56 protein-coding genes and 1 pseudogene (1 of these 57 running past the window's edge) are annotated in these 57671 nt (G+C 56.0%); 21 read left to right on the top strand and 36 right to left on the bottom strand.

Going from position 1 to position 57671, the window contains the following annotated elements:
* Window positions 1–646 carry the 5' portion of a class I SAM-dependent methyltransferase gene (locus F8B91_RS00275; protein WP_196501686.1) on the bottom strand. Its footprint begins 134 nt before the window's first position, so only the first 646 of its 780 coding nucleotides appear in the window; its start codon is at window positions 644–646; its stop codon lies beyond the left edge, outside the window.
* An 82-nt stretch (window positions 647–728) separates the two neighbouring features.
* Between F8B91_RS00275 and F8B91_RS00270 the strand changes: the two genes are divergently transcribed.
* The 3 genes from F8B91_RS00270 to F8B91_RS00260 all read left to right on the top strand — a co-directional run bounded on the left by F8B91_RS00270 (window position 729) and on the right by F8B91_RS00260 (window position 5088).
* Complete coding sequence (locus tag F8B91_RS00270) at window positions 729–1757, top strand: trans-3-hydroxy-L-proline dehydratase (RefSeq protein WP_196501685.1); 1029 nt, start codon at window positions 729–731, stop codon at window positions 1755–1757.
* 15 nt (window positions 1758–1772) lie between these two features.
* Complete coding sequence (locus F8B91_RS00265) at window positions 1773–3173, top strand: aspartate ammonia-lyase (RefSeq protein ID WP_196501684.1); 1401 nt, start codon at window positions 1773–1775, stop codon at window positions 3171–3173.
* Window positions 3174–3288: 115 nt separating this feature from the next.
* Window positions 3289–5088, top strand: a complete 1800-nt coding sequence (locus F8B91_RS00260; RefSeq protein ID WP_196501683.1) for a cation:proton antiporter — start codon at window positions 3289–3291, stop codon at window positions 5086–5088.
* A gap of 49 nt (window positions 5089–5137) precedes the next feature.
* On the opposite strand, the gene F8B91_RS00255 is transcribed toward F8B91_RS00260, so the two are convergent.
* The 5 genes from F8B91_RS00255 to F8B91_RS00235 form a co-directional block, all read right to left on the bottom strand.
* Complete coding sequence (locus F8B91_RS00255; RefSeq protein WP_196501682.1) at window positions 5138–6274, bottom strand: mannitol dehydrogenase family protein; 1137 nt, start codon at window positions 6272–6274, stop codon at window positions 5138–5140.
* Between the two features lies 1 nt (window position 6275).
* Window positions 6276–7289: a zinc-binding alcohol dehydrogenase family protein gene (locus F8B91_RS00250; protein WP_196501681.1), complete on the bottom strand. Its 1014-nt coding sequence runs from the start codon at window positions 7287–7289 to the stop codon at window positions 6276–6278.
* Between the two features lie 14 nt (window positions 7290–7303).
* Entirely contained in the window at window positions 7304–8266 is a 963-nt protein-coding gene (locus F8B91_RS00245) for an ABC transporter permease (protein ID WP_196501680.1), read from the bottom strand.
* 88 nt (window positions 8267–8354) lie between these two features.
* Window positions 8355–9338 (bottom strand): ABC transporter substrate-binding protein, encoded by a 984-nt coding sequence (locus F8B91_RS00240; RefSeq protein WP_196501679.1) that lies wholly within the window; start codon window positions 9336–9338, stop codon window positions 8355–8357.
* 1 nt (window position 9339) lies between these two features.
* A complete protein-coding gene (locus tag F8B91_RS00235; protein ID WP_196501678.1) occupies window positions 9340–10122 on the bottom strand; it encodes an ATP-binding cassette domain-containing protein in 783 nt (260 codons plus the stop codon).
* Between the two features lie 123 nt (window positions 10123–10245).
* On the opposite strand from F8B91_RS00235, the gene F8B91_RS00230 reads away from it, so the two are divergent.
* A complete protein-coding gene (locus tag F8B91_RS00230) occupies window positions 10246–11157 on the top strand; it encodes a GntR family transcriptional regulator (RefSeq protein ID WP_196501677.1) in 912 nt (303 codons plus the stop codon).
* The gene (locus F8B91_RS00225) at window positions 11154–12077 is read left to right on the top strand and encodes a sugar kinase (RefSeq protein WP_281432897.1); all 924 of its coding nucleotides are present in this window, start codon (window positions 11154–11156) and stop codon (window positions 12075–12077) included. The genes F8B91_RS00230 and F8B91_RS00225 overlap by 4 nt, the downstream gene beginning before the upstream one ends.
* Here the strand turns inward: F8B91_RS00225 and F8B91_RS00220 are convergent, their stop codons facing one another.
* Window positions 12078–12374 carry a VOC family protein gene (locus tag F8B91_RS00220; RefSeq protein WP_196501675.1) on the bottom strand — a complete coding sequence of 99 codons (297 nt, stop codon included), beginning with the start codon at window positions 12372–12374 and terminating at the stop codon, window positions 12078–12080.
* Between F8B91_RS00220 and F8B91_RS00215 the strand changes: the two genes are divergently transcribed.
* Window positions 12304–12828 (top strand): ketopantoate reductase family protein, encoded by a 525-nt coding sequence (locus F8B91_RS00215; protein WP_348641701.1) that lies wholly within the window; start codon window positions 12304–12306, stop codon window positions 12826–12828. The two genes, F8B91_RS00220 and F8B91_RS00215, sit on opposite strands and share 71 nt — an antisense overlap.
* Before the next feature lie 25 nt (window positions 12829–12853).
* Here F8B91_RS00215 and F8B91_RS00210 read toward each other — a convergent pair whose 3' ends face one another.
* From F8B91_RS00210 to F8B91_RS00200, 3 genes are read right to left on the bottom strand one after another with little or no spacing between them, the layout of a single operon-like run.
* Entirely contained in the window at window positions 12854–13651 is a 798-nt protein-coding gene (locus tag F8B91_RS00210) for an inositol monophosphatase family protein (protein WP_196501673.1), read from the bottom strand.
* Window positions 13652–13683: 32 nt separating this feature from the next.
* Window positions 13684–14577 (bottom strand): ROK family protein, encoded by an 894-nt coding sequence (locus F8B91_RS00205; RefSeq protein WP_196501672.1) that lies wholly within the window; start codon window positions 14575–14577, stop codon window positions 13684–13686.
* A 20-nt stretch (window positions 14578–14597) separates the two neighbouring features.
* Window positions 14598–15836, bottom strand: coding sequence for an ROK family transcriptional regulator (locus tag F8B91_RS00200; RefSeq protein WP_246714927.1), 1239 nt, complete (start codon window positions 15834–15836; stop codon window positions 14598–14600).
* Between the two features lie 346 nt (window positions 15837–16182).
* Between F8B91_RS00200 and F8B91_RS16880 the strand changes: the two are divergent.
* Window positions 16183–16476 (top strand): annotated as a pseudogene (locus F8B91_RS16880) (integrase core domain-containing protein); the annotation flags it as partial.
* 93 nt (window positions 16477–16569) lie between these two features.
* Here the strand turns inward: F8B91_RS16880 and F8B91_RS00195 are convergent.
* The 4 genes from F8B91_RS00195 to F8B91_RS00180 form a co-directional block, all read right to left on the bottom strand.
* Window positions 16570–17064, bottom strand: a complete 495-nt coding sequence (locus tag F8B91_RS00195) for a helix-turn-helix transcriptional regulator (protein WP_196501670.1) — start codon at window positions 17062–17064, stop codon at window positions 16570–16572.
* Window positions 17065–17079: 15 nt separating this feature from the next.
* Window positions 17080–17598 (bottom strand): cytochrome b/b6 domain-containing protein, encoded by a 519-nt coding sequence (locus F8B91_RS00190; RefSeq protein ID WP_196501669.1) that lies wholly within the window; start codon window positions 17596–17598, stop codon window positions 17080–17082.
* A gap of 38 nt (window positions 17599–17636) precedes the next feature.
* Window positions 17637–17927 (bottom strand): PepSY domain-containing protein, encoded by a 291-nt coding sequence (locus tag F8B91_RS00185; protein ID WP_196501668.1) that lies wholly within the window; start codon window positions 17925–17927, stop codon window positions 17637–17639.
* Between the two features lie 182 nt (window positions 17928–18109).
* Window positions 18110–18319, bottom strand: coding sequence for a hypothetical protein (locus F8B91_RS00180; protein WP_348641780.1), 210 nt, complete (start codon window positions 18317–18319; stop codon window positions 18110–18112).
* On the opposite strand from F8B91_RS00180, the gene F8B91_RS17050 reads away from it, so the two are divergent.
* Window positions 18299–18487, top strand: a complete 189-nt coding sequence (locus tag F8B91_RS17050) for a hypothetical protein (protein WP_348641793.1) — start codon at window positions 18299–18301, stop codon at window positions 18485–18487. The genes F8B91_RS00180 and F8B91_RS17050 overlap by 21 nt on opposite strands.
* Before the next feature lie 320 nt (window positions 18488–18807).
* On the opposite strand, the gene F8B91_RS00175 is transcribed toward F8B91_RS17050, so the two are convergent.
* From F8B91_RS00175 to ccoN, 14 genes are all read right to left on the bottom strand, one after another.
* Window positions 18808–19491 carry a response regulator gene (locus F8B91_RS00175; RefSeq protein ID WP_196501666.1) on the bottom strand — a complete coding sequence of 228 codons (684 nt, stop codon included), beginning with the start codon at window positions 19489–19491 and terminating at the stop codon, window positions 18808–18810.
* A complete protein-coding gene (locus F8B91_RS00170) occupies window positions 19491–22175 on the bottom strand; it encodes a sensor histidine kinase (RefSeq protein ID WP_196501665.1) in 2685 nt (894 codons plus the stop codon). Before F8B91_RS00170 ends, F8B91_RS00175 begins: the two co-directional genes overlap by 1 nt.
* Window positions 22175–22738, bottom strand: a complete 564-nt coding sequence (kdpC, locus tag F8B91_RS00165) for a potassium-transporting ATPase subunit KdpC (RefSeq protein WP_196501664.1) — start codon at window positions 22736–22738, stop codon at window positions 22175–22177. Before kdpC ends, F8B91_RS00170 begins: the two co-directional genes overlap by 1 nt.
* A 10-nt stretch (window positions 22739–22748) precedes the next feature.
* Window positions 22749–24794: a potassium-transporting ATPase subunit KdpB gene (gene kdpB, locus F8B91_RS00160; protein WP_196501663.1), complete on the bottom strand. Its 2046-nt coding sequence runs from the start codon at window positions 24792–24794 to the stop codon at window positions 22749–22751.
* Between the two features lie 9 nt (window positions 24795–24803).
* Entirely contained in the window at window positions 24804–26492 is a 1689-nt protein-coding gene (kdpA, locus tag F8B91_RS00155; RefSeq protein ID WP_196501662.1) for a potassium-transporting ATPase subunit KdpA, read from the bottom strand.
* A 9-nt stretch (window positions 26493–26501) separates the two neighbouring features.
* A complete protein-coding gene (kdpF, locus tag F8B91_RS00150) occupies window positions 26502–26591 on the bottom strand; it encodes a K(+)-transporting ATPase subunit F (protein ID WP_196501661.1) in 90 nt (29 codons plus the stop codon).
* A gap of 548 nt (window positions 26592–27139) precedes the next feature.
* Entirely contained in the window at window positions 27140–27292 is a 153-nt protein-coding gene (gene ccoS, locus F8B91_RS00145) for a cbb3-type cytochrome oxidase assembly protein CcoS (protein WP_196501660.1), read from the bottom strand.
* A complete protein-coding gene (locus tag F8B91_RS00140; protein WP_348641698.1) occupies window positions 27289–29535 on the bottom strand; it encodes a heavy metal translocating P-type ATPase in 2247 nt (748 codons plus the stop codon). The genes ccoS and F8B91_RS00140 overlap by 4 nt, the downstream gene beginning before the upstream one ends.
* Window positions 29499–29987, bottom strand: a complete 489-nt coding sequence (locus F8B91_RS00135) for a FixH family protein (protein WP_196501659.1) — start codon at window positions 29985–29987, stop codon at window positions 29499–29501. Before F8B91_RS00135 ends, F8B91_RS00140 begins: the two co-directional genes overlap by 37 nt.
* Window positions 29984–31546, bottom strand: a complete 1563-nt coding sequence (ccoG, locus tag F8B91_RS00130; RefSeq protein ID WP_196501658.1) for a cytochrome c oxidase accessory protein CcoG — start codon at window positions 31544–31546, stop codon at window positions 29984–29986. The genes F8B91_RS00135 and ccoG overlap by 4 nt, the downstream gene beginning before the upstream one ends.
* Window positions 31547–32416: a cytochrome-c oxidase, cbb3-type subunit III gene (gene ccoP, locus F8B91_RS00125; RefSeq protein ID WP_196501657.1), complete on the bottom strand. Its 870-nt coding sequence runs from the start codon at window positions 32414–32416 to the stop codon at window positions 31547–31549.
* A gap of 2 nt (window positions 32417–32418) precedes the next feature.
* Complete coding sequence (locus F8B91_RS00120) at window positions 32419–32574, bottom strand: cbb3-type cytochrome c oxidase subunit 3 (RefSeq protein ID WP_196501656.1); 156 nt, start codon at window positions 32572–32574, stop codon at window positions 32419–32421.
* Window positions 32575–32585: 11 nt separating this feature from the next.
* Window positions 32586–33329 (bottom strand): cytochrome-c oxidase, cbb3-type subunit II, encoded by a 744-nt coding sequence (ccoO, locus tag F8B91_RS00115; RefSeq protein WP_196501655.1) that lies wholly within the window; start codon window positions 33327–33329, stop codon window positions 32586–32588.
* A gap of 11 nt (window positions 33330–33340) precedes the next feature.
* Entirely contained in the window at window positions 33341–34951 is a 1611-nt protein-coding gene (gene ccoN, locus F8B91_RS00110) for a cytochrome-c oxidase, cbb3-type subunit I (protein WP_196501654.1), read from the bottom strand.
* 104 nt (window positions 34952–35055) lie between these two features.
* Here ccoN and F8B91_RS00105 point away from each other — a divergent pair, with 104 nt between their 5' ends.
* Both F8B91_RS00105 and hemN read left to right on the top strand, forming a co-directional pair.
* A complete protein-coding gene (locus F8B91_RS00105; RefSeq protein ID WP_196501653.1) occupies window positions 35056–35499 on the top strand; it encodes a hemerythrin domain-containing protein in 444 nt (147 codons plus the stop codon).
* Entirely contained in the window at window positions 35496–36854 is a 1359-nt protein-coding gene (hemN, locus tag F8B91_RS00100; RefSeq protein WP_348641697.1) for an oxygen-independent coproporphyrinogen III oxidase, read from the top strand. Before F8B91_RS00105 ends, hemN begins: the two co-directional genes overlap by 4 nt.
* Here the strand turns inward: hemN and F8B91_RS00095 are convergent.
* The 5 genes from F8B91_RS00095 to F8B91_RS00075 all read right to left on the bottom strand — a co-directional run bounded on the left by F8B91_RS00095 (window position 36851) and on the right by F8B91_RS00075 (window position 43463).
* A complete protein-coding gene (locus F8B91_RS00095) occupies window positions 36851–37585 on the bottom strand; it encodes a helix-turn-helix domain-containing protein (protein ID WP_196501652.1) in 735 nt (244 codons plus the stop codon). The genes hemN and F8B91_RS00095 overlap by 4 nt on opposite strands.
* 912 nt (window positions 37586–38497) lie before the next feature.
* The gene (locus F8B91_RS00090; RefSeq protein ID WP_196501651.1) at window positions 38498–39580 is read right to left on the bottom strand and encodes an ABC transporter permease; all 1083 of its coding nucleotides are present in this window, start codon (window positions 39578–39580) and stop codon (window positions 38498–38500) included.
* 23 nt (window positions 39581–39603) lie between these two features.
* Complete coding sequence (locus F8B91_RS00085) at window positions 39604–41142, bottom strand: sugar ABC transporter ATP-binding protein (protein WP_196501650.1); 1539 nt, start codon at window positions 41140–41142, stop codon at window positions 39604–39606.
* Between the two features lie 59 nt (window positions 41143–41201).
* The gene (locus F8B91_RS00080) at window positions 41202–42125 is read right to left on the bottom strand and encodes a sugar ABC transporter substrate-binding protein (protein WP_196501649.1); all 924 of its coding nucleotides are present in this window, start codon (window positions 42123–42125) and stop codon (window positions 41202–41204) included.
* A 339-nt stretch (window positions 42126–42464) separates the two neighbouring features.
* Complete coding sequence (locus tag F8B91_RS00075) at window positions 42465–43463, bottom strand: LacI family DNA-binding transcriptional regulator (RefSeq protein WP_196501648.1); 999 nt, start codon at window positions 43461–43463, stop codon at window positions 42465–42467.
* A 157-nt stretch (window positions 43464–43620) separates the two neighbouring features.
* On the opposite strand from F8B91_RS00075, the gene F8B91_RS00070 reads away from it, so the two are divergent.
* The 6 genes from F8B91_RS00070 to F8B91_RS00045 all read left to right on the top strand — a co-directional run bounded on the left by F8B91_RS00070 (window position 43621) and on the right by F8B91_RS00045 (window position 48891).
* On the top strand, window positions 43621–44724 hold the full coding sequence (locus F8B91_RS00070; protein WP_196501647.1) for a fatty acid desaturase family protein: 1104 nt from the start codon (window positions 43621–43623) through the stop codon (window positions 44722–44724).
* The gene (locus F8B91_RS00065; RefSeq protein ID WP_196503841.1) at window positions 44718–45035 is read left to right on the top strand and encodes a MocE family 2Fe-2S type ferredoxin; all 318 of its coding nucleotides are present in this window, start codon (window positions 44718–44720) and stop codon (window positions 45033–45035) included. The genes F8B91_RS00070 and F8B91_RS00065 overlap by 7 nt, the downstream gene beginning before the upstream one ends.
* A 20-nt stretch (window positions 45036–45055) precedes the next feature.
* The gene (locus tag F8B91_RS00060) at window positions 45056–45856 is read left to right on the top strand and encodes a 3-methyl-2-oxobutanoate hydroxymethyltransferase (RefSeq protein WP_196501646.1); all 801 of its coding nucleotides are present in this window, start codon (window positions 45056–45058) and stop codon (window positions 45854–45856) included.
* A gap of 22 nt (window positions 45857–45878) precedes the next feature.
* The gene (iolG, locus tag F8B91_RS00055; RefSeq protein WP_196501645.1) at window positions 45879–46871 is read left to right on the top strand and encodes an inositol 2-dehydrogenase; all 993 of its coding nucleotides are present in this window, start codon (window positions 45879–45881) and stop codon (window positions 46869–46871) included.
* A gap of 22 nt (window positions 46872–46893) precedes the next feature.
* Complete coding sequence (locus F8B91_RS00050; RefSeq protein WP_210324309.1) at window positions 46894–47745, top strand: TIM barrel protein; 852 nt, start codon at window positions 46894–46896, stop codon at window positions 47743–47745.
* 120 nt (window positions 47746–47865) lie between these two features.
* Window positions 47866–48891, top strand: coding sequence for a LacI family DNA-binding transcriptional regulator (locus F8B91_RS00045; protein WP_196501644.1), 1026 nt, complete (start codon window positions 47866–47868; stop codon window positions 48889–48891).
* On the opposite strand, the gene F8B91_RS00040 is transcribed toward F8B91_RS00045, so the two are convergent.
* Genes F8B91_RS00040 through F8B91_RS00030 form a run of 3 tightly spaced genes read right to left on the bottom strand, consistent with a single transcriptional unit; the run spans window position 48888 to window position 52066 of the window.
* Window positions 48888–50048, bottom strand: coding sequence for a Gfo/Idh/MocA family protein (locus F8B91_RS00040; RefSeq protein ID WP_196501643.1), 1161 nt, complete (start codon window positions 50046–50048; stop codon window positions 48888–48890). The genes F8B91_RS00045 and F8B91_RS00040 overlap by 4 nt on opposite strands.
* A gap of 14 nt (window positions 50049–50062) precedes the next feature.
* Window positions 50063–50953, bottom strand: a complete 891-nt coding sequence (locus F8B91_RS00035; RefSeq protein ID WP_196501642.1) for a sugar phosphate isomerase/epimerase family protein — start codon at window positions 50951–50953, stop codon at window positions 50063–50065.
* A 9-nt stretch (window positions 50954–50962) separates the two neighbouring features.
* Window positions 50963–52066 carry a Gfo/Idh/MocA family protein gene (locus tag F8B91_RS00030; protein WP_196501641.1) on the bottom strand — a complete coding sequence of 368 codons (1104 nt, stop codon included), beginning with the start codon at window positions 52064–52066 and terminating at the stop codon, window positions 50963–50965.
* Window positions 52067–52146: 80 nt separating this feature from the next.
* Here F8B91_RS00030 and iolD point away from each other — a divergent pair, with 80 nt between their 5' ends.
* The 5 genes from iolD to F8B91_RS00005 form a co-directional block, all read left to right on the top strand.
* Window positions 52147–54036: a 3D-(3,5/4)-trihydroxycyclohexane-1,2-dione acylhydrolase (decyclizing) gene (iolD, locus tag F8B91_RS00025; RefSeq protein WP_196501640.1), complete on the top strand. Its 1890-nt coding sequence runs from the start codon at window positions 52147–52149 to the stop codon at window positions 54034–54036.
* 3 nt (window positions 54037–54039) lie between these two features.
* Window positions 54040–54999: a 5-dehydro-2-deoxygluconokinase gene (iolC, locus tag F8B91_RS00020; protein WP_246714926.1), complete on the top strand. Its 960-nt coding sequence runs from the start codon at window positions 54040–54042 to the stop codon at window positions 54997–54999.
* On the top strand, window positions 54899–55852 hold the full coding sequence (locus F8B91_RS00015) for a 5-deoxy-glucuronate isomerase (RefSeq protein WP_348641694.1): 954 nt from the start codon (window positions 54899–54901) through the stop codon (window positions 55850–55852). The genes iolC and F8B91_RS00015 overlap by 101 nt, the downstream gene beginning before the upstream one ends.
* Complete coding sequence (locus tag F8B91_RS00010; protein ID WP_196501638.1) at window positions 55849–56685, top strand: class II fructose-bisphosphate aldolase; 837 nt, start codon at window positions 55849–55851, stop codon at window positions 56683–56685. Before F8B91_RS00015 ends, F8B91_RS00010 begins: the two co-directional genes overlap by 4 nt.
* 623 nt (window positions 56686–57308) lie before the next feature.
* Window positions 57309–57671: thermonuclease family protein (locus tag F8B91_RS00005; protein ID WP_196501637.1), on the top strand; the 363-nt coding region annotated here is incomplete at its 3' end.

The raw sequence follows: 57671 nt of genomic DNA, 5'->3' as shown, positions 1-57671 counted from the left end.
AGAGAGGCCCTTCAAGGCGCGCCAATTCTTCGCGCGCCCGCACGCGGTACCAGTCATTACGGCTCTTCAGCAAAACAGATTCAAAACCCGCCATGGATAAAGCATCGGAATAGTGTGCCGGCGCGGCCATGCCGAAATCCAGACCTTCAGCCGCAATATAGGCTTTCATCTGCGCGGAAGGCTCACCATCATGGCCGATTAGCCAGTCCGAAGCCACCAACCATCCACCTGGCTTCAACACGCGAGAGACCTCTCGCATCAAGGCGTGCTTGTCCGGAATGTGGACGATGGAATCCTTGCTGAACACCACATCGAATGTCTGCGGTGGAAACGGCAGCGGCCCCGGCGCCACTTTCACAAAACCGGCGCGATCAGCGATATTTGCATTTTTAGCGGTGCGCCGCGCCACCGCCAGCACACCGTCTTCCACATCGATGCCCGTCACATAGGCTGCACCATGCGCCCTGATCAGTTCGACTTCGATGCCGCCTGCCCCGCAGCCGATATCCAGCACGCTTTTGTCGGCGAGGCTCAAGCCTTCCAGCAACAACTTCACTTCCGCCGGCCCGCCGGGCGACAACCAGCCTGCGCCCCAAATGCGTTCAAGGATCGAAATCAATTTGGGATGATAGAGTTCTTCGCTCATCACAAGACTTTCAACTGAGCCATTTGAAAAAGCAAGGCGCGGGCCATCTGGACTTAAGCCCGCATCCGCGCTTCAATGCCTCATGCGCACAACAAAGCTTCTCCATATCGTCACCTGTCACGCCGAAGGCGAAGTGGGCGATGTTATCGTTGGCGGCGTGGCGCCTCCTCCCGGTGCCACCATCTGGGAACAGTCACGTTTCATCGCCAAGGATGAAACGCTGCGTAATTTCGTGTTGAACGAACCGCGCGGCGGTGTTTTCCGCCACGTCAATCTTCTGGTGCCGCCCAAAGATCCGCGCGCCCATACGGGTTGGATCATCATGGAGCCCGCCGACACGCCGCCCATGTCTGGCTCCAATTCCATCTGTGTGGCCACCGTATTGCTCGACACTGGCATCGTGCCGATGCAGGAACCGATCACACATCTCGTGCTCGAAGCGCCCGGCGGCGTGGTCGAGGTGAAGGCTGAATGCAGCAATGGCAAGGCTGAACGCATCCATGTGCGCAATGTGCCGTCCTTCGCGCAGAAGCTCGATGTGCCGCTGGAGATCAAAGGTATGGGCACGATCAATGCCGATATTGCTTTTGGTGGCGATAGTTTCGTCATCGTTGATGCGCAATCCGTCGGCCTGCGCATTGTCGGCGATGCGGCGCGCGAAATCGCCGAACTTGGAATCAAGGTTACAGCTGCGGCGGAAGAACAGCTGGGTTTCAAGCATCCAGCGAAAGACTGGAACCACATTTCCTTCTGCCAAATGACCGAGCCTGTGCAACGGGTAAATGGCGTGCTGACCGGCAAGAACGCCGTGACCATCAGGCCCGGCAAGCTGGACCGCTCGCCCACCGGCACTGGCTGTTCTGCCCGCATGGCGGTGCTTCATGCGAAAGGCCAAATGAAAATAGGCGAGAAATTCATCGGCATCTCGCCGCTCGACACCGAATTTCATTGCAGCATTGAAAGCGAGACGGATGTGGGCGGTACCAAGGCCATCGTGCCAGTGATTTCCGGCCGCGGCTGGATCATCGGCACCGCACAAGTGATGCTGGATCCATCGGATCCCTTCCCGCAAGGTTATCGCCTGTCGGATACATGGCCTAAAATTTTCTAAACGGGGGAAACTGAAATGACCAGTATGCGCAAGGAAGCCGACTCATTGGGCGAAGTGAAATTGCCCGCCGATGCGCTGTACGGCGTACATTCTCTGCGAGGGGCAGAGAACTTTCCGATCACCGGCACGCGTTTGAGTGATTATCCGGAATTGATCCAATCGCTGGCCATGGTGAAAAAGGCTGCAGCGTTGGCCAATATGGAATTGGGTGTTCTCGACTCCCGCATCGGCGGCGCCATCACTCGCGCTTCTGATCGCGTGATCGCCGGCGAAGCCGATAGCGCCTTCATCGTGGACATGCTGCAGGGTGGTGCCGGCACCTCCACCAACATGAATGCCAATGAAGTGATCGCCAATCTGGCCTTGCGCGAACTGCAACGGCAACCGGGACATTACGCACTCATCCATCCGAATGACCATGTGAACCTTTCGCAATCCACCAATGACGCTTATCCCACCGCTGCGCGATTGGCGATGGTGCGCGCCTGCCCGCCTCTGGCTGAGCAGTTGCGCCTGCTGAAAGCCGCGTTCCTTGCCAAGGGTGATCAATTTCACGACATCATCAAAGTGGGCCGCACACAATTGATGGATGCTGTGCCCATGCGGCTGGGCGATGAGTTCCGCGCTTTCGGTGTGACCGTGGGTGAAGACATCGACCGCCTGCTTGAAGTGGGCAATCTTCTGCGTGAGATCAATCTGGGCGGCACAGCGATCGGCACCGGCATCAACACACCACCGGGTTATGTGGAAGCGGCGGTAAGGCATCTGTCAGCGGTATCCTCCGAGCGGATGATCGCGGCTGGCAATCTGATCGAAGCCACATCCGATATGGGGGCGTTCGTGACTTTCTCGGGCGTGCTGAAACGCATTGCCGTGAAGCTTTCAAAAATCTGCAATGATCTGCGTTTGCTGAACAGCGGCCCGCGCGCGGGGTTTGGCGAAATTAAATTACCTGCCATGCAGGCGGGCTCTTCAATCATGCCGGGCAAGGTCAATCCCGTCATTCCGGAAGTGATCAACCAGATTGCCTATCAAGTGATCGGCAATGACCTCACCGTCACCCTGGGTGCAGAGGCCGGACAGCTGCAGCTCAATGCAATGGAACCTGTCATCGTGTTCAACATCCTGCAATCCATGCGCATGCTCACGCGCGGCATGAAAGTGCTGCGCGAAAAATGCGTGGACGGAATCGAGGCCGATGCCGCGCGCTGCCAATGGCTGCTGGAACATTCGCTGGTGGCTGTGACCGCCATTAATCCATACGTCGGCTATGCCAAGGCGAGCGCGGTGGCCAAGGAAGCATTGGCCACCGGGCAGTCATTGCGCAGCGTGGTTCTGGCGCACAAATTGATGACAGATGCGCAGCTGGACGAAGCCTTTGCGACTGAAACGTTGCTGGGGCAAAAACCAACGTAAGTTATTTATTCTTTTAATAGGAAAATAAAGATTGACGGCGTACGCTTCATCTGCTACGTCCCGTCATACTCCACAAATCCATTCCCAGCCCAGATCGCCCCGGTAAGGTAACACCGTGTCCGAATCGAATTCTGTTCAGCTTTATAGTGATGCGCTCGTTGTGCTCGGCACGGCGGGCATCATCGTGCCTTTGGTACGCCGCTGGGGCATCAATCCCATTCTCGGCTATCTGGGTGCTGGCGCATTGCTGGGGCCGCTGGGCCTTGGCTCGCTGATCAAGGAATTTCCGTTCCTCTATTGGGCCACCATTGTCGATGCTGACAGCGTGTCCGGCCTGGCAGAACTGGGCGTGGTGTTCCTGCTGTTCCTAATCGGCCTTGAGCTTTCTTTCCAGCGGTTGATCACCATGCGCCGTCTCGTCTTCGGACTGGGCGGACTGCAATTCGCAATTTCTGCGGCGGTGTTGACCGGCATTGTCATTGTGGCCGGCCAACCTCTGATCCCTGCTGCGGTGATCGGCATGTGTTTGGCACTTTCATCCACGGCCATCGTGCTTGATCTGCTCGGTCATCAAGGGCGGCTTGCCACCTCCACCGGCAGGGCCAGCTTTTCGATTCTGCTGATGCAGGATTTGGCGGTGGTGCCCATCCTGGTTTTCATTTCGATTTTCTCAACTGGAAACGAAGGCTCGGTCTGGGCCGATCTGGGTTACGCCTTGGCGAAGGCGGCCATCGCCATCGGCGTTGTGGTGATGATCGGGCGCTTCCTGTTGCGGCCTCTGTTTCAGCTGGTCACCACGGCACGTTCCACCGAATTGTTTGTTGCCGCGGCTTTGTTCGTGATCATCGGTGCCGGGCTCATTGCCCATGCCGCCGGGCTTTCCATGGCACTGGGCGCTTTTATCGTGGCCCTGATGCTGGCGGAGACGGCCTATGGCAAGGCCATCGAGTCGGCAATTGATCCGCTCAAGGGTCTGTTGCTCGGGCTATTCTTCTTCACCGTGGGCATGAAGATCGACTTCCGTGAATTTTTGCGTGAGCCGTTCTGGCTCCCCGTTGCCATTGTCGGTTTGATCGTGCTGAAGGCGGTGATCCTCACTGTACTTGGCCGGCTGTTCAAACTGTCCTGGCCTGCCGCCATTGAAACCGGATTACTGCTTGGCCCAGGCGGCGAATTTGCATTCGTGGGCATCGGCATGGCGGCGGCGCTGCATCTGGTGCCGGAACCTGCGGCCAGCTTTATTCTGGCCGCGACTGCCGTCACCATGGCGGCCACGCCCCTACTCTCCAGCCTGGCAAGGCGGTTCGCACCGGCGCCCGCTCCTCATGCAGCGGTTGATCCGGCCTTGACAATCCAGTCACCCTCGACTGAACGCCGCGCCATCGTCGTGGGCTTCGGCCGCGTGGGCAAAGTGGTTTGCGCGCTGCTTGAGGAACACAAGATCAAATTCATCGCGATCGACAATGATGCAGCCGGCGTGGCGCGCGACCGCAAGCGCGGCCACCCGGTTTATTATGGCGATGCGTCTGATAACCGGTTCCTCGAAACAGCGGGCCTGCCGCTGGCCACCGCCGTGATCATCACCACCGGCACGCGCGCCGCGATTGACTCCATCGTGGAACATGTGCGCGAAATCCGGCCCGATATTTCCATCATCTCACGCGCTGCCGACGAAAAACACGCCAGCCATCTTTATGCGCTGGGCGTGACTGACGCAGTACCCGAAACGGTGGAGGCGAGTTTGCAACTTTCCGAAGCTGCACTCATAGGCCTTGGCATCCAGACAGGGCCCGTCATCGCCTCTATCCACGAAAAGCGCGATCAGTTCCGCCATACATTGCAAGAAGCCGCCAAGAAGGCTGGCCGGGGGGAAATTCATTCGGTACGGAAGAAAAGCGCGCCCAAACGGATTTAACAAAAGGGCGATAGTTTTCGAAAGGCATGGTTTTATCGGTTTGACGGGCTTAACGGCCAAACTTGATTAGGTAATTGTCGCACATTTCGCAGAGTTCCGGAAAGGCTTGTGCGGGATCCGGGCTGTTCGTCCAATCAATGAAGGCCGCAAAGCGGCGCTCCATTTTTACTTTGTGGTTCTGGTAGATGTCGCTGATCCGGTGCTTAAGGAACGGATTTTCAAAACGCTGCATAGTGGTTTCCATATAACGTGCAGCAGGCTCCGCCATATTGCGCAGGCCAAAGCCTGGAATGATTTCGCGCTCATAGAGATTGATCAGGCGGGATTTGACCCTCGCGTCCTGCAGAATGTCCCGGACCGTTTCATCTTCCGCGCGCAGCTGCGACTTCCAGATTTCCGTCAAGTAAGTGTGCCCGAGATTCAAGATGTGAAGTTTTAAACGCGCGAAGGGCTCAAGGTCACCGGTCAAAACCACATGGAAATCTTGAAAAGGAAATTCGCCAGCTTCGCCCCATTGAATGGCCCATAGACCGTAAGGTTCGGCGATGGCACCGATGGGCTCAATCGCTTCCGAGACAATCCTGTCCACCAGCGTGTTGCAGATAGTGACTTCGCTTGCCAGCCAATCGTTGAATGAGGCAGGCAAGGCCCAGGCTGCGGCCAGAGCCTGCAAACAGTGCCGGAGCACCAAGCCGTTGTCGTTGATGAGTTCGCAAGGCAGGATCAGCAAAGGCCGCGCGCCCTGTTCAAAGCGGTATTTCAACAGAAGCAGGAGTTTCGCAGCAAAGCTTTTGGGCACGCTGCCTTCAGTCGGCTGCGCCCGGCTATCTTCAACCGAAACCGCAAAACCGCTGTCACCGACATTTGAAAACACGATTTCAGTTTGGTGTGCGAAGACATCCTTCACCTGCTGCCAGTTTGCATGCGCGTCATAGGCCGCAGCGATGCCCTTGACAGTGATGACCTCGTCAATAAGCGTTCCATCCTCATAGCCGCGCAGGCGCACCGGAAATTCGCGCATCGCATGGAAAGCAGCGACCCGGCCGTCGCGCTGGCCCGCACCTGTGGTTTTGACGATGGTGATGGGGCCGATGTCCTGCCCGTCTTGCCGGGCCTGATGCACAAAAAGATCAGCGTGCGCCTGCAGGAAGCGGCTGGTTCCAAACTGCATGATGCGCTGTGGCATCTCAGTCCATTTCGATCATGGCCTTGATCAGGCCATTCTTGTCACGTGCCCAAGAGGCCAGGTTCGCAGCCGCACTGTCAAACGACGTGCGATGGGTAACCAATGCATCAACCGGAATTTTTCCCGATTGGATGGAAGACATGACCAATGCAAAATCTTCCGCAGTAGCATTTCGGCTAGCCAGAAGCCGCATCTCGCGCTTGTGGAAATCGGGATCGAAGAACGAGATGCGGTCCTTCACCAGGCCCACCATCACATAGCTGCCGCCATGGGCGACAAAGCCGAATGATTTTTCCATCGAAGCAGCGTTGCCGGTCGCATCGAAGACCACATCAAAGCCATTGCCTTGCGTGGCGTTCAGGACATCCTGCTCCACGGATCCCGTTGAAAGTATCGTGCTGGTGATACCCGTCACCCAGCTCGCCAAGGCCAGCCGGGCCGGATCGCGGTCCATGATGGTCACGTTGCCGCCCGCCACTGCACCGAACAATCCGGTACCCAGCCCAATGGGCCCTGCCCCGACGATCAACGCGTTCTGTCTGCTGCGCAATTCACTGCGCCGCACCGCGTGTGCACCGATGGCCAAAAACTCAACGCAGGCCGCAGCATCGGCCGACATGCCATCCGCCAGCAGCAGATTACCTTCCGGCAACGCCAGATATTCCGCCATGCCGCCATCACGGTGCACGCCCAGAACGGCGATCTTCATGCAGCAATTGGGCTTGCCCTGCTTGCAGGCATGGCATTCACCACAAGCAATGTAAGGGTTGATCGCCACCAGCTGCCCAGCGCTAAATTTAGATCCGGCATCGGCTTCAATCACCGTCGCCGCAAGTTCATGGCCCATCACCCGCGGATATTGCAGGAAGGGATGCAGGCCCTCATAGATGTGATAGTCAGTGCCACAGATGCCGATGCGCTGCAGCTTGACGATGGCTTCGCCAGGCTTGCGCACGGGCAAGGCGCGCGTCTCCACGCCCAGATCATGCGGTTGCCGGCAAACGAGTGCTCTCATAGATGTTGGCATTGTCAGAGGCCACTCATGCGCTTCTTTTGCAGATTGTCGAGATAGACAACTAGCGCTATCAGCAGGCCTTCCAAAACCATTTCCCAGAACGGATCAATATCCAGCAGCACCGCGCCATTGCTCATCGTGGTAAACAGGATGGCACCAGCGACAGCGCCAAGCACCGTGCCGCGCCCGCCAAAGAGACTGGCACCACCTACCACAGCGGCGGCAATCGCCTGCAATTCGTAAGCATTGGCCATCGAGGGCGAAGCAACGCTCAATCGCGAGACGAGCAGCACACCCGCCAGCGTGGCCAGGCCCGAACTGATCACATAGGCCAGCATGGTAATCTTGAAGACGGGAATGCCCAGCCGGCGCGTGGCCTCGCTGTTGGAACCGAGAGCGTAGAGATAACGGCCCGTCTTGGTGAAGCTCAGCAGATAGTGAACCACGATGGCCACGACCACCAGCGTGAGAAAAAGGTTGGGAATGTAGAACACCGTGCCGCGCGCAAATTCTTTGATGTTGGGCGGCAGGCCACCCACCGTCATGCCGCCCGATGTGAGCAAAGCAAGGCCGCGGTAAACCTGCAGGCCAGCGAGCGTGACGATGAAGGCCGGGATGCCGAGCTTGCCGACAGATACAGCATTCAACGCGCCGATCAGCATGCCTGCGATCAGCGTGATCACCACTGAAAGCGGAATGCCAAAATTATGGGAAAGAAGCTGCGCAACCAGCACGCCGCAGAAGGCAGCGACCGAGCCTACCGAAAGATCGATGCCCGCAATGATGATGGTGCATAACACACCGATAGCAATGATGCCGGAGATCGAAACTTGGCGCATCATGTTGCTGATATTGTCGCCGGTCAGGAAATTCGGCGCGATCAGCGAGAGGATGATCCACAGCAGCACCGTGAAGGTGACGACATAGGTTTCAACCGGGAGCCGGTGAAACAGCTTGTTCGAGAAAAAGTTTTTCATTCTGGCTCCGACCGTGCCGCCACGAAGTCTCAGCCGGGACGGGAGAACGTCCCGGCTGGATCACCTTTGACGGATATGCGAACTGCGATTAGTTGCCCGTGAAAGGCGAAAGTTTACGCTTGGTCACGTCCAGCAGGCCGGCATAGGCAGCATCGCCCATATTGGCCTTGGTCACGGCACCCACGCCAGTATCCACGAACTTCGGCAGGCGCACGCCATGTGCGGCGGCATAGCCATTCCACACACCAGCATAACCCATCATGTAAGGATCCTGGATGATGAGGGCATAGATCGAGCCATCATTGAGATGTTCGACTTCGCCCTTGTCAGCGTCGAAAGCCACGAGGCAGAACTTGTCGCCCAGCTTCTTTTCGCTGATCGAGGTGCCGGCACCCGTGCCCATCTGTGCATTGTCGGCGAACACGCCGGCCAGGTCAGCGTCCTTGGTCAGCATGTCGGCGGTCAGGCTCATGCCTTCGGCTTCTTCATTGTTGGCAACGCGGTTGCCTACAATCTTGATATCCGGATAGGCCGCGATGCCGTCCTTGAAACCCTTGTCGCGCGAGTCGAGAGACTCGTGCCCAGCCATGGCGGTGAGGAAGGCAACCTTGCCAGCGGCCTTGCCCGTGCGTTCCTTGATGCACTGAGCCATGGCGTCAGCAGCAGCCTTGCCACCGGCTTCATTGTTAGTGGTGAGGAAGGAGGCATAAGCGTCAGTCTTGGCGCCGGAGTCGATCACGATGACAGGGGTGCCGGCCTTGCTGACGGCGGCAATGGGGTCGCCGAGAGCTTCAAAAATCGTCGGTGCAATTACGATGGCCGAAGGCTTCTTGCCGGCAGCGCTTTCCAGGATGGAGATCTGTGCAACAGCGTCATCCTTCGGCGAACCCAGCTGTTCGATCTTGACGTTGAGGTCCTTGCCGGCCGCTTCAGCGCCCTTGAATACCCACTGCCAATATTCCGACGTGGTGGCTTTGACGATCACCGCCACCGTGTCTTGCGCGTGAACGGCGTTGCCGATCAGCAATGGCAACGTTGCAACCGAAGCTGCGAGAATGAATTTCTTGAACATTTTAACTCTCCCTTTTGTGCGGCTGCTTTGCAGCCATTTGTGTGTCGTTGTATCCAGTCATGTATTTGATCAGGGTTTCCTGCGACGTCTCTCCTGCTGTTGTTGTGTGAACGATTTCTCCGCGGAACATCACCGCGATCCGGTCTGCCACTTCCAGGATTTCAACGAGGTTGTGGCCGATATAAATGACGCCAGCGCCTGACGCGGCGAGCTCGCGCGCATAACGGATGACATTCTGCCGCTCCATCACGGCAAGTGCTGCCGTCGGTTCATCCATGATGACGACCTTGGCTTTCCAGTAGATGGCGCGCGCAATGGCCACCGCCTGCCGCTGCCCGCCGGAAAGCCGTGCGACCGACTTTGCCTTGCCGGGAATATGGCTGTTCAGCCGCGTGAGAAGCGCTGCCGTCTCATCACGAATGCGGCGGTTATCGACATAGGGCAAAACACCAAGCCACCGGCGCGTGGGCTCACGGCCCAGAAAAATATTTGCCCCAACCGAAAGATCGTCAGCCAGAGCCAGATCCTGATAGACCGTTTCAATGCCAAGCTCGCGCGCAGCGGCGGGGGAAGGCAGGTCCTGAGCCTTTCCCTCCAGGCGGATTTCGCCAGAGTCTGCGTGGTACACACCGGCAATGTGTTTGATCAAGGTCGACTTGCCCGCGCCATTGTCGCCGACCAGCGCCAGCACTTCGCCGGCGCGCACCGTCAGGTCAACGCCGCGCAGCACCTCAACGGGCCCAAAGCTCTTGCGTATGCCGGTGACTTCCAGAACGTTTCCCATAGTCTTCTTTTTTGGTTGTCTCTTGTGCATAAAAGACGGATACAAGCTCACATTGTCAAAATGTTTTTTAAGAACAAAAATATGTGATGAAAAACATGGGATGTATTTTGGGAGGTTTCGGCCATGCGCAGTGAGACGGTTTTCAAACAGACATTCAACCGCGCACTGGATTCACTCAGCTCTGCCGAGCTGAAAAGTGCGGTCGCATCCGAAAACATCCTGAAGCAAAGCCTGAAGGCCAGCCGCACCACCGTGCGCAAGGTTCTGGATGAAATGCAGAAGCGCAAGATCGTGGCCGGCGTCTCCGGCGACCGCTTCGTGGTGCGCAAGCCGAAAAAATCCGACTATTTTCCCGATATCGAGACGGTTGCCACCTCGGCTCAGGTCGAAAGCAAATTCATGGATTGGATCTTGCGCGGAGATCGCAAGGGCGGCGATGTGGTGAATGGGCTTGAATTGGCGCGGCAGTTCGGCGTTTCCACCAATGCCATCCGCGAATATCTGAACCGGTTCAGTCGCTTTGGCCTGATCGAACGGCGGCCCAATTCCAGCTGGATCATCCGCGGTTTTACCAAGGAGTTCGCGCTGGAACTTTTCGAAGTGCGCGAGTTATTTGAAACCCGCTCGGCAATGGCTTTCGCCACCCAGTCAGAAAATTCACCCGTCTGGAAAACCCTGCGCAAGCTTGAAAGCGAACACCGCGTTCTACTGCGGAATATTTCCAGTCGTTATCACGATTTTTCCGGGCTGGATGAGCGCTTCCACCGGCTGATCAACAACGCGTCCAACAACCGTTTCATCGTGGATTTCTACGACATCATTTCGCTGATCTTCCACTATCACTACCAGTGGAACAAGGTGGATGAAAAACAGCGCAACCGCGCCGCCATCCTGGAACATCTGGAATATATCGAGGCGCTTTTGAGTCGTGACCCCAAACGCATAGAGCTGGCCTGCAAGTCACATCTCAACTCGGCGCGGAAAACCCTGCTCGCCTCCATCCGCCACACCGCTAGCGATGCGGGCAAACCATGAGCAAGATCAAGTTCCGCAGTGTGGGTGAATGCATGGCCGAGTTGCAACAGGCCAAGGAAGGGCTTTACAGCCTGGCCTTTGGCGGCGACACGCTCAACACCTGCTGGTATGTGCGCGCCCTTACATCTTCAGAGACCTTCGAAGTGGAATATGTGACAGCGCTGGGCAGCGATCGGCTCTCCCGGGATTTGCAGACATTTCTGGGCGGCAACGGAATAGGCACTGGTTTTGTGAGAGCTGTGCCAGATCGGAATATTGGCCTTTATCTCATCACGCTGGATGGGGCCGAGCGCAGCTTTACTTATTGGCGGAATAATTCTGCTGCAAGATTGCTGGCACACGATCCCGAACATTTGGCCAAAGCCCTCAGCGGCGCTGACATAGTTTATTTCTCAGGGATTACGCTTGCCATTCTATCTGAGGCCGACCGCGGCATCCTGTTCACTCAACTCAAGAAATTGAGGTCAGACGGCGTCACCATTGCCTTCGATTCCAATACCCGGCCAAAACTGTGGGCATCCAAAACGGAAATGCAAGCGGCGACAATGCTGGGCTATCAAGCTGCCACCATCGCCTTGCCGACATTCAGCGATGAACAGGCCCTGTTCGATGACGCCAGCATCACAGACTGCGCCGCGAGAATCGCGAGCTATGGCGTGGCAGAGGTGATGGTAAAGAACGGCGCTGATGCCGTGTTAGGTCTGGTGAATGGAAAAGCCTTTGAAGTTACGCCGGCATTAGTCGAGCGGCTTGTCGACACAACAGGTGCGGGTGACAGTTTCAATGCAGGCTATCTGGTGGCGCGTACGCGTAACCTGCCACCGGCAGAAGCCTGCAGATACGCGCATCAGGTGGCAGGCAAAGTCATCTCCCATCGCGGTGCGCTGGCGCCCACGCCACTGTTTGCGGATATGCGCTGATCAGGGCTTGGCGCGCCATAGTCTTTCGCTGGTGTTGTTTTCATAGCCAAGCTTGTCAAAGCTGGCGATTTCCAATGACTGCCCCCAGGGTGCATAGAAATAAACCCAGTGGAAACCGGCCAACGGCCCATCAGAAACGAGATTTGGCCCGTCCAGCATTTCGATGCCTTGCGCCTTCAGGCGCGCGGCCGAGGCCACCACGTCATCAACCTCGAAGCACAGATGCGTGCCGCCCACCTCGGAATTCCGCCTGGGCCGCGCCTTGCTGTCTTCGCCCGAATATTCGAACAGCTCCACATTGACGCCGCGGCCGCATCTGCCCCTCAATGATGCGGCGCGTTATCCCGGCATGCTGGAAGTGATGCGCCTCGCCGGTTACGAAGCGATGCAGGCCGCCTTGGCCGACGGCGCGGAGATCATCCCGATCATCGGCTTGCCGCCCATCACTACCAACAATCCCGAGCGTTACGTCGATCAGATTTTCGACGAAGTGCTGAAAACATTTTCAAGGCCAGATACGCTGGTCACTTCACTTCAGGACTGGAAAAAGGGCCGCCGCGCCGAGGTCCAGGAAGTGAATGGCTGGGTGGTCGATATGCTCAAGCGCCATGGCCGCGAGGCCCCGATGAATGAACTCGTCGTCAAGATGGGTTTCGAGATCGAAAGCGGTCAGCGCCAAGCCCATGTCAACAACGCGGCCGAGCTGATCAAAATGTATCACAGCATCACGGGCGACAGTCAGCCGGCCTAACTGCGGCCCTCGGCATTCCGCATTTTCAGCTGTTGCCTTCATAGATCGAAACAAGTGCGGGATATGTATCGTCGTTTCCGGCGATGACCCGGTTGCCCTTGTTCAACCCTTCATTGGCAAGGAAATCACTGGTGCGCAGGCCAGCGCCGCGGATCACCGCGATCGCACCCAAACAATCCCAGGAATTGATATGCGGTTCGATATATCCGATCAGCCGCCCGGCGGCCACATAGCTCAAAGTGAGCGCGCCCGATCCTTCACGATAAAACATGCCGCCGGCATCGAGCAGCCGCCCGAACATCGGCAGGAACTCAGCGGGCACCACGCGCGGCGAATAACCCACGCCAACGATGCCCTGTTGCAATGTCTTGGCGGGGTGCTTTTGCATCGGCGCGCCATTCAAGGTGGATGGAAAGTCGGGGCCACCCGCAAACAGCTCGTTCCGTACCGGCGCAAACACCATGCCAAATTTAAGATCATTGCCTTTCACAAAGGCAATCGACACACACCAGCTTGACATGCCGGAGATGAAAGGTTGCGTGCCATCAATCGGATCAACAACCCAGATGCCCTGATCTTCCGAGAAATTCGTGATGCCCGTTTCTTCGCCCAGAAAGGCATCGGCGGGAAAGGCATCGGCGATCTGCTTCTTGATGTGAATCTCGGTGTTGAGGTCCGCTTCGCTGGCCATGTCCTGCAGGCCCTTGCTCTTGACCGTCAATGAATCCCGGTTCTTGAAATAGGTATGGGCAATTTCGCCTGCTTCACGAATGAGCATCTTGGCAAATTCAAAGCGTTCTGAAAATTCAGACTGATTGGTCATCTCAACAATCTCACTTATGTTTCTTGGACGCTTTATTTCCACAACCAGGCAGCGCCGCGCACGCCGCTGGAGTCACCATGCTTGGCCCTCACGATAGGCGTGTGAAACACGGTCGAGAAAGTGCGCTTGGCCAAGGCGGGCGGCAGATCGTCATAGAGTTCGTCAACATTCGACATGCCCCCACCCATCACCAGAATATCCGGATCGAGCGTGTTCACCACAGTGGCAAGGCCACGCGCCACCCGGTCCACATACCGGTCCCACAGCAAATTCGAGAGGTGATCGCCAGCGCGTTTCTTTTCGATGATGTCACGCGCCTTCAATTCCTTGCCTGTGTGGTTCATATATTCTGCCTCGAAGGCACGCCCTGCCACCCATGTTTCCATGCAACCGTGCCGCCCGCAATAACAGGCCTTGCCGGGGATCTCGGTGACATTGGGGAACGGCAACGGATTGTGCCCCCATTCGCCACCTGAATTGTTGGGCCCATGATGGGCCTTTCCGCCCACCGCAATCCCGGCACCAGCGCCGGAACCCAAGATGACCGCGAAGACAACGTTATGTCCCGCACCTGCACCGTCAACAGCTTCAGAAGCCGCAAAACAGTCTGCATCATTCTCAACGCGGATCTCGCGTTGAATGACTTTTACCAGGTCTGCCTCAACGGGGCGGCCCAGGAGCCAGGTTGAGCTTGCACCTTTGCCAAGCCTGCTCACGGGCTCAAGCGAACCAGGAATGCCGATGCCGATGGAACCTGTCTGGTCGGTTTCAGCTTCCAGCTTGTCGATCATCTCCTTGATGATGCGGATACAGCCATCATAGTCATGGCGTGGCGTATCCTGCCGCAGGCGCAAGAGTTCTTTGCCCGTTGCGTCCAAGGCAACGCTTTCAATTTTCGTTCCGCCCCAATCGATTCCGATCAACATCTCAGATCACCTCTCAAACTTCAGCTGAACAGAACGTTGCGATCGCGCGCATATTCCGCGAGCAACGGCAAGCTCGCAGCACCCAGCACGCGCGCATCGCTGCCGATTTTTCCTTCAACAATGTCCACAGGGGCCACGCCTTGCGTGTCGAGCGCTGCCACCTTCTCTTTGGTGAGCCGCACAACCTCGGTTCGCACATGCGCCGGAAAGCCGCCATCGATCACCACATTGTGGAAGTCGATCACCGAGATGGCCGCAACGATCGCAAGCGCCAAACTATCGGTCGTTTTGTCGATCCATTGATCCAGAACAGGCCCCAGATTGCGCCAATCCGTGTTGTTGTTCCAGATCACACTCGGATCACCGCCAGCTTCGCTGATCATCCGTTCCAAAAGAAAAATCGAGGCGCATTGGATCAACCGCTTTGCGGGCATGCCCGGCACGCTGGAAGGAATGGGCGTTGAACCGATTGACCCTGCATAGCCCTGGCGGCCGGCATAAAGGCTGCCATCCAGAACAACGCCGCCGCCAATCAAGGTCGCAAAAAAGATATAAAGAAAGTCTGGATATTTCCTGCCCTCACCGAATGCCAGTTCCGCGGCGCAGGCGGCTGTTGCGTCATTGCAGGATTGCACCGGCCAGGAGAACATCTTCTCGATTTCCGACTTCAAGTCGAAGTGCCGCCAGGCTTCCAACACATCGTGCGGCGCGCCCACTTCCTCTTCCCAGCTCCACATTTCGGAAGGCACGGCAATACCGATCCCTGTGATGCGCTGATATTGCAGACGGGTCATATTGTCGAAAATGGTGTTGGCTCTATCCCGGAAGAAAGTCTTCAAGCCCTCTGGCGTCGGATAGGCATATTTGATCCGGATGAGCTGGCGTGCGGTGCCAGCCATATCCATCAGCACCAGTTCAGCCGACCTTCTGCCCACCTTGAAGCCAAGAGAGAATGCACCTTCGGGATTGAGCGACATTGGCGTGGAAGGTTGCCCCACCTTGCCCCGCTGCGGCACGCCTTTCGACAACAGACCATCCGCCTCAAGCTGGTTCATGATCACCGAAGCAGCCTGCGCGGAAAGTCCGGTGAGCCGCGAAATCTCGCCCTTGGAAAGTGAACCATGCGTGCGCACCAGGGAGAGGACCAGACGTTCATTGTAGAGCTTGACACCAGTCTGCGTTGTGCCGCGTGCAGTGTCGGAAGACGTTACTTTTGGACTCGTACCCGCCTCGCGAGCGGTCGACTTGGCAAACTCCAAATTCGCTCGTTGGTCATGCGTTTCCATTCAGCTCGTATAATCTGGGAGGCCTCAAACCGTCAATAAATAACTCATTTGGTATGAATAAATGCGCTATGTCGACAAGAGTAAAAACAAAAACCTTTGTTTTATTGCAATATTTTCTTGTTTCTCGCCGACTATCGGTGAATTAATAATTCATAACGTATTATGTACTAACAAGTTAGGCAGGGAGTTTGACTTTTCCCGTTAGTGCCCTGCTTGGGGTCACCCACCCCAAAATGCCCCAGTTCAGATCTTAGGGGACAGTTGGGGTGAGTTGAACAACCGAGGATATTGGTTCATCGCAGAGAGGCTATCAGGCAAGGGCCATAACCGTGGCGCTCCCATGCATCCCAAGACGCAGAGCAAGATCGAGCGCTGGCACTAGATCCTCAAGTACCGCATCCGGCTGGAAAACTATTACCTGCCCGGTAACCTTGAGCAGAAGATCGCCGCCTTCATCGACCACTACAACCACATACGATACCATGAAAGCATCGCCAATCTAACGTCGGCTGATGATTACTTCAGCCGCAGCCAGACCATCTTGTTAGAGCGAGAAAGGATCAAACGACAGGCATTCAACACCAGGCGCTTGCTTCACAGCAAGAATGCCGCCGAAGTTATCAACCTAGATGCGCCAGAGCCTCCGTCAAATCAGGCCGCCATAAGTCCATATTTATCTGACGACGGACAAGTTGCCATGAAAGAACTAGAGCGACTTCGGCAGTAATGGCTTGTCGAGCATGGCGTCCATGATAGTGGATAAGACTTCGGCGCGGTTCCGAGTATTCGACTTGCGGTAGATATTGTTGAGATGCGCCTTCACTGTGCCTTCCGCAGACCCGCGCAATTGTGCAATTTCTGCGATGCTAAGTCCCTTTACCATCAGCGTCGCTACATCGTGTTCACTCGCGGTCAGTTGCCATTCAATAAAATGACTCTCAATAACTTCCTGCAAAGCGATAGATGCCATGCCGACGCTACGTTCAAGGTTGGCTTTTCTTCGCAGCAACCCAATCAAGTAGGAGGTTTCAAAACCAATCGCTGCGACAAGGGCAATAACAGCCAGCCCTGCCGACACTTGGTGCCAATCGAAGCCTACGTCTTCCCATGCATCTGAAAAAACGCTGTTCAAGAACACTGCGGTACAGATTACCTGCCCAGCAATGAGTCCCATTACCAATAGTGGAAGTCTGATCTTCATTCTAGTCTCGGTTCCTCACGGGAGATTCTTGTAGCCCGTAACCATGGAACGAGGAAGGTTCACTCTGGTGCGAAAGCTTTCAAAGATAACCGCGACGATGTGAATGATCGCAGAAAATTCCGCCCATGTAACGGCCATGCGGTGGGTTTCCTCCATCAGATCGTCGCCCCAGAATGCGTCAGTTGTCATCAGGTAACCAGAAACACAAATGATGAGCAAGGTGATCAGGAGGTTATAGATCATCAACGCTCCAAGGGGAGTATGTCCCGTGTGCGGCTTCCTGCGTCCTACCGAAATATCGGAAAGCTGCTCAATTGATCCCGCGATACTTGGAGGAAATGACGTGAACCGCGCATACCCCACGCCTACGAAACCCCATATCACACGCGCCACTATCAGCGTGGCCACGAAATATCCAATCCAATGGTGAAATTCGCTGTTTCCCTTGGTGAAGAAGGCGTTCGCGGTAAGCGAGATCACCACGGACCAATGGAACAACCGGACGAACGGATCCCAAACGCGAACTTTTTTCATGTAAATGCTCACTTGCGGAACCCGTTGCCGCATGGACCTTAGTTTTCGCCAGCTTCAGGACTGGCGACCGGCTCAAGAGTTTCGGCATTGAATGCCGTGTTCAGTTTCTTACCCGACGCATCTTTGGCATAAACCTCATAGCAACCACCCTCGGTCTTCACTTTGGAGACGGTGACGCCTTGGCTTTTCAACATAGCGATCAAGTCAGCCTGAGGCTTGAACTTATCAGCCGTCATTTTGCTGCAGGTTGCGGTCGCAGCGAAAGCGCTGGCAGAGGCAGTGAAAGCAAGTGCAGAGATGGCGGCGATGGTGATGAGTTTGTAGTTCATGGTCGATCCTCTTTCGGTTGGGAGTGTCGCCGAAGATGGCGAATGAGGATCAAATTGCGGAAGCGTACCGTAAACACAATTGAACTTAGGTTTAGGAGACTCAACTGAATGCACTCTCGTCCACTTAGGACTAAAGTTTAGAGCGGGGGATTACGATGGTGTAGCTTAGGCGTGCAGAGCACTTAGAGCCATCGACCATCCGCGTCGATAAGTGAGGTCCCATCCTCGTTGCAAAGCGGCCGGAAGGGTGAGCGGTCGAGGAGTTCGAGGACAGCTTCGCTCGGTCTACACAGTCTCACGCCTTTCTGCGTACAGACGTTAGGACGATTGACGAGCACGGGATGCAATAGCATCTCCACAATAATTCTTTCGTGAAATACACCTTGATCCAGAAGCCCAAGCTCTTTCGCGGGCGATTTGGCCTCACGAAGCGCCGAACGAGGATTGAGATCGGCGGCAGCAAACAATCCAAGAAGCTGATCCTCAATCCATCCGGTTTTCAGATACTCAATGATGGTTGGTACAATTCCTGTCGCCCGGATGATGCGACGGCGTTATGAGAAGTGCCACATTCGGGATTGTGATGGATTAGTACGCTCAATTCTTACGCCTCTTTCTGCGCTTTAAATAAGAACGCTGACACCGCATTACCCACTGCAGCGCCTACCAACTGAGAGATAATGAAGGGCGCAACCGATGCAGGAGCTATCCCACAAATGTGATCGCAACTCTCCCGCAAGCGACGGAAATAGTCCGCTGATTTGAGAGGTATATGAGACCAGTGGTATGGTGCGGGAGGAAGTGGGGACCTTCCGAGGATGGGAACTCTGATCCATCATAGTTCAATGATTGAAGTTGTGGAATGCGAACACAATCATGGTCAATCGCCGGTGAATAGCCGGTATCCTATGCCAGGCTCCGTGACTATGTATTTGGGGTTCAAAGCGTCGTCCCCGATCTTTTCGCGAATATGGCCGATGGCGATCCGCAAGTAATGCGTGTCTTCGAGATGGGCTGGCCCCCAGATCGTTGAGAGCAACTGGCCGTGGGTGACGAGACGGCCGGCATGCTTGCCGAGGAAAGCTAGCACTTCGAATTCTTTTTTGGTTAGCTTCACCGTGCTTCCATCCACCGTGATCGTGTGTTTGGCCAGATCGATCACCATTGTGCCGAATTTCAGTTGTGCAGATTCGGCGTTGCCAGGTTTGCGGGTACGCAACAAGGCGCGCAGGCGGGCGAGGAGCTCGCCGGTCGCGAAGGGTTTAGTGACATAGTCATTGGCGCCGGCATCGAGGGCTGCGATCTTTTCGGTTTCGCCATCACGCACTGACAAAACGAGGACCGGCACTTCCGACCATTCGCGGATTTTCTTGACCACATCCTTGCCGTCAATATCGGGCAGGCCGAGATCGACGATCACTGCATCAGGCGCGGACGTGGCGGCCATTTCAACACCGAGGCGACCGCGCTCTGCCTCCTCGACCTCATAGTCGCTGCCTTCCAAAGCGATGCGCAGAAATCGGCGGATGGGAGCTTCGTCGTCTATGACAAGTATGCGCGGCATCAATGCAGCTTCCCTGCGGGTGGCCTGGGCAGCGTCAAAGAGATAACGGCTCCGCTGCCCTTACTGTGGGCTGCAGCAGTTACTCGCCCGTTCATCACATCCACCATGCCTTTTACGATGGCAAGGCCCAAGCCGGTTCCGCTGGGCTTCTTGTCACCGCCAGCCACCTGATAGAACAGATCAAAGATTTTTTCACGCTCTGCATCGGGCACGCCGGGGCCATGGTCGGCGACGCTGATCGTCACTTGATCACTGGTTGCGGTGGTGGAGAGGTTGATGGGCTCGGTTGGCGGTGAATACTTCGCGGCGTTCTCAAGTATATTGGCAAGCACCTGACTAATCAGCACGGGATCGGCCATGACCAAAGCGGCTTCCTTGGCGATGCTCACTTGCAGTGGGTTATTTTGCAATTGGTGGCGCAGATCGGCCTTCACCTGGCCCACCACTTCACGCAGATCAGTCACCACGATTCTCGGCGTGACGGCTTTGTGGTTAAGCCGCGTCATATTGAGCAGGTTCTGCACATAACGGTCGAGACGACGCGCTTCGTGCAGCGCATCTTCAACCAGAAAGTTGCGAGCAGCTGCCTTCAGTTTGCTGGCGCCCGTCTGCAGTGAGGTTAGGGCTCCGATGATCGAAACAAGCGGCGTGCGCAGGTCGTGGCTGACGGAATTGAGCAGCGCGTCTTTCAGTTTCTCGCCGACATCACGGATCTTGCCGGCTTCGACCTCGTTGGCGAGATTGAGACGCTCGATGGCTACGGCTACCTGATCTTCTACAGCAGGTAACAGCTGGCGGATTTCTGGGTCGTCAAAGCGCGAGGGATCATCGAAGGCGACACCGATCACGCCGAAGGGCGCCTTCAGCGTTACCATTGGCAGGAACAACCATTCACCAGTTGGTAGTGTTGCCGTTCCGTGGCCCGCATTTTCGTTTTTTTCAAATGCCCAACGCGCGGCGGTCAGACTGCGTGCGTCCATGTCAGGCTCAATGGACGGAAAGCCCTGCACTTGAGAGAGTTCTCCCTTGCCGTCCGGCATCAGGATGATGGCGCGACATTGTAGCGTATGAGCGATGTGGGCGACCGCTGACCACAGCACATCGTCTTTGCCGCTGACCGAGGCGATCTTGCGGGCAAAATCGTAAAGCTGCTGGGTGCGGCGCTGACTGGCCCGCAGGCTCTCAACTTGTGCCTTCAGTCGCGCCGATAATGTGCCGGTGAAGATCGCGCTGGAGAGGAAGACCAACAGGGCTTCCAACTCGTGACCGCTCGAAATGGTGAATGAGTAGTAAGGCTGAATGAAGAGAAAATCGTAGGCAAGAAATGAGGTGATAGTGGCAAACAGCGCAGGCGCTAGACCGTAGCGTGCGCCGGTGACCAGAACACTCAGCAGAAATACGCCAACGAGTGAGCCAATAGGCACTTCATAGGACAGCGGCCAGGCCACAGCGGTGGCTAGCGCGGCCGTGCCAATGCCTACGGCATAGGGTTTCCATGTCCACGGACCAAAGCGTGGAAGGCGAAATGGCGTGGTCGGTTGCAGTGTCTGGGTAGCGATAACTGTGACTTCGAAATCCTTCGCGGCATCAAGCAGGCGCTCAAAGACCGGCTCGCGCATGAAACGATAGAAACCGTGACGGCGGGGCCGGCCGACCACGATGCGCGAGACGTTGCGGCGGCGAGCGAAATCAAGAAGCTCGCCCACGGCATCGGCGGCAGTGCGCAATGTCGCAATCTCGGCGCCGAGCGATTCTGCGAGCCGCATGGCCACAGCAGTCTTCTGCTTCTGGGCACCAGCCAAGGTTTCATGCCGTGCGGTGAGCACTGTCACTGCCACCCAGGGAATTTTTGCACGCTCCGCCATGCGCTTTGCCGCGCGCACCAGATCGACCGCTACGGGCGCTTCATTGATGCAGACGAGCAGACGTTCATTGGCTGGCCATGGACCGGACACAGCATGCGATTGCATCCAGTTCAGCATCTCGGCGTCGACACGGCTGGCAGCGGTGCGCAGAGCAAGTTCACGCAGCGCCGTGAGATTCCCTTTGTTAAAGAAACTGTCGAGTGCGCGGCCGATCTGTTCCGGCACATAAACCTTGCCGGCGCTCAGGCGGGCAATCAGTTCATCGGGCGGCAGATCAATAAGCTCAATTTCATCGGCGCGGGTAATCAAGTCATCTGGCACGGTCTCGCGGACCTTGACGCCACTGATCCGCGCCACGACATCATTCAGGCTTTCAATATGCTGGATGTTGAGCGTTGTGGTGACGTTGATGCCTGCCGCAAGAACTTCCAGCACGTCCTGCCAGCGCTTCGGATGCCGGGAGCCTGGCGCATTTGTGTGCGCCAACTCGTCGATAATGGCGAGTTCAGGCTTGCGGTCCAGCAGGCCGTCAATATCCATCTCGGTGAGCTTCTGGCCCTTGTACGTGATGGCCTTGCGCGGCAACAACTCGATGCCTTGCAGGCGGGCTTCAGTGTCTTTGCGGCCATGGGTTTCCACCAACGCAATCACCACATCGCACCCATCGCTCTTGCGGGCGCGGGCCTCTTCCAGCATTGAATAGGTCTTGCCCACTCCGGGAGAGGCACCGAGGAAAATCTTGAGCTTGCCACGGCCCTTCCCCTGCGCTTCGCGGAGAAGTGCATCAGGATCGGGGCGGGTCATGCTCTTGTCGGCCATCAGGGGCTGATTGTCATCCTGTCGAGGGCAAGATTCAAGCCTAGCACATTGACGCGAGGTTCACCGAGCACGCCGAATTGTGGTTGACGAACTACTCTCATGACCAATGCTTTCACTTTGGCCTCATCGATGTTGCGGGCTTTTGCCACCCGTGCGACCTGGAACAAGGCGCCTTCCGGCGAGATATCTGGATCGAGACCGGAGGCTGAGGCCAAAACCAGATCATCCGGCACTGGACCACCGCCGAGATCGGCCACACGCTGCTTCACGGCGTCGATCAGGGCCTTGGAACTGGGGCCCAGATTGGAGCCAGATGACGCGGTCGCGTCATAGCCATCCTTACCAGCGGCAGAGGGACGGCCATGGAAATATGTGTCGGCGGCGAAGTTCTGGCCAATCAGAAACGAGCCGATCACCTTGCCGCTCACCTGCACCATGCTGCCATTGGCGGAGTTAGGAAACAGGGATTGTGAGAGGCCCGTCATGGCCAAGGGATAGGCAACTCCCGTCAGTACCGAAAAGATTACGGTGAGCGACAATGCCGGGCGAAGAATGTTTGTCATGATTTAATCCTTACGCAAGATGCAGAAAATCAACAACAAGATCTATGAGCTTGATGCCGATGAAGGGCGCAATCAGGCCGCCTAGTCCGTAGATCAGCAAGTTGCGCTTCAACAGAACCACCGCCGGCGCCGGCACATATTTCACGCCCTTCAGCGCAATCGGGATCAGCGCCACGATGATCAGTGCGTTGAAGATGATAGCCGACAGGATGGCACTTTGCGGCGTACCGAGGCGCATGATATCGAGCACGGCAAGGCCCGGATAGGCGGTCACAAACAACGCTGGCAGTATGGCAAAATACTTGGCGACGTCATTGGCGATCGAGAAGGTAGTGAGCGCACCACGCGACATCAGCATCTGTTTTCCTACCATCACGATTTCGATGAGCTTGGTCGGGTCGCTGTCTAGATCGATCAGATTGCCTGCCTCCTTGGCAGCTGGCGTGCCTGAATTCATCGCCACACCCACATCGGCTTGGGCGAGTGCTGGTGCGTCATTGGAACCGTCACCGCACATCGCAACCAATTTGCCTTCGGCCTGTTCCTTGCGGATCAGTTCCAGCTTCTTTTCCGGTGTGGCTTCGGCAAGGAAGTCATCGACACCAGCTTCGGCCGAGATAGCGGCAGCGGTGAGCGGATTGTCTCCAGTGATCATCACCGTGCGGATGCCCATCTTGCGCAGTTCGGCAAAGCGTTCACGGATGGCGGGCTTCACAATGTCCTTCAGGTGAATGACGCCCAGCGGCTTGCCATTCTCGGCCACCACCAGCGGCGTGCCGCCGGAAGACGCGATGCGCTTCACGATGGCGTCGAGGGCCGCGATCTGCAGGCCACCACAATGCGCCTGGATTGCATCGGACGCGCCCTTGCGGATGATATGGCCCTTGCCAATATCGACGCCAGACATGCGGGTTTGTGCGGTGAAGGGAATGAAAGTCGCTCCCTTGGCCAACTGGCTTTGCTTGAAGCCGAACTTCTTCTGCGCCAGATCGACGATGGATTTTCCCTCCGGTGTTTCATCGGCCAACGAAGCGAGGAAGGCAGATTCGGCGAGCTTGCGTTCATCCACCCCCGGCAAAGGCGCAAATTCATCGGCCATGCGGTTACCGAAAGTGATGGTGCCGGTCTTGTCCAGCAGCAGCACATCGATGTCACCGGCAGCTTCAACCGCGCGGCCGGATTTGGCGATGACATTGGCCTTCACCAGACGGTCCATGCCAGCAATGCCGATGGCGGAGAGAAGCCCGCCGATAGTTGTAGGGATCAGCGTGATGAACAGCGCAGCCAGATAGATCACCGGCACATCGGTGCCCGACCATGACGCAAAGAAGGGCAGCGTGACCACCACGAACAGGAACACCAGCGAAAGGCCTGCCAGCAGGATGTTGAGGGCGATTTCGTTCGGGGTCTTCTGGCGCTTGGCACCTTCGACCAAAGCGATCATGCGGTCGAGGAAGGTCTCACCCGGCTTGGCGGTGACGCGGATGATCAGCCAGTCAGAAGCAATGCGTGTGCCTCCCGTTACGGAGGAACGGTCCCCACCGGACTCGCGGATCACGGGAGCGCTTTCACCGGTGATGGCGCTTTCATCCACCGAAGCAACACCCCTGATCACTTCACCATCTGTGGGAATGATTTCGCCAACCGCAACATAGATGATCTCGCCGGGCTCCAATTCATCGGCGGAGCGCAGGGAAAAGACGTCCGGGTTATCTTCGGTGGGCAGGACCTTTGCCATCACGTCCGACTTGGTTGAACGGAACGCATCGGCGCGGGCCTTGCCCCGGCCTTCGGCAATCGCCTCGGCGAAATTGGCGAAGAGCACCGTGAACCACAGCCATATCGCAATTTGAGCACCGATCATCACATGCGCGCCGCCGGTGAAAGCTTCGCGCGCCACCATAATGGTGGCGTAGAGCGAGATGACACCGGTGACGAAGATCACGGGATTTCGCGCCAGCGTTCTTGGATTTAGCTTCAGGAAGGACTGACCAATTGCTGGCCGGATGATGTCCGGGGCAAAGAGGCCAATTTCATTTGGGGCAGTTTTGGTCATGATGAAACCTCAGAATAGCTGCCCTTGGCTGAGCGACACATGCTCGGCGATGGGACCAAGGGCGAGAACGGGCAAGAAGGTGAGCGCACCGACGATCAGGATGGTGGCGATGAGCAAGACGACAAAGATAGGACCATGGGTTGGGAAGGTGCCCGCTGAAGCAGGCGTGGTCTTCTTGGCTGCGAGCGAACCGGCAATGGCGAGGATCGGAATGATATAGCCATAGCGGCCAAGCACCATAGCCAAGCCCAGGAACGTATTGTGAAAGGGTACGTTGGCGCTCAATCCAGCAAAAGCCGAGCCATTATTGCCGGTGGCCGATGTATAGGCATAGAGCAGCTCGGACAGGCCATGGGGGCCCTGGTTGGCGATGGCAGACTGGCCTTGGCCAGTGGCGATGGCTAGCGCGGAGAGCACCAGCACGCCAACCGGCATGACCAGCAGCGTCAGAGCCGCCAACTTTACTTCGCGCGCCTCGATCTTCTTGCCGAGATATTCCGGCGTGCGGCCCACCATCAGTCCAGCGATGAAAACGGTAAGGATGACATTCAGCAGCATGCCTGTCAGGCCCACGCCGGCACCGCCATAGATCACTTCGCCCAGCTGGATGTTGATCATGGCGATCATGCCGGCGATAGGAGTCAAGCTATCATGCATGGCATTGACCGAGCCATTGGAGGCAGCGGTGGTGATCGACGCCCAGAGTGCGGAATTGACCACGCCGAAACGCACTTCCTTGCCTTCCATGTTGCCCTGAACCTGGTTCACCAAACCGTGCAATGCCGGATTGCCTGCATGTTCGGACAGGAACAGTGCAGAGAAAGAAACCACCATCAATATGGCCATGGCAAAAGCGATGGCGCGGCCCTGGCGCTTGTCACCGATCATCCGGCCATAGGTGAAGCAGAAGGCTGATGGGATGGCAAGAATGGCCAGCATTGAAATGAGGTTGGTCAGCGCCGTTGGATTTTCGAAAGGATGAGCTGAATTAACGTTGAAGAAACCGCCGCCATTGGTGCCGAGTTGCTTGATAGCGATCTGCGAAGCCACCGGACCAAGATCAATCGTTTGCTTGGCACCTTCGAGCGTGGTGGCATCGACTGAACCAGTGAATGTCTGTGGGATACCGGACCAGACGAAGAAAAGCGTCAGAACGATGCAGATCGGCAACAGCACGTAGATGATCATGCGGGTCATATCGACCCAGAAATTGCCGATATCGTTTGTCTGGCGCCCAGCAAAGCCGCGCGCCACGGCAAGCGCTACAGCCATGCCGCTTGAGGCCGAAACAAAGTTCTGCGTGGTCAGACCGGCCATCTGACTAGAGAAAGACATGGTGCTTTCGCCGCCATAAGACTGCCAGTTGGTATTGGTGATGAAGGAAATCGCCGTATTGAACGCCAGATCTGGCGACAGGCCAGGCAGGTCCAGTGGATTGAACGGCAGGTAGTTCTGGAAACATAGAATGAGATAGAGCAGCAGGAAGCCCACGCCGTTGAACGCTATGAGCGCATAAGCATAAGTCGTCCAGCGCTGTGGCTCATTGCGCACGCCAGATAATGCGAGCGTCGGGCGCTCGAGAAAATCGAGAAAGCGATAATCGCCATTGGCCACCTTGGCCATGTAGATGCCAAGCGGCACGGAGATCACCGCCAGCAGCAGCGCAAATATCAAAACTTGAGTGAAATCTTGAACCATGGTGCGCCTTTAGAATTTCTCGGGGCGCAGCAGCGCCACGCTAAGATAGATAAGCAGAGCAGCGGCCAGGATGAGGCCGGTTGTGACTTCAAAGGTCATGACCGCACCTCACAAATGTTCAGCCGCCTGCACGGCAAACGCAAACACCGCCAGAGCGGCCAACCCACCAACTAAGAATAGAAGAAACAACATGAGCGCCTCCTTGGACTGATGGCCTTTAACTAGGAGCGGGGCGCGTAACGGCTCTATGTTGAAAGCACGGCACGTGCGTAATGTGACCGTAAAATCTATGCTTCAGCCAACTGCCCTCTGCGCATTGGCACGATATTGTTGCCTTGCAGCTGCATCACAGCGTGGACCAAAATTCAGGCTCCCAGAAATTCCGCGCGCCACAAACGCGATTTTCGGCCCAGATCTGTTTCTTTGCCTCAACAGAGATCGCAGCTCTACCGAAAGCGACCAAAATCGCCCGTGTATTTGGGAGGCCTATGAAACCGGTGGTTTGGTGTGGGAGGAATGGTGGACTTTCCAATGATCGAAAATCTGATCCATCGCAAAGCAGTGTGCTGTAGTGGTTCGATAATTGGGATGAGGAATGATTTTGGCCTTTGGGAGTTTCGTAAGCCAACTAGAAATCCCTTACGGACCTATTCATTGAGCGGAGGTTCGTCTTCCAGGATTCTCAGCGCAGCGCCTTCGACATCTTCATATTGACCACTGGTGAGACTCCACAGGAATGCCACCAAACCGAGCAGCCCAAGCCCCAACGCAACAGGGATCAGAAAGAGCAGTCCGTTCATGATCTCACCAGTTGGAGCCGCAAGCTGTTGGCGACCACAATAATCGAAGACGTGGACATGGCCACAGCTGCAATAAGCGGATTAAGCTGGCCGGACATGGCCAGTGGAACCGCAAATATGTTGTAAACGATCGCCAGGCCGAAATTCTGCTTCACGATTCTGGCAGTCTTCAACGCCACTTTATAAGTAAAGCCTATCGCTGACAGGTCATCGCGAGTGAATACAAAATCTGCGGCCATGCGGCCAACATCCGAGGCGCTCGACGGCGCCATCGAAGCATAGGCGGCTGCGAGGGCCGGCGCGTCATTCAAGCCATCACCTACCATCAAGACATGGTGACCTTCCGCTGCCTTCTGCTGTAGTAGTGCCAGCTTGTCGCCTGGCTTCAGGCCCGCATGGGTTTCGGCAATGCCTACCGCATGCGCAATGGCCTCAACCTGCTCTGCGCCATCGCCCGAGATCACGAAGCTGTCCAGCTTGGGAAGACGGGTAGCGCCCGAACGCAACGATTCAGAAAGTGTCGAGTAATAAAGTGGTCCGCCTTCCAGTGCGAAAGCCACACCAGTTTCATGACCGCCTGTTGTACGTGACGCTATCTCTGCCACCCAGTTGATGCGGCCGAGCCGCGCCTTGCGGCCATTGGCGATGGCCTCGACACCATGTCCCGGCACTTCATGCAAATCACTCACCAGAGCCATGTTGAACGATGCTAAAGCCTTGGCCAAAGCCTTGGCGGCGGGGTGAACGCTGCGCGACGCAAGCGCCCTGGCAACTTCAACAGGTTCGCCCAGCGGAATGTGCATCGTCTTGATAACAGGCTCGCCTGTAGTCAAGGTGCCGGTCTTGTCATAGGCAATCTCATCAATGGTGGCCATGCGCTCCAGCGCCGAGCCATCTTTCATGAATATGCCTGCCGCGAAGAGACGCCCTGCACTCACCACATGTGCCACAGGCACGGCAAGGCCGAGCGCACAGGGGCACGTGATGATCAAAACAGAGACAGCGGCGGTCAGCGATTCGTGGAAACCACCATGCGTCCAGATCATCCAGCCGACAAAGGTCGTGGCGGCAAGAATGTGAACCACCGGTGCATATGCGCGGGCCATGCGGTCAGAGAGCTGTATATAAGCGCTGCGGCCATGTTCGGCAGCCGCCATCATCTGGGTGACCTCGGCCAGAAAGGATTGGTCGGCAGAGCGGGTGGTTTCCACATCGACCGCGCCGGTGAGGTTGAGCGTTCCCGCCTCCACCGCCGCACCTGTTGTGACAGCAATCGGAGCGCTTTCTCCCGTGACCAGCGCGCGATCAATATCAGTTGCTCCCTCGATCACTGTGCCATCAACGGGGAAACGCTCCCCGGCCGCCACGCGCAAGACCATGCCGGGCTTGATCCCATCAAGTGGCAGATAGGTGAGATCACCCTGCGCATCCACAACCATGCCGCCCTTGGCCGAGAGTGCCGCCAGCCGTGAGGCTGCGGCGCGGGCTTTCGAACGCATCATCTGATCAAGGGCACGCCCGATCAGCAAGAAGAACAGAAGCGAGACGGCCGCATCGAAATAGGCATGCCCCCCGCCAATGACACTTTCATAAAAAGACATCATCGTGGCCAGAATGACGCCAAGTGAGATTGGCACATCCATATTCACGCGCCCATGACGCAAGGCCTGCAATGCAGAAATGAAGAAAGGCCGTCCGGCATACGCCACGGTTGGTACGGCAATCAATGCCGAGAGGTAATGAAAGAGCGCTTCGGTGGTCCCCGCCGCACCCGACCAGACCGGAACTGAGAGGAGCATGATATTTGCGGCTGCAAAACCTGACACCGCGACCGCCCGCAACAGGCCGCTCAATACTTCGTCATTGCCCGCTCGCGCGGCAGCCCCGGGAGATTGCGGTGTAAAGCCCAAAGTCTCCAGTTTGCTTAGCACCGGCTGCAGATTGTCATTGCCGGGCTTGAGTGTGACCGAAACCTGTTTCAGCGAAAGATTGGCGCGTACCTTCTCGATGCCAAACATCGGTGACAGACCACGCTCAATGGTGATGATGCAATTGCCGCAGTGCATGGCAGGCAAGGCGATCTGGTAATTTGTGCCACCCCCGGCAAGGTGACGTGCATCGGCATTCAGTTCTTCCAGAAGCCCAATGCGTGCAGAGGATTCCGCGCGTATTGTCGTGGCACTGGCCAGCGGTCCAGCACAACAGCTCATGGCTTCACCACCAGCTTGATCGAGCGTTTCCACGTTCCGCCTGTGGGCAATATTGCGATGAGATCGCCTTCCCACACGCCTTCAGTGAGCCTGGCTTGCGACGTGAACACGCCCTTGCTCTCGACAGCAAAACTCATGATTTCATCGGTCGAAGCACTCACTGGATGACCGAGTGTGAGATTCAATGTTTTCACATCAACAGGCGCCCCATTGGAATTGACCAGCACCACACGCAAAATCCCGCCGGCAAAAAACAGCTTGGGATGAATATCCATCGCAGCATCGGCCTTGGCTTTGGCCATGTCGCGGTCATAAGTCAGGCCTGCCTTGTAGGAGTCTTCAACCACCAGCCCCGTATTGCTACGCGCCGCCATCACCGCGAGCGTAACATTGACGGCAATCACCGTGCCGAAGAAGGCGATCATGATGGCCAACATGTGCCAGCCGGTGAATGTACTACGCTTGACCTGCAGAGTGTCGCTCATTTTGCCGTCTCCGTTTCAAAGCTGGCCTGATAGATGGCAGATGAACCCATTCGGAAGTCAGATGCCCTGATCTCAAACGGTGTCTTTCCGCTTTGAAGCATCTGCGGCGAAACTGTAACGAAGAGATGCAGGGTCTCCAGCGTGTCAGGCTCCAGCTTGACCTCCGCGCTGCGACCAATTGCGCCTTCTGTGCCCTCCAGCGTAAGCTGTGCGCCGGGCAATCCGTCAATCGCCACAGTAACGGTGCGCGCTTCAGGCTGCATGTTGAGGAGCTTCACGGTATAGCCATTCCGCACTGCGCCACTGGTGAGGTTTACCGCAATCGGATTGCGGTCATGCAGCACATTGATGCGCAAACGATCGCGCGTTAGGAGCGCGGCCACCAGTCCAAGTCCCACCAGCGACCACAGGCCGACATAGATTAGCGTGCGCAAGCGGAAGACGACGCGCCAATTGAAATGCCGGACCCCCTCCACGAAGCCGCCTCCCGGCTTGCGGACGAGGTCCGGCGACACGGCCCTGCCCGAGGGGGCTGCCAGTGCCATGTTGTGATTGTAGTCACGCAAGGTGGAATAGGAGATAAGCCCGTGGGGCCGCATCAGTTTACCCATGATGTCGTCGCAGGCATCAATGCAGAGTGCGCAGGTGATGCACTCCATCTGCTGGCCATGGCGGATGTCGATCCCCACAGGACACACTGCAACGCAGGCATTGCAATCAACACAATCACCCGCGGAAATACCTTCCGCTCTGGCCTTTTTCACACCCCGGCTGCGTGGTTCGCCGCGCCAGTCATTATAGGTGACAACCAATGAATCTTCATCAAGCATAGCCGCTTGGATGCGCGGCCAAGGGCACATGTAGATGCAGACCTGCTCGCGCATCAGACCGCCGAGGATATAGGTTGTGGCGGTGAGCGTGGCGACAGTGGCATAGGCTACATAAGCGGCCTGACCCGTGAAGAGCTGCTTGGCGAGGCTCGGCGCATCGGCAAAATAGAAAATCCAGGCACCACCCGTCACCATCGCGATCAGCAGCCAAATGAGATGTTTGCCCACGCGCAAGAAAATTTTGCGCAGGCCATAGGGCGCCTTGTCGAGCTTGATGCGGGCATTGCGGTCACCCTCAATAAGACGCTCAACCGCTATGAACAGATCCGTCCAGACGGTCTGCGGGCAAGCATAACCACACCAGGCGCGGCCGACAACGGAGGTCACCAGAAAGAGGCCCACGCCCGCCATAACAAGAAGGCCTGCGACAAAGTAGAATTCCTGCGGCCAGATTTCGATGAAGAAGAAATAGAAGCGGCGGTGCACCATATCGAGAAGCACCGCCTGATCAGGCGCGCCCGCACCCCGGTGCCACCGCAGCCAGGGCGTGATGTAGTAGATTCCCAGCGTCACCGCCATTATGATCCACTTCAGGCGGCGGAACGCGCCCTGCACATCCTTGGGGAAAACTTTGACGCGCGCGGCATAGAGCTGCGAGGCAACTTTCGCCTTTGCCCCGGCATTGACGGCCTGCACATCCGCCTGCTCGATATCGGGCGTCAGTGACACCTACTTCGCACCTCCAAGAGAGATGACATAGGCTGCCAGCTCCTTGACTTTCGCCTCGCCAAGCTGCGGCAACCAAGCCGGCATCACGCCGTGGCGCGGATTGGTCACCTGCGCGATAATCGCGTCTGTTGCACCCTTGTAAAGCCAGATCTTGTCGGCGAGTTTTGGCGCGCCCATATCCGGGTTTCCTTGCCCGGCATCCCCGTGGCAGGAAGCGCAATTGTCCTTGAACACCTGTTCGCCAGGCTTTGCCTTGTCGGCATTGTGATCAAGCTGTGCGAGTTGCAGCACGTAATTTGTCACTTCGCTGATTTGCTCAGCCGTCAAGACGCCATCCTTGCCGAAGGCAGGCATTTGCGAGACATGCGTATCGGCATCCAGCGGCGAGCGCACACCATGTGAAATCGTCGCCACAATCTGTTCAGGCGTGCCGCCCCACAGCCAGTCGTCGTCATTCAGATTGGGATAGCCCACATTGCCTTGCGCGCCTGAACCGTGGCACTGACTGCAATGCGCCTTGAAGGCCGAGGCACCCGCGGCCACGGCAAACACTTTCATTTGGGGATCGCCCAGGATGGTCTTGATATCGGAAGCGGCAATTTTCTGCTCGATGCCGGCGCGGCCTGCATCGACAGCGCTCATCTCAGCCGCCACGTCTTGGCGCGCGGACCAGTTCCACCAGCCTTTGGTGTTGGTGGTCAGGCCTGGCCATGCTGGATAGAGAACGCAGTAGCCAATGGCGAACACGATTGTGATGTAGAAGGTGTTGATCCACCAGCGTGGCAGCGGGTTGTTCAGTTCCTTGATGCCGTCCCATTCATGGCCGGTTGTTTCAACGCCAGATACGTCGTCGATGTCTTTGTTGGCCATGATCAGTCTTCCTTGAAGGGGATTTGAGCAGCATCCGCCTGCTGCTGGCGCGAGCCCGGAAGCAGTGCCATGCCGGCAGCGCCAATGAAAAACAGCACCATCACCAATAGGCCCCAGCTATCGACCAGAGTGCGCAACGCCTGATACTCAAAGGTCATCTGCATCTCCCTCAGCGTTCGCCATCGGCGGGTTGATAGGACTGGAAATCCACCAAGGTGCCGAGCATCTGCAGATAGGCCACCAGTGCATCCATCTCGGTCAAGCGATTAGGATTACCGTCCATGTCGCCAACAACGGCCTTGGGATAGCGTTTCAGCAGATCAGCGGTATCCGCATTGGGATCGGCCTGCGCCTTAAAATCAACGAGCGCATTCTTGATGTCATCATCGGTATACGGAACACCCACAATTCGGTTGGTCTTGAGACCTTCCGCAACCAGGCCGGTATCGAGATCCGTGTCCGCCAGAAAGGCATAGGACGGCATAACCGATTCAGGTACGACCGATTGCGGATTCTTCAGATGCTCGACATGCCAGTCATTGGAATAGCGCGCGCCGACGCGGGCGAGATCTGGCCCGGTGCGCTTCGAGCCCCATTGGAAGGGATGGTCATACATGGACTCGGCTGCCAGCGAATAATGACCGTAGCGCTCCACCTCGTCGCGGAATGGCCGGATCATCTGTGAATGACACAGATAGCAGCCCTCACGAATATAGATGTTGCGCCCGGCCAGTTCCAAGGGTGAGTAAGGCCGCTCGCCGCTCACCTTCTCGATGGTGTTCTGCAGCCAGAAAAGCGGCACGATTTCGACGAGACCGCCGATCGTCACCACCAGCAGCGAGAAGACCAGCAGTAGAGTGACATTGCGTTCGATCTTCGAGTGAAAGCCAAGAACTTGGTTCGTGTTTGACATGACTTTTACCATCACTGTGCTGGTTGAAGAGTGAGCGCGTCCGCACCCATGGGGATTTCGGCGCGCACATCGCCACGGATGGTGCGCCAGAGATTATATGTCATGACCAGCGCACCGATCAGGAACAGTAGGCCACCCAGCATGCGCATGATGTAATAGGGATGCATGGCGGCCACCGTTTCGGCAAAGGAGTAAACGAGGAATCCGTTGCTGTCGTATTCGCGCCACATCAGCCCCTGCATGATGCCTGAGACCCACATGGCCGAAGCGTAGACAACGATGCCAAGGGTGGCGAGCCAGAAGTGCCAGTTGACCAGGCGAAGCGAATAGAGCTGTGCGCGGTTCCACAGTTTAGGCGTCATGAAATAAAGCGCGCCGAAGGTGACCATACCGACCCAGCCAAGGGCGCCGGAATGCACATGGCCGATGGTCCAATCGGTGTAATGGCTTAACGCGTTGACCGACTTGATCGACATCATCGGGCCTTCGAAGGTGGACATGCCGTAAAAAGCAAGAGACATCACAAACATGCGGAGGATGGGATCAGTGCGCAATTTGTCCCAGGCGCCCGAGAGCGTCATCAGACCATTGATCATGCCGCCCCAGGAGGGCATCCACAGCATGACGGAGAACACCATGCCCAGCGTCTGCGCCCAGTCGGGCAGTGCTGTGTAATGAAGGTGATGCGGGCCGGCCCAGATATAAAGAAAGATCAGCGCCCAGAAATGGATGATCGACAGGCGGTATGAATAGACCGGGCGATTGGCCTGCTTTGGTACGAAGTAGTACATCATGCCGAGGAAACCGGCCGTGAGGAAGAAGCCCACTGCGTTGTGGCCATACCACCACTGCACCAGCGCGCTCTGCACGCCGGCAAACACAGAATAGCTCTTCACACCAAGGAAGCTGACCGGGATTTCGAGATTGTTGACAATCACCAGCATGGCGATGGTCACGATCATTGAAAGATAGAACCAGTTGGCCACATAGATATGTGGTTCCTTGCGCTTGATGAGGGTGCCGAGGAAAACCAGCAGATAGGCAACCCAGACGACGACAAGCCAGAGGATCACATACCATTCCGGTTCCGCATATTCCTGACTGCGGGTGATTCCGAGTAGATAGCCGGTGGCCGCCATGACAATGAAAAGCTGATACCCCCAGAACACGAACCAGGGCAGTTGCCCGCCAAACAGCCGCGTGCGGCAAGTACGCTGGACAATATAGAATGACGTGGTGATCAGCGCATTACCTGCAAAGGCGAAGACAACGCCGGATGTGTGCAGCGGGCGCAGTCGGCCGAAATTGAACCAGGGCCCGATATTGAGCACGGGCCAGGCCAGCTCTGAAGCGATGACCACGCCGACCAGCATGCCCACAATGCCCCAGAAGATCGTGGCGATCACGCCATAGCGGATCACTTCATCCATATACCCATCCGGCTTGTCACGGCCGACACCTGTTCCGTCCATGGTGAGAAGAAAGACAATTGCGGAAAGCCCCAGCACCACACACAGAATCCAGAAATGCGCGCGGAACAGCGCATCCTGCCCCAGTGCAGCACCCATCAGGGCCGCAAAACACCCTGCACCAGCGACGATCGCCCAATAGCCATTCTTCATATGCCCAGCCTTCTATTGACCCTGCCCGTCTCTCACGGGTGGCGCGGCGTGGCCTTGATCTGGATCAATGAATGCGTTTGTTTCGGCAATTAGGGTCAGGCCGCATGAATGCTGCCAGCACCCCCCATCTGCTTGCCTGCGAATTTCGCGGCCATCTCGCAAGACAGGAACAGCTGTGCGACCGGCTCGAGCGGCTGGCCGACAGTCTGCCGGATGCTCTCAATGTGCAGGAAGGGCTCTACGTGGCCCAGAGCCTGCTGCCCACCGTAACGCTCGCGCACAGGTTTGAAGAGGAAAAGGTCTTTCCGCTGTTACACGGCACTACTCATTCCGCGACACTGGAACGGCTGGGCTATGAACATATGGGTGATGAGGAATATGCAGGCGATATCATTCACGCCCTGCGCGCCTATGTCATGGAACGCCGCAGCAGCAACGCCGAAGCGCTCGCCTGGATGATGCGCGGCTTCTTTGAAGCCCTGCGCCGGCATATTGCCTTTGAACGTGAACACATTCTGCCTTTGCTGGAAAAAGAGAAGTTGCCGTGACCCTGAACATTGCGGAGCTTCTGGCCCGTCAGCCTTCCGGACTGCCGCGCTACACAAGCTATCCACCAGCCAACCACTTCGAGCCCGATGGCGGCCCGGCCCTGCTGGGCGCGCTGGTTGCAGCGGCAAGCGCAGCAGACAAGCTCTCTCTTTACATCCACATTCCCTACTGTGACCGCATATGCTGGTTCTGCGGTTGCCATACCAAGCAGACGATGCGCTATGAGCCCGTGGCAGACTATGTGAAAGTGCTGGTTCAGGAGATTGCGCTCTGGGGCGCAGAACTGAAACGCAAGGTCCCGGTTTCCGCACTCCACCTGGGCGGCGGCAGCCCGAGCCTCCTGAGGCGTGAAGAGCTTCAGATGATCAAGGAGGCGCTGCATGCGGCTTTTGATTTCTCGCAGACGCCGGAAATCTCAATCGAGATTGATCCTTCAGATGTGAAGGACGGGACGATTGCGGATCTGATGTCTTTTGGCATGACGCGGGCCAGCATCGGGGTGCAGGACTTTGACCCGGCGGTTCAGGCTGCGATCAACAGGCCGCAGAGTTTTGAGCTGACGCGGGACGTGGTCAGGGCTCTACGCGCTGCCGGCATTCAGTCGATCAACATTGATGCGCTTTACGGCCTGCCCCTACAGGACACCGGGAAACTCGCGCTCACGCTGAAGAAGGTTCTCAATCTGGAGCCGGACCGCATTGCACTATTTGGCTATGCTCATGTGCCGTGGATGAAGCCGCACCAGAGGCTCATTGATGAAAAGACTTTGCCAGATAGCGCGATGCGCCTCCAGCAGGCAGAGTTCGCCGCCAACGTCATTACTGACTTTGACTACCGTGCGATCGGCATTGATCATTTTGCCAAGCCAGGCGACACGCTGGCACTTGCCGCCAAGCGTGGCAGACTACACCGCAATTTCCAGGGCTACAGTGATGACGATGCGTCCGTGCGGCTGGGCTTCGGCCCCTCCTCCATTGGCTGTTTCCCGGGCGGTTATGTGCAGAACGAAGTCGCTACAGGGCGTTACGCGACGTTGGTTCAGACGGGCCGCCTGGCGCTCGCCCGCGGGCTCGCGTTGAGTGACGATGACCGGATGCGCAGCTTCATCATCGAGCGGCTGTTGTGTGATTTTGCATTCAGTTTTGATGAACTGGTAAAATGTTTCGGGGTGAGTGCCTTGCCGCTGATCAGCCAGGCTTGTGGCATTGCTGCCGGTGAGTATGCGGAACTGTGCTGGGTAGACGATGCCGGGCTTCATATGACAGATGAGGCCAGGCCCGTGGTGCGCATCATTGCTGCACAATTCGATACCTGGCTGAAGCCCGCCGAGCAGCGTTACTCGAAAGTCGTCTAGGCACCTGTCGCCGCGCGCAGCTTGGCAAGATCGGGAATTATGACGGTGCGGTTGTTCTCGATCTCGATCACACGGGCTTGGCGCAACTTGGTGAGTTGGCGGCTCACAGTCTCGATGGTCAAGCCCAGAAAATCCGCCATGTCGGCGCGCTTCAACGGAATATCGAAGCGGACGGGTCCTGTTTCAAATTCTATCTCCGGATTGATATGTTCTGCAATAAAACACAGGAAACCAGCCACGCGTTCACTCGCCGATTTGCGGCCCAGAGCGAGCATCCAGTCACGCGCCTCGTCGAGTTCTTTCAGAGTCTGTGCATGCAGGCGGTGTTCCAACTCCGGACTTTCCCGCGTGAGCTTGTTGAGCACATCTCGCGGGAACGAACAAACCCGCACATCTGTCGCAGCCTCGACGTCAAAATCACTGATTTGGCTGAAAGGCCGCCCCAAGAAGTCCGGAGCAAATTGCAAACCCACGATCTGCTGCCGCCCATCTGCGGTGAGCTTGGCCAACTTGATAACTCCGCTCATGATATTGGCATAGCGATCAACCTTAGCACCATCCGACACGAGGCCCGCAGACGCGTCATACTTATGCTTGGTCGTGTGGCGGGCCAGTTCCGTCAGTTGCTGCGGATTGAGCGCGCCGCAAACGCCTTTGTGCCGCGCCTCGCATGCCCGACAGACAATGGGGACATCGGAATTGTGAATATCGGAACGCGGGTTATCTGGCACGATGAGCTTTCAACCCAAAATAGCGCCCCATCACCAATTTCCACAGACGCCATTTTGGCGCTGTTTCAAATGGCAATTAATCAGAAAAAGCAACAAAGCGTGGACCAAAAAAAGGGGCTGCCAGAAATTTCATGCGCGCAATCTTATATAATGTGCCAGAAACTCGCGGTTTCGCGCAACAGAGATTTCCATCAGAAAGCAAGCTACTGTAATTGCGTCGTTATATCCGAAAAGATGGAATTTAATGGTTTGGTGCGGGAGGAATGGTGGTAGACGCAGTCCTGGCCGAACTAGTCTCTGCCGACAATTCCCTGCTTTCAGCGTAATTATTTGGGAAAACCGAACATTCCTGCCCAATCCACATACCACGGCAGCCCACATCCCTCTGATGTCATAACGTTTCTAGGACAAGCATTCCGCAATTTTCTAGCTATCGGAGAACAGGGTAATGCAGGGAATTTCGCGGCGCGGACAGCGATTGGCCCACGAAGACCACATCGATCGCTACCGTCCACGAATGTGCTCGATCGTCACGATCTGCGCGAAGAACAGGACCCAAAGATGCGTGAGATTATTGAAATGGAGATCGGGTTCGAGCGCAACATTGAGTATATTATCATTCGTAACATACCAGATTGGGCGAAGTAACGGCTGCTATGGGTATGCGTCGGTGCAGAGGTTCCAAAGCATCCATAATCAATGGGGTGTCCGCTCGTGATACCGTTCCGACGATCCAAGCGCTTCAAATAGTCTGCTTTGGGATCACATGCGGACATTGCTTAGATCCCGAAAAAAATCACCAAATGCTCACAGTCGTCATTCCCTAACATCGGTAACACGACCAAATCGATCTGGTGCGCGAGGGTGCCAGTATTGTCTCAAGGGATAGACGATAGTCGCGTTGTCGCGGCGTCAACTCGATTTGCGACGCCTATTTTGGCGCTGTTGATCTATGACAACTGCCGTCACGATGATGATGCCTTTCACGATCTCCTGATAATAGGCGCCGACTTGCAGGAAGGTAAAGCCGGAGGTCACCACACCGAGAATGATCGTGCCAATAAATGTTCCCGTGATACGCCCTACGCCCCCTGCAAGAGAAGTACCTCCAATGACAGTGGCGGCAATGGCATCAAGCTCATAGGCCACACCCATGCCCGGCTGGCCTGATTGAGCGCGTGCCGCTGTCATCACACCGGCAAGGCCTGAGAGCAGACCCGCCACCGCATAGACTTTGATCAGATGCCTGCCGATATCGATGCCGGAAACACGCGCCGCCTGTGGGTTTGCACCAATGGCATAAGTGAATTTCCCGTAGCGCGTGTAAGTCAGAGCCACATGGCAAATGACTGCGACAATGATGAATATAATGACTGGGCGGGGAATCGGAAAACCGCCCACATTGAAGCTCTGGCCAAACCAGGTGAAGCTGTCGTTCAGAAGTGCCACGGGCTGGCCCAGCGTGTACCATTTTGCCAGGCCACGTACTGAAACCATCATTCCCAGTGTAGCGATAAAAGGCGGTATCTTCGTCTTCGCGATGATGTAGCCATTGATCAGGCCGAGCAGCAACCCACAGAGAATGCCAAATAGGATTGACCAAAACGGACTTGAATCGATGAACCAACTCAACCCGAATTTCGCATAAAACGGATCAAGAAAAGCCGCCCGGGAATTGCTGGCGGATTGGGCAAAACTTGCGGCAACCATCGCGGTAAATCCAACAACCGAACCGGACGACAGATCAACACCCGCCGTAATGATTACTTGGGTGACACCAACCGCGATAATGCCGATCACCGCCACCTGCAGGATGATGATTGAAATGCGCTGCTTGTTCAGAATGAAACTCTCACCGATGAAAATCCAACCGAGAATTTCAAAGACCAGAATGATGCCGAGCAAAACGCCAAGGATCGAAACCTCAGGCGGAAATCGCCTCACCTTGCTAAGGCCTGTAGTGGATGCGCCGGTTGATGCTGGTTGGTCTGACATGCCGTCCCCTCGAATTCAAAGCCTCAATGCGAGGCCAACTCCATAATCTTGACCTGGTCGGCATCCTTGCGATCCAAGAACCCCGTGACCCGGCCTTCATGTACAACCATGATACGATCGCTCATCCCTAAAACCTCCGGCATTTCCGAAGAAATCATGATGACCGCAACACCAGCTTTCACCAACTCTGAAACTAAACGATGAATTTCAGCCTTGGCCCCAACATCAATGCCGCGTGTCGGTTCATCCAGAATGAGAATCCGCGGCTTGGTCAAAAGCCAGCGGCTGATCAAAACTTTCTGCTGGTTGCCACCAGAAAGATTGATGATCGGCTCCTGCATGTCAGGCGTACGCACGCGCAGGCGATCTGACATGATCTTGGAGTCAGCGGCCAAAGCACGCTGCTTCACGAAACCAAAATTCACATATTTAGTCTGCAACACCGCCATCTGGGTGTTTTCCTGAATATCAAGCAGCAGGAAGCAGCCAGTTTCTTTGCGATCTTCGGTGAGAAAAGCCATGCCGTTGGCCATGGCAATGGAGGGTGATGTAACGGCCAATTCTTTTCCCTTGATGGAAATCGTACCCGAAGATGCAGGCGAAACACCGAAAACGGTTTCGGCGATATTGGAGCGACCCGACCCAACCAATCCAGCAATCCCTAGAATTTCGCCCGCCCGCACATCGAACGACACGTCCTTGAAAATCCCATCGAGCGTCAGATTCTTGACGGAGAGCACAACGTCGCCAATCGGAACTGTCTCCTTGGGAAACATTTGCGTAATGTCGCGGCCCACCATCATGCGGATGATTTCATCGCGCGTCACATCTTTTGACAGTCTTGTTGCGATATATTTTCCGTCGCGAAACACCGAAACCTCATCGGCGATCTCGAACAGCTCGTTCATCTTGTGAGTGATGTAGATGATGCCCTTGCCATCAGCCTTAAGTGCCCTGATGATTTTGAAGAGATGCTTCACTTCCTTTTCAGTAAGTGCGGAAGTTGGCTCATCCATGATCAGGACGTCGGAATTGAACGACACGGCCTTGGCAATCTCAACCATCTGGCGGTTGGCCACGCTGAGCGTTCCCACTTCGACCATCGGGTCAATGTCGATATTTAGGCGGTTGAAAAGTTCTTCCGTACGGCGGCGCATCTCGCCGTGGTTCACAAAACCAAACATGTTCACAGGCTCGCGCCTGATCCAGATATTCTCTGCCACCGTCATCGGCCCCATCAGGTTCAATTCCTGATGAATCATGGCAATGCCATTCTCCAAGGCATCAAGGGGGTTCTGCAAGCGGATATCGATGCCGCGCAATTTGAACGAGCCGGAATCTGGCGTGTAGATGCCGGCAACGATTTTCATCAGTGTCGATTTGCCAGCGCCGTTTTCGCCCATCAACGCGTGGACCGAACCGCGGCGCAACTTGAACTTCACATTGTCTAGCGCCACGACGCCTGGGAACTCTTTGCGAACATCGTCCACTTCAAGGAGATGTTCCGAGCCCGGAACTGCGCCGCTGTCGCGGACGGCTTTCATTGTGGAAGGGCTGACCATTCAATTCACCATGAAAAAGTGCGCCACTTGAATGTGGCGCACTTCGCAAGTTTTGTCGATCAGTTCTTGGACATGTAGTCAGCCATGTTGGCGGGGGTGACGAGCTGGAACGGAATGTAGACCTTGGCGTCGACCTTTTCGCCTTTCACAAGCTTGATGGCAGTGTCAACAGCGCCTTTTCCCTGACCAGCGGCATCCTGGAACACTGTGACATCGAGATCGCCAGCCTTCATGGTGGCAAGAGCTTCCTGAGTAGCGTCAATCCCGGCTACAATCACATCCTTCATATTCCAACCAGCAGCCTTCATGGCATTGATGGCACCGATCGCCATGTTGTCATTATTGGCAATCACGGCGGCAGGCTTCTTGCCGGCGGCAATCCAGTTGGTCATCAAGTCCTGGGCCTTCACAGGATCCCAAACAGCGGTTTGCTCATCCAGAATTTTCATGCCTTTGCACTCATCGGTGGCAATGACTTCATGAATGTCCTTGGTGCGTTGAACTGCGGCCTGGTTGCCAAGATCGCCGACCATGACGAGAATGTCGCCCTTGCCGCCCAGAAGCTTGCACACTTCCTTGGTTTCCAGTGTACCGGAGTCAGCTTCATTCGAAGCAACGAACGCGCCCTTGGGGCCAAGCTTGTCAACGTCGATGGGCTGACGATTGACATAGACAATCGGGATGCCGGCGTCGTTAGCCAACTTGGTCATTGGCACCGTGGCAGATGTGTCCACTGCATTCACGATAATTGCATCCACCTTGGCAGCAATGAAGTTTTGCACCTGCGAGAGTTGTTTCGACACATCGTTTTCTGCAATTTCAACCTGCACCGGCTGGCCGGCATCCTTGGCGGCCTTTTCAATGCCCTTCTGGAGGACGGTCAGGAACGTGTCGGTGTTGGCCATTGTAACGCCGATGTTGCCGGCAAAAGCTGTGCCGGACATCATGGCGATGGCGGCGGTGGCGAGAAGAAATTTTTTCATTTTGAGTGTAACTCCCTTTTATCGGGTGTCCGGCAGCACCCGTTCACTTGGCCGGAGTTCCCCAAGGGGGAATAAAAGTTGGCCTCAAATCCAAATGCCTTCCGGCAAACAGGTTGCGGCGCGTGTGGCCAAGTCATGAAGACAGGAATGTAAAACCATTTAACCCTCCCTTCCGCTCGTGCTTCTTTTGGCGCTTTGCGGTATCCCAAAATGGAAGATTTGGTGCATCTCGGGATAGTATTGGAAGGATTATTCTATTCTGGATCGGAGTCAACAAAGTGCTGCTGGCCGAGCCAATAACTATCAAAAACTATCATTGCGGACCAAGGCGCCTGTAGTTCAGATGTTTTCGCTGATGAAGATTTCGGCTGAAAACAGACGTGGTGGGAAATGCGGAATCTCAGGTGCAGAGCAAGCCTTCGCCATCATTTCCACCAGGAGCGAAGCCATGGGTACAACCGGGTGTCCGAGGCAAAGATCAATTGTGCCATCAATCAATGCAGTCCGGGTCATTTGCGTCAATTCGTTGCAGATGGCGACAATGTTCCGGTCACCACGTTTATCCCGGAGGGCTTTGATCAAACCGTCCTGCCCACCACCGCATGCATAGATGGCAACGAGGTCCGCACTTTTTTCAACCATGTGGGAAATGGCGTCATAGGCGATATGCTCATCGTCCAGATTGATGATGGCTTCCAGAACGGTAAAATGGGGAGCATGCTCGCGCATGTAGCTCCTGAAGCTGATCTCGGCCAAATCCTGATTAAGATAGCGATGACTGCCCAGCAGGATGCCAACTTGGCCCTGTCTTTTTGCCATACGACTGATTGTCCAGGCGGCAATGCGGCCAACTTTCCTCCCGTCCATGCCTATATGGCCGGATTTCATTTCTGTAGTCAGGTCACTTAACAGGGAGAATACAGGCTTTCCAGACTGGACCACGGTGTCGACAGCTTCATTTATAAGTGGATGATCAACAGCGACCACCGCCATGGCATCAACCTTCGGCGCCACCTCCCGAATTTTGGATGCTATGTAGCCGGGCGCCAATTCTTCCATGAATTCCACAATAGGCTTGCCCTCGATGTAGCTGGCCAATTTTGTAACATCCGCCAGCTCACGACCGAGTACCTGATAGAAGGCATCGCGCTTTTGCAGCAGGAAGCCAAACTTGCGCACGGGAGCTTCAGTCAACCTGCGCTTCAAGAGTCCCGTCGCATGATACCCAATGGCTTCCGCCGCTTGCACAACCCGTTGCGCGGTATCAGCGCGCACCGGCAATCGCCGATTCAGCACACGGTCGACGGTCGCCACGCTGACCCCAGCTTTCTTCGCCAAATCCGCTATCGTGGGTCGTGCAACCATCAGATGTTAGTCCCTCGAACGCCCCATAACACCTGACATATAATGATGCAATCTGATAGATTACGTCAGGAACCCTTTGCCCATCTGGAATTTTTATTCTAGCACCATCCATGAATAAGAGATCTGTTCCATGACCAAAGTTCACAAGCAACGCGACTATGGAATGCTGGGGCAAGATGCCAAGCTTGCCGAAGAGGCCGGCCTGAAGTCAGCCGAATGGTATCATTCTGAAGTGAGCCGCCAGGTCATGAAAGACCTGATGAAACGGACGGATGGTCCCGCCACGCGCGACACGATTGTATGGCTCGGTGCCATGGTGATCTTTGCCGCCTGGGCAATTTATATCTGGCCAAGCTGGTGGGCCGTCATTCCACTCCTCTGCTATGGCGTACTCTATGGATCAGCGACGGATTCTCGCTGGCATGAGTGTGGCCACGGCACCGCCTTCAAGACGCGCTGGATGAATAACGTCGTCTATCAAATCGCCTGTTTCATGATCATGCGCAATCCCACACGTTGGCGCTGGAGCCATACGCGTCACCACACCGATACCATTATCGTCGGGCTCGATCCCGAAATTGCGGTGATGCGGCCACCGGTTCTGTTCAAGGTCCTTGTCGCCTTCACCGGAATTCTCGATGCCTATGACGCATTGAAAATGATGCTCATCAACGTTGCGGGGATTGTGACTGATGAAGAAAAAACCTTCATACCCGAATCTGAATGGCCGAAAGTTATTTTCGTCGCCCGCGTGTGGATGCTTATCTATGTAGCAACCCTTGCGGCTTGTTTCTATTTCCAGTCCATCCTGCCGCTGCTTCTGGTGGGCCTGCCTCGGCTTTACGGCGCTTGGCATCATATTTTGACTGGTCTGATGCAGCATGGCGGGCTCGCCGATAATGTACTCGACCACCGCATGAATTCGCGTACCGTCTATATCAACCCGATCTCGCGCTTCATCTATTGGAACATGAACTATCATATTGAGCATCACATGTTCCCGATGGTGCCTTACCACGCACTGCCCAGACTGCATGAGATCATCAAGGGCGACCTCCCTGCCCCCTCACCCTCCATGGGAGCCGCCTATCGTGAGATGATTCCGGTCTGGTGGCGCCAATTCAAGGGCGAAGACTATTTCCTGTTGCGTGCTTTGCCGCCAACCGCGAAGCCCTATCGCCCAAGCCTCCATGGACAATCCGACCCCGCCAGCATCTTGGACAGCGCATCATGACCAATTGGGTGGAGGTTTGCGACAAGGATGACATCAATCAGGAAGATGTGATCCGCTTTGATCATGAGGGAAAGTCCTACGCGATCTATCGTTCACCCGATGACAAGTTCTACGCGACCGACGGGCTTTGCACGCATGAGCGCGTCCATCTCGCCGATGGGTTGGTGATGGACACCATCATCGAATGCCCCAAGCATAATGGCCGGTTTGACTACACCACGGGTGCAGCCAAGGGCGCGCCTGTTTGCGTGAACTTGAAAACATACCCTGTCAAAATCGAAAACTTGAAGATCTTCATCGCAATTGTCTGATCTGAAGCTCAAGGAAAATCATGGCCCGCAAACGCCCCACCATCGCCGATATCCGCGCCAACAAGGGCAAGGTTCAATATACCATGATGCGGACGGAAAGCTGGGATGAGCTTGCAGCCGCAGAAGCCGCCGGAATCGACATGGTATCCGTTCCACCAGAAATGATGATTGAGCCGCGATTTCGCGATGTCGGCCCCAGCCTGTTTGCAGTTCCAGGCATGAATTATTTCGAAGGCGGCAACACCGACTTCTTCATCGACTGGTCATTCAAAATGCTGAAGGCCGGTGCCGATGCCGTCTATTGCTCGGCCTCATTGCAAACCGTGAAACGTCTGGCCGAAGAGGCCGTTCCGGTCATCGGTCATGTTGGTTTGATTCCGTCCAAGGCCACTTGGACGGGCGGCTTCAAAGCCGTCGGTAAGACCGCTGCAAGCGCTAAACAGGTATTTGAGCAGGTCAAACGTTATGAAGAAGCTGGCGCATTCGGCGTTGAGATTGAAGTGGTGCCGCCGGAAGTGACCGCCGAAATATCGAAGCACACAGATCTGTTTCTGGTCTCCATGGGTGGCGGCTCAGGCGGCGATTGCCAATATCTGTTTGGCTGTGACGTGCTGGGTACCAATTCGGGCCATGTGCCCCGGCATGCCAAGAAATATGCAAATCTTGCAGCAGAATATGCGCGCATCCAGACGATGCGCGTGGATGCTTTCAAGTCTTTCGTGGCTGAGGTTCAATCGGGGGGCTGGCCGACCCCAGAGTATTTGGTTACGGCGCCCAAAGCCGAAATGGATGCTTTCAAGAAAATGCTGGCGGGCAAATAGCGAACAGAATGGGAGAGCTAATATGATCAGATTTGGCGTTATCGGCGCAGGCCGCATTGGCAAGGTGCATTCCAAGACCATCGCTTTGAATTCCAAGGCGAAGCTCAGCTATATCGCCGATGCCATGCCCGCGGCAGCGGAGGCTCTGGCTGCGCAATATGGTGCCAAGGTCGCGTCCGTTGACGAGATCATGAAGGCAAAGGATGTCGATGCGGTATTGATCGGCTCTCCGACAGGTTTTCACGCTGAGCAGATCCAGGCGGCTTCCAACAATGGCAAGTCGATCATGTGCGAGAAGCCGGTGTCGCTGTCCGTGGAGCTGATCGAGCAGACCCTGAAAGTGGTGGAGAAGAACAAGTCAACCTTGATGATTGGCTTTAACCGGCGCTTTGACCCTAATTTCGGCGAGCTGGAACAACGCATCCGCAAGGGTGTGATCGGCGATGTGGAACTGGTGACTGTGATCTCGCGTGATCCCAATCCCCCGCCTGCTGACTATGTCAAAGGCTCAGGCGGCTTGTTCCGGGACATGATGATCCATGATCTCGACATGGCGCGCTTTCTGATGGGCGAAGAATTCGTGGTGGTGCATGCCTTGGGTTCCGCCCTGGTTGACAAGGCCATTGGCGTGGCCGGTGACGTTGATACGGCGGCTGTTCAAATGCAGACGGCCTCGGGCCGCATTGCGGTCATCACCAATTCCAGGCGCGCCACCTATGGCTATGACCAGCGCATGGAGGTTCATGGTTCAAAGGGCATGCTTTCCGCCCGCAATGTGCACAATACCACGGTTGAAGTTCACAATGCTGAAGGCACCAAAGCTGATCCCATTCAGAACTTCTTCCTTGAGCGTTATGGCGCGGCCTATGCCCATGAGCTCAATACCTTCATCGCTGCTGTTGAATCCGGCGACCGCAATCCCAAACCTTCAGGCTTTGATGGCTTGCAGGCCCAGAAACTCGCTGACGCTGCCACTGTGTCCTGGCAGACGGGCAAGCCTGTGAAGGTGGCGTGAAGTGGTGGGTATGAATATGAATATGAAACACGAAATCCATTTCGCATTGAATCACATCACCGCACCCCGGTTGGATGCTAAAGAGTTCATCGATCTCGCGGCGCGGCTGGGCTGTAGCGGAATTGAGCTTCGCAATGATCTCTCCGACAAGAAACTTGCAGATCGCGCCTTCTTTGACGGCAGAGATCCCGCAGAGATTGGCGCCTACGCGCTGACGAAAAATGTCAAGTTGTTGGGCCTCTCGGAAGTTTACGGCTTTAATCGCTGGTCAGATACCATTCGCGTGAAAGTGGAGCGGCTAATTAAAGAGGCTCAACAAAGCGGGGCCCAGTCCATTTCGCTGATCCCCTCCAATGACGGGAAAGTGGAATCGGATGATTCGAGGATTTCCGGATTGCATTTTGCGCTCACGCAAATTCTGCCTCTCTTGAAGACGTCAGGCTTGATTGCGCTCGTCGAGCCCCTGGGGTTCAGCACGTCCTCATTGCGCCGCAAGCGCGAAGCAATCGAGGCGTTTAAGGCTGTGGGAGGAGAAGCGCACTACAAGCTTGTGCATGACACGTTCCATCATCACCTTGCAAACGAGACAGAGTTCTTCCCGGAGGAGACGGGTATTGTGCATATCTCTGGGGTTGTCGATGCCAGTGTCGGCATAGACCAGATGCGCGACGAACACAGGATACTGGTGACATCAGACGACAGGCTCGGGAACATTGAACAGATTAAAAAACTCTTGGCCCGTGGCTACAAAGGTGCGTTCTCATATGAATGTTTTGCACCATCGGTTCATTCGAATGCGAATCTCGAGCGTGAACTAAAGACGAGTTTTGACGCCATGCAAACCGCGCTGGACAAGGTTTCTGCCGCCTCCTGAACGGTCGTTACATCAAACTGTCCTGACGATTGACAGCTTGTTATCTAACGCTCAAATGCGCAAAGAACTAATCGCATTGAATGTGTGAAATCTGACAGGCCAAAATTGCCGCGAACATCCATGCCGCCAATTGACGTCAAGCCGCCCAGCCGGAACATAACGGCCAGGCAGGTGGCTGATCGCGCCGGGGTGTCGATCTCCGCCGTGTCGCGCGCCTTCACCGATGGGGCAAGTGTAGCTCCCGCCACGCGCGAAATAATCATGAAGGCCGCCCGCGCCCTGGGATACCAGCCCAACGCCATGGCGCGCAGCCTGATGACGGGACGAACCGAATTGATCGGCCTTGTCTCCAACAATTTCGACAATCCTGCCTTCATGGAAATTTTCGATCTGTTCACGAGGCGACTGCAGGACCATGGTCTGAGGCCCCTGCTCGCCAATCTCTCCGGCAATTCCGATCCGCAAAAGGCCATTGCAATGCTTCGGCAATACAGCGTGGATTGCGTGATCATCGCTTCTTCCACTGTATCGCCTGCCTTCATCAAAGGCTGCCTTTCGGCGAGCATCCCGCTGGTTCATGCTTTCGGAAGGCCCTCGACCAAACACCCAAAGCACGTGGTGGGGGCTGACAATGCGCAGGGCGGCAAACTCGCCGCTGAAATCATGCTGGATCACGGCTATCGCAAGCTGGCTTTCCTCGGCGGGCCACAAACTGCAAGTTCAACGGCCGATCGTTTGCGAGGCTTCCGTGCGGGATTAAGAGACAAGGGCATTGTTCCCATCGCCGAGGTTTTTGGTGAATCCTACTCGCACCAGAGCGGACGAGACACGATGCTGCAGCTTTTGAACGACAAGAAGATCGAAGCCGTTTTCTGCGGGGATGACATCTTGGCCATCGGCGCGCTTGATGCCTGCAAGGAGCGCGGCCTTTCAGTGCCGGGGGATGTGGGCGTTCTCGGTTTCAATGATATCGCGTTGGCCTCATGGGCTGCTTACAACCTGTCTACCATCCGCCAGCCCATTGCTGAGATCATTGTCGCCGCCGTTGAGCGATCCATCGAACTCGTCGCCGATCATGCGCTAGAACCAGAGACGAAATATTTCGCCTGCGAAGCTGTGTCGCGTGGCACCTTGCGGCAGCTTTAGCTTCGCAAGCTGGGCGGCCGCGCGTCCGTCCAGGCACCACCTGCTTTGGCGGATTCAACCGAAGCCTTGATCGCGGCAATCGACCGCAAACCATCAACAGCCGTTGGGAAATGCAGCGCCAGCGGATTGGCCGCTGACTTGTTCTTTCGCGCTTCAATCACCTCGGCAAGATCAGCATAAATATTGGCAAAGGCCACCAGCATGCCTTCCGAATGGCCAGTGGCAATGCGCGTTGCACGCTCTGCATCAGCAGAAAGGCCGCCCATGCCACGCTCGATCTTTTCGGTACGGCCATTGAGCGGCGTCCAATAGAGTTGGTCGGGCCATTGCTGCGCCCAGCGCAGGCCACCCTTCTCCCCAAAGACCCTGATGTTGAAACCATGGAAACTTCCAACGGCCACAGAGCTCGTCCAAAGCCTGACCGTTGTTCCGCCATCCATACGCACATTCACCATGGCATCATCTTCCAGCTTGCGGCTGGAAATGGTGGACACGAAATCGGCTGAAAGTTCACGTGCATTCTGGCCGGACACAAAGCTGGCCATATGCAAGGCATGAATGCCGCAATCAGCGAATTGCCCAGAAATTCCAGCTTGGGCCGGATCATAGCGCCAACGCATGCGCGGGTTATCGGCATCGCTCGCATCGGCATGAAAGCCGTGCGAGAATTCAACAACAATGAGGCGCACCTTGCCAAGATCGCCACGTGCAGTCATGGCCCGCATGTGGCGCACCAGAGCATATCCTGTGTAGCCGTAGTTCACGGCGCAGATGGCCCCTGTCCGTTTGGCTGTCGCCGCAATATCCTCGGCTTCATCAACCGTCACAGTCATCGGCTTCTCGCAGAGCACATGAATGCCGGCTTCGAGAAAAGCCTTGGTGATTTGATAGTGCGTTGAATTGGGCGTGGCAACGGTCACAAGATCGATGCGGTCTTGGCGAGACTTCTCACCCGCCAGCATCTCCTTCCAATCACCATAAGCGCGGTCTGGCGCAACGCCCAGACGGATGGCAAAGTCCCTGCCCTTCACGGGATCAACATCGAGTGCGCCTGCTTTCAATTCGAAGCGCGCATCGAGTGCTGAACTGATGCGATGCACCGGTCCGATCTGGCTGCCTTCGCCGCCGCCAATCATGCCCCAACTGAAACGTGCCATGCTCACTCCTGGAATCAAAAACCAATCGAACGAAGATAATCGCGATTGGCGCGTGCATCATCAACAGGGCTGGTTGGCCCGGCAGGGTCACAATCCTGCTCGACCGTGCACCATCCATCATAGCCTGTGTCAAGCAACAGCTTCTTCACGGCTTTGAAATCCGTCGTGCCCTTGCCGAGATTGCAGAAGATGCCCTGCCCGCAGGCCTTGTAGAAATCTGTGCGCTTGGCCACTACATCGGCTTTCACAACAGGATCAATATCCTTGAAGTGAACATAGCTCAGTCTCTCCCGGTGCCGCTTCATGAAAGCGACAGGATCAAAGCCAGCATAATGCGAATGGCCATTATCGAGACAAAGCTTAAGGAATGACGGATCGATCTCACCGAGCAGGCGTTCGACCTCCGCCTCGAAATCCATGAAGCCCGCGGCATGGGGATGAAGAGAGACCGTGAGGCCAAATTCTTGAGTGCCCATTTTTGCAATATCGCGAAAGCGCGAGGCAAAGCCTTGCCATTCGGCTTTCGACATGGGCTCTGCTTCATCAGGGCGGCCAGCCGTCGGTGCGCGTCGCGGCGAAATGGAATCGATCAACACAAGGTGCCTGGCGCCATGGGCCACGAGGGACTTGCAGGTGCGGATCGAAGCCTGCTTCACATCATCCCATTGCGCCGCATCATGGAACGGTCGAAAAACCACGCCGCCGATCAATGTCAGCTCCCGGGCTGCAAGTGCGTCCCCCAGAAGAGCGGGGTCCTCAGGCATGAATCCGATCGGCCCAAGCTCAATGCCATCATAGCCTGCCGCTTTGCATTCATCGAGAACGCGCGTCCAAGGCGGATTGCGTGCGTCATCAGCAAACTCCACGCCCCAGGAACAGGGCGCATTTCCAATTTTGATCGTCATATCGAAAACTCACACATCTGAAATTTCAACCCAGCATCGCCCTTCATGGGAGCGCCAGCCAGCCTCAATGATCTGATTGACCAGCATGCCATCACGAAATGTCGGCCAGCGTGACTTGCCTTCATGGATGGACTGCACGAAATCGCGCGCCTCGATGATGATCTGATCCTGATAGCCCGTGCCATGGCCAGGCCCGAGGCAGAAAGGCTTGTAGTCTGGGTGCAAGGGACCAGTCAGAATCTTGGCAAAGCCCCTGCGGTCTTGCGAACCATCCGCGCGGTAAAGCCACAGGGCGTTCTGGTCTTCCTGATCAAAGCGGATGGAGCCTTTGGTGCCGTAGATCTCATAGGCATACCCCATCTTGCGCCCCGTCGCGATCCGGCTGATGAACAGTTGGCCCATCGCGCCATTGGCAAAGCGACACAACAATGCGCTTTGGTCATCATTGGTCACGGGAATTCCGCCCCGCGTCTTGTGGACGGTGGCAATGTCAGCCACAAGTGAAGTAATGGGGCCGACGAGAGCCAACGCAGCGTTGATGATATGCGGCGCAAGGTCTCCCATGTTGCCATTGGCCCGTCCCTCGGTGCGCCAGTCACCAGGCAAGGAAGCATCGCTCAGAAAATCTTCAGTGTGTTCGGCGCGCAGGAATGTGATCTCGCCGATCTCACCGCCCGCAATGATTTGGCGCGCCAGTTGCGAGGCCGGGGTGCGGATATAGTTGAAGCCAACCATGTTAATGCAGTTGCTTTTCTCCGCTGCAGCAACCATCGCGCGGCTCTGCTCGAGGCCCAGCCCTAGAGGCTTTTCACATAAAACATGTTTGCCGCGGGCGAAGGCCGCCAGCGCGATTTCGCAATGAGTGTCCTGCGGGCTTGCAATGACGATCGCTTGAACTGAAGGATCATCAATCAGATTGCGCCAATCCGCCGTAGATTTCTTAAAGCCAAACTGCCGAGCCTTGTATGCAGCACCCTTTTCCGTTGTCGTGCAAACCACCTCAAGCGAAGGTCGAAGTGCTGTATCAAAGACCGCCGCGACAGCACCCATCGCCACGGCATGGGCCTTGCCCATATACCCGCCCCCGATGATTCCGATGCCAATCTGCGTCACCAACGATTCCTTTTTGCAAGCGCTTGCAAGCTGAGTAAACACGAGCTAGTCTTCAACGTCAAGCCCAGTTGGAGATCGCCATGCAACACACGTCCCGCACTGTCCACTTGACGACTGCTCAAGCCCTCGTGCGCCATTTGGCCAATCAGTTCATTGAGATTGATGGGGTGAAGCAGAGACTTTGCGGCGGTGGTTTTGGGATTTTCGGGCATGGCAATGTGATTTGCCTGGGCGAAGCCTTGCACGAATACAAGCGCGAGCTGCCTCTTTGGCGGGGCCAGAACGAACAATCAATGGCGCTCGCTGCTGTGGCCTATGCCAAGCAGAAGCTGCGTCGCCGCTTCATGTTTGCTACGGCCTCTGCTGGCCCCGGAACCACCAACATGGTCACAGCCGCAGCCGTTGCCCATACCAACCGATTGCCAATTCTATTCCTGTGCGGCGACACTTACGTCAGCCGCCTGCCTGATCCTGTGCTGCAGCAAGTGGAACACTTCAACGATCCCACCGTAACCGTGAATGACGCATTCAAAAGTGTCACCCGCTTTTGGGACCGCATCGTTCACTCCGCACAAATCATCCAGTCACTTCCCAAGGCCATTGCAACGATGCTCGATCCTGCAGATTGCGGCCCGGTATTTCTGGGCCTGCCACAGGATGATGTGCAAGGCTGGAGCTATGATTATCCCGAAGAATTCTTCGCCGAATGCGTCCATCACATCCGCCGCCAGCAACCTGATCACACGGAAATTGCCATGGCAGCCAAACTTCTGAAGGCCGCGAAGCGACCCGTCATCATCGCCGGGGGTGGCGTGCAATATTCAGGCGCCACGGCCGAGCTTCTGCATTTTGCCGAGACCCACAACATTCCTGTTGTTGAAACCATTGCCGGACGCGCCAATCTCGTTCACGGGCAAACCCTGAACATCGGCCCCATTGGCGTCACCGGGTCCAACAGCGCCAACGCCATTGCCGCAGAGGCGGATTGCATTCTGGCTGTAGGCACGAGGCTGCAGGATTTTACAACGGGGTCTTGGACGGCCTTTGATCGGGATGCCCGCATCATTTCCATCAATGTCGGCCGTTTCGATGCGACCAAGCATATGTCCCTGCCGGTGGTGGGCGATGCGTTGCTCTCGTTGATCAAGCTTTCCCAGGCGTTGGGCGAATACCGCGTCGCTGATGAATGGGTTTCCCATGCGGATCAGGAACGCAAGGCTTGGGACCAATATGTTGATGGCAATATCAGTCCCAAATTGCCGACAGGCAGCAACCGGCCAATGTCCTATGCGCAGGTGATCGGGGCTGTGAACAGCCTGTGCCACCCGCGTGACCGGGTTGTTGCGGCAGCGGGCGGGCTTCCGGCAGAAGTTGCCGCGAACTGGCGAACCCTGTCCACCGGGTCCGTTGATGTTGAGTTTGGCTATTCCTGCATGGGTTATGAAATTGCCGGTGGCTGGGGTGCGCGCATTGCACAGATGGAAACTGAGCCCGAGCGCGACACCATCATCTTCACGGGCGATGGGTCCTACCTGATGATGAATTCCGACATTTATTCTTCCGTGCTCAATGGCAGGAAGCTAATTATCATTGTCTGCGACAATGGTGGCTTTGCCGTCATCAACAAATTGCAAAATAACACAGGCAATGTGTCCTTCAACAATCTGATCGCAGACTGCAACATCGAGACCGAACCCTTTGCCGTCGATTTTTCCTCCCACGCCAAAGCGATGGGCGCTGCGGCAGAAGATGTTTTTTCAATCGATGAGGTAAAGCATGCGTTCAAGCGGGCTCAGGCCTCGCAGAAGACCTATGTCATTTGCCTCAAGGTTGATGCTCATGAGGGCTGGAGCAATGAAGGACATACGTGGTGGGAGATCGGTACACCCTCGGTATCCAATCGCCCCGAAGTTCTCAAAGCCCGCGCCGATGTCGAAGCGGGCCGAAGCCGCCAGCGACAGGGTGTTTGAAGCATGTTGGAATGTCTGGCGCAGAACAAGTTTCTCGTCATCGGCCGGGCCGGCATGGACCTCTATGCCGATCCTCCAGGGACCGAAATTGAGGACGCGCTGAAATTTAGCGCAGCCCTCGGCGGGTCTGCTGCCAATATCGCCGTCGCCATTTCAAAACAGGGCGGGAACACGGCCCTGCTCACCGCAGTGTCAAATGATGCCGTGGGCCGCTATACGTTGAAGGCACTGACCTCTTATGGCGTCGACACGCGCTTCATCAAACAAGTGGGGGGTGAAGCGCGAAACTCTCTGGCAGTTGTGGAAACCCGCGCAGTCCATTGCCAGTCGGTGATCTATCGCAATGGTGCTGCTGACTTTGAAGTGACCAAAGCCGATGCAGCCGCAATCAATTATTCTGAGTTTGCCGCCCTCATCGTGACGGGAACCGCCCTCGCCCGTGAACCTTCGCGCAGCGCCACCCTGGAGGCCATGACATTGGCAGACAAGGCCGGTCTCGTCTTGATCATCGACATTGACTACCGCCCCTATTCCTGGAGCTCAAAAGAGGACGCACGCGACATCTGCCGTGCAGCAGCAGAACTCTGCGACATCATCATCGGCAATGACGAGGAATTCGCGGTGTTAAACGGTGCCGATGACGGGCGCGACCTTGCTCAGCAAATGGCGACCAAAACCAGCCGCATCGTCGTTTACAAAATGGGCGAAAAAGGCGCGATCACCTTTTCAGGCGGCACAGACTTTGCAACCCCGGTGTTCTCCGTGTCCGCGCTCAAACCCACCGGCGCTGGAGATGGCTTCATGGGTGGTTTCATATCGGGTCTCGTGGCCGGCGATCCCCTGCCACAGGCCGTGAAACGCGGTGCCGCAACGGCAGCCCTTGTGGTTACACGCGTGGGCTGCGCGCCCGCCATGCCCGACACCGCAGAAGTCTTGTCATTCATTAGCCAACGATCCGCATAAGGGAACAATCATGCATATCCCGCCCCACGATAACCAGAACCGGCCCATTGTTGATATTGGCGATGCGCGTGTTCCGCTGAACTATTTCAACATTGTGAACCTTATGGAGGGGCAATCATTTGAATACCAGGTACCGGGATATGAAACCGCCGTGGTGCCTGCAACGGGAGCTGTAGACGTCACGATTGGGGGTGAAGTCTTTGAAGCGATTGGAAACCGCGGTGTTGATGTGTGGGATGGCGAGCCTGAGGGGGCCTATGCACCAACGGCATCCAAGGTTCGAATTGTCTGCACATCAGCAAAAGCCGAAGTCTTTATCGCCGGAGCCCGCTTCGATGGCGTGCTTACGCCTTTCGCAGTCCGAAGCGCCGACATCGACAAAATCCAATATGGCTCTGATGACACGAAAACCCATCGCAAGATCAAACATATTCTCGGCACGAAATATCATGGCAGGGTGGGCCGGTTGCTGGTCTCGGAATTGTTCACGGTGGGCCAAGGAGGCTGGTCTGGCTTTCCACCGCATAAGCACGACACTGATCGCGGCCTTCTCGAAACGCGCCATGATGAGACATATAATTTCCGTTTCCGCCCCAACCATGGCTTTGGCTTGCAGCTTGTGCAACGCGAGGACGGGGTGGTGGGCGAGGCTTATCACCTCATGGATCGCTCAACCGTCGTCCTTGAAAAGGGCTATCATCCGTGCGTGGCAGCACCTGGCTATGAAATGTATTATTTCACGATTCTTGGCGGGCTCAGCCAACGTTCGCTGATCCAGTTCTTCCAGCCAACGCACGCCTATCAGGTTGAAACCATTCCGGGCATCAAAGACATGATTGCCAAATTCAAATGACGGTCGCGACACTCAATGATGTGCTGCTCCCAGCCATCGAAGGACACTATGCAGTTGCGGGGCTGGTGGTTCTCGGCTGGGAAGACGCCAGAGCTTTTGTCGAGGCCGCAGAGGAAACGGGCCTGCCGGTCATCCTGCAGGCGGGGCCTGGCTGTCGGAAATACACCCCGGTTCCAATTCTCGGCAAAATGTTCCGCCATCTCGCGGAACAGGCAAGCGTGCCAGTGGTCTGCCACATTGATCATGCCTGTACCCTTGAAGAATGCCGTGTAGGCATCGACAGCGGTTTCAGTTCCGTGATGATTGATGGCTCAATGCTCCTGCTTGATGAAAACATCGCACTGACCTCCAGCGTTGTCGAACTCGCCAAAGCCAGCAAAGTGTCGGTTGAAGGAGAAGTTGGAGTTGTGGGCTATTCCAACGGCTCTGTATCGGAACACACCTTACCTGCAGAAGCCTCAAGATTTGAGCACGAGACGGGTGTGGACGCGCTAGCCATATCCATCGGCAATGTGCATCTTCAAACCGACAAGGTCGCAGACATCGATCTCTCGGCGCTGCAGGCCATCGAGGCCGTGACGCGGGTTCCCCTTGTGCTGCATGGGGGAAGCGGTATTCCAGCGGCCACGCGCCGCAATCTCGCTGCCACGCGCCGCATCAAGAAATTCAATATCGGAACTGAACTCCGGATGTCATTTGGCCAATCCCTGAGGGCATCCTTGGCCGATCAATCCGACGAGTTTGACAGGATAAAGCTCCTGCAGCCAACAATCAGTGCTTCGCGCCTCGCAGCTTGCGTCGTCATGAGAGAACTTTATCTTCCCAGGATCTGAGCGAAATTTCACTTACTCCAATATGCCAAAGTTCAATCCGTAGGTCATCTAACGTCAACGACTGATCAGAACGGTTCTGCGGTGGGAGAAATATTTTATTTCAGGCAATGGTCCCCAGCTTGCTGATTGCAGCGCCTCACGTCTTCACCGACCCTACTGTCAAGGAGCTGCCGAAATAGGTCTCCCAGTTTTGGCATAGCGCCGATTATGTAACCGGCCGGCCCTCGTACTGAGCGCGTCTACTGACCTTCCATAACCACCCATTATGCGAATTGCTAAGTCAACCCAACGAAGCCGCTTGAACCTTGTCGCCAATGAAATCCAGTGGAGCATGTTCACAGATAAAGCCCGCGTAAGGCCCGCCAAAACGCGAGGTTTTCAACATCACTGGGCGGAGAGCTCTCGCCGCCCTTCACAAAGCACCGAAGTTCCGGCAGGAAAATAGGTAGACTAAGATTTCAAGCAATTCGTAGGAATAAATGGTGGGCGGTACAGGGATCGAACCTGTGACCCTTACCATGTCAAGGTAAGCGGGTTTTGTTATCCTATTGATTTTATTATTGAACTCAAGAGCCTTGTACTCTAATCGTTCGCGATCAGTTCACCTGTATCATGGGCATTTCATGGGCGTGTTCCGCATCCTGTTTCTGGCACTGGCATTCTGCGCAAGCAATCCTGCGCGTGCCCAGGACATCTGGGTGCCTGATGGCGACACGCTGCATCTCGATCGCAAGCCCATCCGCCTTGAGGGCATCGATGCGCCTGAGATGGGCCAGACCTGCCGCACAGAGGATGGCCACGCCTTTGATTGTGGCGCGCTGGCCAGGCGGGCCTTGCTGAAGATCTTGAAGGCCGGTCCCATCACCTGCTCTGCCGCTGGCACCGATCTCTACGCCCGCACACTGGGCCATTGCCGCGCCGGCGGCGTGGATGTGAATCAGGCCATGGTGGCGCGTGGCTTTGCGCGCGCTTATGTCAGATATTCA

Source organism: Aestuariivirga litoralis (assembly GCF_015714715.1).
Lineage (GTDB): Bacteria > Pseudomonadota > Alphaproteobacteria > Rhizobiales > Aestuariivirgaceae > Aestuariivirga > Aestuariivirga litoralis_A.
Note: the sequence above shows the minus strand (reverse complement) of the source record. Positions and strands in the feature narration are given on the sequence as shown.

Coding starts and splice junctions, on each gene's coding strand:
- iolC (WP_246714926.1), top strand. CDS start 54,040: ATGTTGGAATGTCTGGCGCAGAACAAGTTTCTCGTCATCGGCCGGGCC.
- F8B91_RS00050 (WP_210324309.1), top strand. CDS start 46,894: ATGAAACACGAAATCCATTTCGCATTGAATCACATCACCGCACCCCGG.
- F8B91_RS00035 (WP_196501642.1), bottom strand. CDS start 50,953: ATGACGATCAAAATTGGAAATGCGCCCTGTTCCTGGGGCGTGGAGTTT.
- F8B91_RS00245 (WP_196501680.1), bottom strand. CDS start 8,266: ATGAAAAACTTTTTCTCGAACAAGCTGTTTCACCGGCTCCCGGTTGAA.
- F8B91_RS00135 (WP_196501659.1), bottom strand. CDS start 29,987: ATGAGCGACACTCTGCAGGTCAAGCGTAGTACATTCACCGGCTGGCAC.
- ccoN (WP_196501654.1), bottom strand. CDS start 34,951: ATGAAGAATGGCTATTGGGCGATCGTCGCTGGTGCAGGGTGTTTTGCG.
- kdpB (WP_196501663.1), bottom strand. CDS start 24,794: ATGACCAAAACTGCCCCAAATGAAATTGGCCTCTTTGCCCCGGACATC.
- F8B91_RS00190 (WP_196501669.1), bottom strand. CDS start 17,598: ATGAAAAAAGTTCGCGTTTGGGATCCGTTCGTCCGGTTGTTCCATTGG.
- F8B91_RS00195 (WP_196501670.1), bottom strand. CDS start 17,064: ATGAAGATCAGACTTCCACTATTGGTAATGGGACTCATTGCTGGGCAG.
- F8B91_RS00120 (WP_196501656.1), bottom strand. CDS start 32,574: ATGACCTTTGAGTATCAGGCGTTGCGCACTCTGGTCGATAGCTGGGGC.
- F8B91_RS00090 (WP_196501651.1), bottom strand. CDS start 39,580: ATGTCAGACCAACCAGCATCAACCGGCGCATCCACTACAGGCCTTAGC.
- F8B91_RS00080 (WP_196501649.1), bottom strand. CDS start 42,125: ATGAAAAAATTTCTTCTCGCCACCGCCGCCATCGCCATGATGTCCGGC.
- F8B91_RS00170 (WP_196501665.1), bottom strand. CDS start 22,175: ATGGCCGACAAGAGCATGACCCGCCCCGATCCTGATGCACTTCTCCGC.
- F8B91_RS00210 (WP_196501673.1), bottom strand. CDS start 13,651: ATGACCAATCAGTCTGAATTTTCAGAACGCTTTGAATTTGCCAAGATG.
- F8B91_RS00205 (WP_196501672.1), bottom strand. CDS start 14,577: ATGTTGATCGGAATCGATTGGGGCGGAACGAAAATTGAAAGCGTTGCC.
- F8B91_RS00175 (WP_196501666.1), bottom strand. CDS start 19,491: ATGCCGCGCATACTTGTCATAGACGACGAAGCTCCCATCCGCCGATTT.
- F8B91_RS00255 (WP_196501682.1), bottom strand. CDS start 6,274: ATGCCACAGCGCATCATGCAGTTTGGAACCAGCCGCTTCCTGCAGGCG.
- ccoO (WP_196501655.1), bottom strand. CDS start 33,329: ATGTCAAACACGAACCAAGTTCTTGGCTTTCACTCGAAGATCGAACGC.
- F8B91_RS00105 (WP_196501653.1), top strand. CDS start 35,056: ATGAATGCTGCCAGCACCCCCCATCTGCTTGCCTGCGAATTTCGCGGC.
- F8B91_RS00270 (WP_196501685.1), top strand. CDS start 729: ATGCGCACAACAAAGCTTCTCCATATCGTCACCTGTCACGCCGAAGGC.
- F8B91_RS00240 (WP_196501679.1), bottom strand. CDS start 9,338: ATGTTCAAGAAATTCATTCTCGCAGCTTCGGTTGCAACGTTGCCATTG.
- kdpC (WP_196501664.1), bottom strand. CDS start 22,738: ATGACAAACATTCTTCGCCCGGCATTGTCGCTCACCGTAATCTTTTCG.
- iolG (WP_196501645.1), top strand. CDS start 45,879: ATGATCAGATTTGGCGTTATCGGCGCAGGCCGCATTGGCAAGGTGCAT.
- F8B91_RS00010 (WP_196501638.1), top strand. CDS start 55,849: ATGACGGTCGCGACACTCAATGATGTGCTGCTCCCAGCCATCGAAGGA.
- ccoP (WP_196501657.1), bottom strand. CDS start 32,416: ATGGCCAACAAAGACATCGACGACGTATCTGGCGTTGAAACAACCGGC.
- F8B91_RS00040 (WP_196501643.1), bottom strand. CDS start 50,048: ATGGCACGTTTCAGTTGGGGCATGATTGGCGGCGGCGAAGGCAGCCAG.
- F8B91_RS00045 (WP_196501644.1), top strand. CDS start 47,866: ATGCCGCCAATTGACGTCAAGCCGCCCAGCCGGAACATAACGGCCAGG.
- F8B91_RS00060 (WP_196501646.1), top strand. CDS start 45,056: ATGGCCCGCAAACGCCCCACCATCGCCGATATCCGCGCCAACAAGGGC.
- F8B91_RS00225 (WP_281432897.1), top strand. CDS start 11,154: ATGAGCAAGATCAAGTTCCGCAGTGTGGGTGAATGCATGGCCGAGTTG.
- F8B91_RS00070 (WP_196501647.1), top strand. CDS start 43,621: ATGACCAAAGTTCACAAGCAACGCGACTATGGAATGCTGGGGCAAGAT.
- F8B91_RS00185 (WP_196501668.1), bottom strand. CDS start 17,927: ATGAACTACAAACTCATCACCATCGCCGCCATCTCTGCACTTGCTTTC.
- F8B91_RS00235 (WP_196501678.1), bottom strand. CDS start 10,122: ATGGGAAACGTTCTGGAAGTCACCGGCATACGCAAGAGCTTTGGGCCC.
- iolD (WP_196501640.1), top strand. CDS start 52,147: ATGCAACACACGTCCCGCACTGTCCACTTGACGACTGCTCAAGCCCTC.
- F8B91_RS00250 (WP_196501681.1), bottom strand. CDS start 7,289: ATGAGAGCACTCGTTTGCCGGCAACCGCATGATCTGGGCGTGGAGACG.
- ccoS (WP_196501660.1), bottom strand. CDS start 27,292: ATGAACGGACTGCTCTTTCTGATCCCTGTTGCGTTGGGGCTTGGGCTG.
- F8B91_RS00265 (WP_196501684.1), top strand. CDS start 1,773: ATGACCAGTATGCGCAAGGAAGCCGACTCATTGGGCGAAGTGAAATTG.
- kdpA (WP_196501662.1), bottom strand. CDS start 26,492: ATGGTTCAAGATTTCACTCAAGTTTTGATATTTGCGCTGCTGCTGGCG.
- F8B91_RS00230 (WP_196501677.1), top strand. CDS start 10,246: ATGCGCAGTGAGACGGTTTTCAAACAGACATTCAACCGCGCACTGGAT.
- F8B91_RS00085 (WP_196501650.1), bottom strand. CDS start 41,142: ATGGTCAGCCCTTCCACAATGAAAGCCGTCCGCGACAGCGGCGCAGTT.
- kdpF (WP_196501661.1), bottom strand. CDS start 26,591: ATGACCTTTGAAGTCACAACCGGCCTCATCCTGGCCGCTGCTCTGCTT.